Annotated in this window: 49 protein-coding genes, 1 tRNA gene and 1 pseudogene (1 of these 51 running past the window's edge); 31 read left to right on the top strand and 20 right to left on the bottom strand. The window is 59.8% G+C overall.

Features of this window, described 5'->3' with window-relative positions:
• Window positions 1–734: the end of an esterase EstP gene (estP, locus tag CKW29_RS23685; RefSeq protein ID WP_095149213.1), read on the top strand. The gene continues 1,177 nt to the left of window position 1, outside the view; the window shows 734 of its 1,911 coding nt (coding positions 1,178–1,911); its start codon lies off the left edge, out of view; its stop codon occupies window positions 732–734.
• A gap of 96 nt (window positions 735–830) precedes the next feature.
• On the opposite strand, the gene trpE is transcribed toward estP, so the two are convergent.
• From trpE to CKW29_RS23635, 10 genes are all read right to left on the bottom strand, one after another.
• Entirely contained in the window at window positions 831–2,312 is a 1,482-nt protein-coding gene (gene trpE, locus CKW29_RS23680) for an anthranilate synthase component I (RefSeq protein WP_095149212.1), read from the bottom strand.
• A 70-nt stretch (window positions 2,313–2,382) separates the two neighbouring features.
• Window positions 2,383–3,201, bottom strand: a complete 819-nt coding sequence (locus CKW29_RS23675; protein WP_095147236.1) for a phosphoglycolate phosphatase — start codon at window positions 3,199–3,201, stop codon at window positions 2,383–2,385.
• Window positions 3,198–3,872, bottom strand: coding sequence for a ribulose-phosphate 3-epimerase (rpe, locus tag CKW29_RS23670; RefSeq protein ID WP_095082952.1), 675 nt, complete (start codon window positions 3,870–3,872; stop codon window positions 3,198–3,200). Before rpe ends, CKW29_RS23675 begins: the two co-directional genes overlap by 4 nt.
• Window positions 3,873–3,952: 80 nt before the next feature.
• Window positions 3,953–5,101: an iron-containing alcohol dehydrogenase gene (locus tag CKW29_RS23665; protein ID WP_095147237.1), complete on the bottom strand. Its 1,149-nt coding sequence runs from the start codon at window positions 5,099–5,101 to the stop codon at window positions 3,953–3,955.
• A gap of 140 nt (window positions 5,102–5,241) precedes the next feature.
• Window positions 5,242–6,066 carry an ABC transporter permease gene (locus CKW29_RS23660; RefSeq protein ID WP_095147238.1) on the bottom strand — a complete coding sequence of 275 codons (825 nt, stop codon included), beginning with the start codon at window positions 6,064–6,066 and terminating at the stop codon, window positions 5,242–5,244.
• 13 nt (window positions 6,067–6,079) lie between these two features.
• Window positions 6,080–7,327 (bottom strand): ABC transporter permease, encoded by a 1,248-nt coding sequence (locus CKW29_RS23655; protein ID WP_095147239.1) that lies wholly within the window; start codon window positions 7,325–7,327, stop codon window positions 6,080–6,082.
• A gap of 126 nt (window positions 7,328–7,453) precedes the next feature.
• Entirely contained in the window at window positions 7,454–8,497 is a 1,044-nt protein-coding gene (locus tag CKW29_RS23650) for an ABC transporter substrate-binding protein (protein WP_095082944.1), read from the bottom strand.
• A 43-nt stretch (window positions 8,498–8,540) separates the two neighbouring features.
• Window positions 8,541–9,665: an ABC transporter ATP-binding protein gene (locus tag CKW29_RS23645; RefSeq protein ID WP_095149211.1), complete on the bottom strand. Its 1,125-nt coding sequence runs from the start codon at window positions 9,663–9,665 to the stop codon at window positions 8,541–8,543.
• A gap of 365 nt (window positions 9,666–10,030) precedes the next feature.
• Window positions 10,031–10,660, bottom strand: coding sequence for a response regulator transcription factor (locus CKW29_RS23640; RefSeq protein WP_095082940.1), 630 nt, complete (start codon window positions 10,658–10,660; stop codon window positions 10,031–10,033).
• Window positions 10,661–10,683: 23 nt separating this feature from the next.
• Window positions 10,684–13,080 (bottom strand): PAS domain S-box protein, encoded by a 2,397-nt coding sequence (locus CKW29_RS23635; protein WP_095147240.1) that lies wholly within the window; start codon window positions 13,078–13,080, stop codon window positions 10,684–10,686.
• Between the two features lie 74 nt (window positions 13,081–13,154).
• On the opposite strand from CKW29_RS23635, the gene CKW29_RS23630 reads away from it, so the two are divergent.
• Window positions 13,155–14,141: an alpha/beta hydrolase family protein gene (locus tag CKW29_RS23630; protein WP_095149210.1), complete on the top strand. Its 987-nt coding sequence runs from the start codon at window positions 13,155–13,157 to the stop codon at window positions 14,139–14,141.
• Window positions 14,142–14,184: 43 nt separating this feature from the next.
• Here CKW29_RS23630 and CKW29_RS23625 read toward each other — a convergent pair whose 3' ends face one another.
• Genes CKW29_RS23625 through CKW29_RS23615 form a run of 3 tightly spaced genes read right to left on the bottom strand, consistent with a single transcriptional unit; the run spans window position 14,185 to window position 16,647 of the window.
• Complete coding sequence (locus CKW29_RS23625) at window positions 14,185–14,952, bottom strand: TerB family tellurite resistance protein (protein ID WP_095147242.1); 768 nt, start codon at window positions 14,950–14,952, stop codon at window positions 14,185–14,187.
• 1 nt (window position 14,953) lies between these two features.
• Window positions 14,954–15,625: an N-acetylmuramate alpha-1-phosphate uridylyltransferase MurU gene (murU, locus tag CKW29_RS23620; RefSeq protein ID WP_095149209.1), complete on the bottom strand. Its 672-nt coding sequence runs from the start codon at window positions 15,623–15,625 to the stop codon at window positions 14,954–14,956.
• Window positions 15,622–16,647, bottom strand: coding sequence for an aminoglycoside phosphotransferase family protein (locus CKW29_RS23615; protein ID WP_095147244.1), 1,026 nt, complete (start codon window positions 16,645–16,647; stop codon window positions 15,622–15,624). The genes murU and CKW29_RS23615 overlap by 4 nt, the downstream gene beginning before the upstream one ends.
• A 130-nt stretch (window positions 16,648–16,777) precedes the next feature.
• Here CKW29_RS23615 and CKW29_RS23610 point away from each other — a divergent pair, with 130 nt between their 5' ends.
• The 11 genes from CKW29_RS23610 (at window position 16,778) to CKW29_RS23560 (ending at window position 30,875) form a co-directional block, all read left to right on the top strand.
• Window positions 16,778–19,579, top strand: a complete 2,802-nt coding sequence (locus CKW29_RS23610; RefSeq protein WP_095149208.1) for an LPS-assembly protein LptD — start codon at window positions 16,778–16,780, stop codon at window positions 19,577–19,579.
• Window positions 19,560–20,876, top strand: coding sequence for a peptidylprolyl isomerase SurA (gene surA / locus CKW29_RS23605; RefSeq protein ID WP_143496911.1), 1,317 nt, complete (start codon window positions 19,560–19,562; stop codon window positions 20,874–20,876). The genes CKW29_RS23610 and surA overlap by 20 nt, the downstream gene beginning before the upstream one ends.
• Entirely contained in the window at window positions 20,873–21,862 is a 990-nt protein-coding gene (gene pdxA, locus CKW29_RS23600) for a 4-hydroxythreonine-4-phosphate dehydrogenase PdxA (RefSeq protein ID WP_095147247.1), read from the top strand. Before surA ends, pdxA begins: the two co-directional genes overlap by 4 nt.
• Window positions 21,859–22,677 carry a 16S rRNA (adenine(1518)-N(6)/adenine(1519)-N(6))-dimethyltransferase RsmA gene (rsmA, locus tag CKW29_RS23595; RefSeq protein WP_095147248.1) on the top strand — a complete coding sequence of 273 codons (819 nt, stop codon included), beginning with the start codon at window positions 21,859–21,861 and terminating at the stop codon, window positions 22,675–22,677. Before pdxA ends, rsmA begins: the two co-directional genes overlap by 4 nt.
• A 123-nt stretch (window positions 22,678–22,800) precedes the next feature.
• Window positions 22,801–23,181: a Co2+/Mg2+ efflux protein ApaG gene (gene apaG / locus CKW29_RS23590; RefSeq protein WP_095147249.1), complete on the top strand. Its 381-nt coding sequence runs from the start codon at window positions 22,801–22,803 to the stop codon at window positions 23,179–23,181.
• A 1-nt stretch (window position 23,182) separates the two neighbouring features.
• Window positions 23,183–24,064, top strand: a complete 882-nt coding sequence (locus tag CKW29_RS23585) for a symmetrical bis(5'-nucleosyl)-tetraphosphatase (protein ID WP_095147250.1) — start codon at window positions 23,183–23,185, stop codon at window positions 24,062–24,064.
• Between the two features lie 32 nt (window positions 24,065–24,096).
• Complete coding sequence (gene glpE, locus CKW29_RS23580) at window positions 24,097–24,426, top strand: thiosulfate sulfurtransferase GlpE (RefSeq protein WP_095147251.1); 330 nt, start codon at window positions 24,097–24,099, stop codon at window positions 24,424–24,426.
• 284 nt (window positions 24,427–24,710) lie between these two features.
• On the top strand, window positions 24,711–26,633 hold the full coding sequence (locus CKW29_RS23575) for a PrkA family serine protein kinase (RefSeq protein WP_095082915.1): 1,923 nt from the start codon (window positions 24,711–24,713) through the stop codon (window positions 26,631–26,633).
• A 118-nt stretch (window positions 26,634–26,751) separates the two neighbouring features.
• A complete protein-coding gene (locus CKW29_RS23570) occupies window positions 26,752–28,023 on the top strand; it encodes a YeaH/YhbH family protein (protein WP_095147252.1) in 1,272 nt (423 codons plus the stop codon).
• A complete protein-coding gene (locus tag CKW29_RS23565; RefSeq protein ID WP_095147253.1) occupies window positions 28,020–29,582 on the top strand; it encodes a SpoVR family protein in 1,563 nt (520 codons plus the stop codon). Before CKW29_RS23570 ends, CKW29_RS23565 begins: the two co-directional genes overlap by 4 nt.
• 63 nt (window positions 29,583–29,645) lie before the next feature.
• The gene (locus CKW29_RS23560) at window positions 29,646–30,875 is read left to right on the top strand and encodes a multifunctional CCA addition/repair protein (RefSeq protein ID WP_095149206.1); all 1,230 of its coding nucleotides are present in this window, start codon (window positions 29,646–29,648) and stop codon (window positions 30,873–30,875) included.
• A gap of 76 nt (window positions 30,876–30,951) precedes the next feature.
• On the opposite strand, the gene folK is transcribed toward CKW29_RS23560, so the two are convergent.
• Complete coding sequence (gene folK, locus CKW29_RS23555; RefSeq protein ID WP_095149205.1) at window positions 30,952–31,470, bottom strand: 2-amino-4-hydroxy-6-hydroxymethyldihydropteridine diphosphokinase; 519 nt, start codon at window positions 31,468–31,470, stop codon at window positions 30,952–30,954.
• The gene (gene folB / locus CKW29_RS23550; protein ID WP_095147256.1) at window positions 31,461–31,814 is read right to left on the bottom strand and encodes a dihydroneopterin aldolase; all 354 of its coding nucleotides are present in this window, start codon (window positions 31,812–31,814) and stop codon (window positions 31,461–31,463) included. Before folB ends, folK begins: the two co-directional genes overlap by 10 nt.
• 74 nt (window positions 31,815–31,888) lie before the next feature.
• Between folB and plsY the strand changes: the two genes are divergently transcribed.
• The gene (gene plsY, locus CKW29_RS23545; RefSeq protein ID WP_095149204.1) at window positions 31,889–32,458 is read left to right on the top strand and encodes a glycerol-3-phosphate 1-O-acyltransferase PlsY; all 570 of its coding nucleotides are present in this window, start codon (window positions 31,889–31,891) and stop codon (window positions 32,456–32,458) included.
• A gap of 37 nt (window positions 32,459–32,495) precedes the next feature.
• Here the strand turns inward: plsY and tsaD are convergent, their stop codons facing one another.
• Entirely contained in the window at window positions 32,496–33,521 is a 1,026-nt protein-coding gene (gene tsaD, locus CKW29_RS23540) for a tRNA (adenosine(37)-N6)-threonylcarbamoyltransferase complex transferase subunit TsaD (protein ID WP_095147258.1), read from the bottom strand.
• A gap of 199 nt (window positions 33,522–33,720) precedes the next feature.
• Between tsaD and rpsU the strand changes: the two genes are divergently transcribed.
• The 5 genes from rpsU (at window position 33,721) to CKW29_RS23515 (ending at window position 42,263) form a co-directional block, all read left to right on the top strand.
• A complete protein-coding gene (gene rpsU, locus CKW29_RS23535; protein ID WP_002551877.1) occupies window positions 33,721–33,936 on the top strand; it encodes a 30S ribosomal protein S21 in 216 nt (71 codons plus the stop codon).
• 485 nt (window positions 33,937–34,421) lie between these two features.
• The gene (gene dnaG, locus CKW29_RS23530; protein ID WP_095147259.1) at window positions 34,422–36,389 is read left to right on the top strand and encodes a DNA primase; all 1,968 of its coding nucleotides are present in this window, start codon (window positions 34,422–34,424) and stop codon (window positions 36,387–36,389) included.
• A 67-nt stretch (window positions 36,390–36,456) separates the two neighbouring features.
• A complete protein-coding gene (rpoD, locus tag CKW29_RS23525) occupies window positions 36,457–38,304 on the top strand; it encodes an RNA polymerase sigma factor RpoD (RefSeq protein WP_095147260.1) in 1,848 nt (615 codons plus the stop codon).
• Window positions 38,305–38,427: 123 nt separating this feature from the next.
• Entirely contained in the window at window positions 38,428–42,171 is a 3,744-nt protein-coding gene (locus CKW29_RS23520; RefSeq protein WP_095147261.1) for a bifunctional diguanylate cyclase/phosphodiesterase, read from the top strand.
• Between the two features lie 15 nt (window positions 42,172–42,186).
• A tRNA-Ile gene (locus tag CKW29_RS23515) sits at window positions 42,187–42,263 on the top strand.
• A gap of 608 nt (window positions 42,264–42,871) precedes the next feature.
• On the opposite strand, the gene CKW29_RS26175 is transcribed toward CKW29_RS23515, so the two are convergent.
• The gene (locus CKW29_RS26175) at window positions 42,872–42,997 is read right to left on the bottom strand and encodes a glycosyltransferase family 1 protein (protein ID WP_141234475.1); all 126 of its coding nucleotides are present in this window, start codon (window positions 42,995–42,997) and stop codon (window positions 42,872–42,874) included.
• A 669-nt stretch (window positions 42,998–43,666) separates the two neighbouring features.
• On the opposite strand from CKW29_RS26175, the gene CKW29_RS23510 reads away from it, so the two are divergent.
• The 12 genes from CKW29_RS23510 (at window position 43,667) to CKW29_RS23455 (ending at window position 56,446) form a co-directional block, all read left to right on the top strand.
• Entirely contained in the window at window positions 43,667–44,416 is a 750-nt protein-coding gene (locus CKW29_RS23510; RefSeq protein ID WP_095147272.1) for a lipopolysaccharide biosynthesis protein, read from the top strand.
• 179 nt (window positions 44,417–44,595) lie between these two features.
• Entirely contained in the window at window positions 44,596–45,507 is a 912-nt protein-coding gene (locus CKW29_RS23505) for a lipopolysaccharide biosynthesis protein (RefSeq protein ID WP_371850673.1), read from the top strand.
• Between the two features lie 104 nt (window positions 45,508–45,611).
• The gene (locus tag CKW29_RS23500) at window positions 45,612–46,073 is read left to right on the top strand and encodes an Lrp/AsnC family transcriptional regulator (protein WP_095147263.1); all 462 of its coding nucleotides are present in this window, start codon (window positions 45,612–45,614) and stop codon (window positions 46,071–46,073) included.
• Window positions 46,074–46,213: 140 nt separating this feature from the next.
• Window positions 46,214–47,896 carry an NAD(P)/FAD-dependent oxidoreductase gene (locus tag CKW29_RS23495; RefSeq protein WP_095147264.1) on the top strand — a complete coding sequence of 561 codons (1,683 nt, stop codon included), beginning with the start codon at window positions 46,214–46,216 and terminating at the stop codon, window positions 47,894–47,896.
• A gap of 12 nt (window positions 47,897–47,908) precedes the next feature.
• Window positions 47,909–48,703 (top strand): carbon-nitrogen hydrolase family protein, encoded by a 795-nt coding sequence (locus CKW29_RS23490; protein ID WP_095147265.1) that lies wholly within the window; start codon window positions 47,909–47,911, stop codon window positions 48,701–48,703.
• Window positions 48,704–48,750: 47 nt separating this feature from the next.
• Window positions 48,751–51,195 (top strand): pyrroloquinoline quinone biosynthesis protein PqqF, encoded by a 2,445-nt coding sequence (gene pqqF / locus CKW29_RS23485; protein ID WP_095147266.1) that lies wholly within the window; start codon window positions 48,751–48,753, stop codon window positions 51,193–51,195.
• A gap of 127 nt (window positions 51,196–51,322) precedes the next feature.
• Window positions 51,323–51,397, top strand: a complete 75-nt coding sequence (gene pqqA, locus CKW29_RS23480) for a pyrroloquinoline quinone precursor peptide PqqA (protein ID WP_003194766.1) — start codon at window positions 51,323–51,325, stop codon at window positions 51,395–51,397.
• An 85-nt stretch (window positions 51,398–51,482) separates the two neighbouring features.
• Complete coding sequence (pqqB, locus tag CKW29_RS23475; RefSeq protein ID WP_095149203.1) at window positions 51,483–52,394, top strand: pyrroloquinoline quinone biosynthesis protein PqqB; 912 nt, start codon at window positions 51,483–51,485, stop codon at window positions 52,392–52,394.
• An 88-nt stretch (window positions 52,395–52,482) separates the two neighbouring features.
• Window positions 52,483–53,235: a pyrroloquinoline-quinone synthase PqqC gene (pqqC, locus tag CKW29_RS23470; protein WP_095149202.1), complete on the top strand. Its 753-nt coding sequence runs from the start codon at window positions 52,483–52,485 to the stop codon at window positions 53,233–53,235.
• A complete protein-coding gene (pqqD, locus tag CKW29_RS23465) occupies window positions 53,232–53,507 on the top strand; it encodes a pyrroloquinoline quinone biosynthesis peptide chaperone PqqD (protein ID WP_095082877.1) in 276 nt (91 codons plus the stop codon). Before pqqC ends, pqqD begins: the two co-directional genes overlap by 4 nt.
• Window positions 53,508–53,517: 10 nt before the next feature.
• Complete coding sequence (gene pqqE / locus CKW29_RS23460; RefSeq protein ID WP_176465368.1) at window positions 53,518–54,648, top strand: pyrroloquinoline quinone biosynthesis protein PqqE; 1,131 nt, start codon at window positions 53,518–53,520, stop codon at window positions 54,646–54,648.
• Window positions 54,614–56,446: a S9 family peptidase gene (locus CKW29_RS23455; protein WP_095149201.1), complete on the top strand. Its 1,833-nt coding sequence runs from the start codon at window positions 54,614–54,616 to the stop codon at window positions 56,444–56,446. The genes pqqE and CKW29_RS23455 overlap by 35 nt, the downstream gene beginning before the upstream one ends.
• Before the next feature lie 43 nt (window positions 56,447–56,489).
• Here the strand turns inward: CKW29_RS23455 and CKW29_RS23450 are convergent, their stop codons facing one another.
• The 3 genes and pseudogenes from CKW29_RS23450 to CKW29_RS23440 all read right to left on the bottom strand — a co-directional run bounded on the left by CKW29_RS23450 (window position 56,490) and on the right by CKW29_RS23440 (window position 57,437).
• Window positions 56,490–56,648 (bottom strand): YqaE/Pmp3 family membrane protein, encoded by a 159-nt coding sequence (locus CKW29_RS23450; RefSeq protein WP_003228885.1) that lies wholly within the window; start codon window positions 56,646–56,648, stop codon window positions 56,490–56,492.
• A 118-nt stretch (window positions 56,649–56,766) separates the two neighbouring features.
• Window positions 56,767–57,087 carry a DNA-binding transcriptional regulator gene (locus CKW29_RS23445; protein ID WP_095147271.1) on the bottom strand — a complete coding sequence of 107 codons (321 nt, stop codon included), beginning with the start codon at window positions 57,085–57,087 and terminating at the stop codon, window positions 56,767–56,769.
• A pseudogene (locus tag CKW29_RS23440) lies at window positions 57,065–57,437 on the bottom strand (type II toxin-antitoxin system RelE/ParE family toxin). The gene CKW29_RS23445 and the pseudogene CKW29_RS23440 overlap by 23 nt, the downstream one beginning before the upstream one ends.
• Window positions 57,438–57,671 lie beyond the last annotated feature (234 nt).

Below are 57,671 nucleotides of genomic sequence, written 5' to 3'. Positions count from 1 at the left end.
GTGGCAGCTATCGCCTTAACGACGCGTGGCGCGTAGGCGTCGCGGCCGGCTTCTATCGCCAGGACCTGGAGGCCGGCAACAACGATTCGGACTACAAGCTCAACACCTACATGGGCACTGCATTCGCCCAGTACCAGCAAAACCGCTGGTGGGCCGATGGCGCCCTGACCGCCGGGCATCTGGACTATGACAGCCTCAAACGCAAGTTCGACCTGGGCGCCAACCAGCGAGGCGAAAAAGGCGATACCAGCGGTACCGTGCTGGCTGCCAGCGGCCGAATCGGTTACGACATCGCGCAACAGGCAAGCAGCCCATGGCACCTGTCGCCGTTCGTCAGCGCTGACTTTGCCAAGGTCGAAGTCGATGGTTATTCGGAGGACGGTAACGACGCCACGGCCCTGACCTACGACGACCAGAAACGTAACTCAAGACGCCTGGGTATCGGTCTGCAAGGCAAGTATCAGTTCACCCCGCAAACCCAGGTGTACGGCGAGTACGCCAACGAACGCGAGTATGAAGACGACACTCAGGACGTGACCATGAACCTCAACAGCCTCCCGGACAACCATTACACCCTGGAAGGCTATACCCCGCAGTCCCATACCAACCGCCTGAACCTGGGCGTCAGCCATAAACTGACCGCCGACCTGGCATTGCGTGCCGGCTACAACATCCGCAAGGATGATGACTTCACCCAGCAAGCCATCAACGTAGGACTCGCACTGGACTTCTGAAGCGTCGGGCAATAAAAAACGCTGCCTCCTCACGGGGGCAGCGTTTTTTATGGTCACAGCTTTTGTGGCGAGGGCGCAAGCTCGCTCGCCACAGGATCAGCCTTGCGGTGTTTGTTCGGCCAGGGCCACGGCACGGAACATCGCGCGGCGCTTGTTCAGGGTTTCTTCCCATTCCAGCGCAGGCACAGAATCGGCAACGATGCCGCCACCCGCTTGCACATGAAGCTCGCCGTTCTTGATCACGGCGGTACGAATGGCAATGGCAGTGTCCATGTTGCCGTTCCAGGCGAAATAACCCACCGCGCCGCCGTAGACACCCCGCTTGACCGGTTCCAGTTCGTCGATGATTTCCATCGCCCGAATCTTCGGTGCGCCCGACAGCGTGCCGGCCGGCAGAATCGCCCGCAGCGCGTCCATTGCCGTCAAGCCGGCTTTCAATTGGCCGGTGACGTTGGACACGATGTGCATCACGTTGGAATAACGCTCGATCACCATTTTCTCGGTGAGTTTCACCGAGCCAATTTCCGAGACGCGGCCGGTGTCGTTACGGCCCAGGTCAATCAGCATCAAGTGCTCGGCGATTTCCTTGTCATCCGACAGCAGGTCTTCTTCCAGCGCCTGATCCGCCTCCTCGTTGGCGCCCCGTGGGCGAGTGCCAGCAATCGGGCGCACGGTGATCAGGTTGTCTTCGACCCGCACCAGCACTTCCGGTGAACTGCCAACGACGTGGAAGTCGCCGAAGTTGAAGAAGTACATGTAAGGCGTCGGGTTAAAGCAACGTAGCGCACGGTACAGATCGATCGGTGCCGCCTTGAAGTCGATGGACATCCGTTGCGACGGCACCACTTGCATACAGTCACCGGCGAGGATGTACTCCTTGATGGTGTCCACCGCACGCTCGTAATCATCCTGGGTGAAGCTGGAGCGGAACACCGGGTCCGCTGCCTGCTGCTGGCTGAAATCCAGGCCACGGCGCGGGGTAATCGGCTGGCGGAGTTTTTCCAGCAGCTCTTCAAGTCGCGCCTGGCCTTGCTCAAAGGCGTTTTCCTGCGAAGGATCCGCCAGCACGATCGCGTGCATCTTGCCGGCGAGGTTGTCGAACACCACCACCGCGTCGGACACCATCAGCAGGATATCCGGCACCCCCAGCGGATCCGGGTTCGGGCACTTGCCCAGGCGCTTCTCCACGTAACGTACGCAGTCGTAACCGAAGTAGCCCACCAGACCACCGTTGAAGCGCGGCAAACCGGCGATGGTCGGCACGTTGTAACGGGCCTTGAACGTTTCGACGAACGCCAGCGGGTCTTCGACATCGTGGCTTTCCACCTCAACGCCATCAACGGTCACGCTGACATGGTGATCATGCACCCGCAGCACCGTGCGGCACGGCAGGCCGATGATCGAGTAACGGCCCCATTTCTCTCCGCCCTGTACCGATTCCAGCAGGTAGGAATTGGGCTGATCGGCCAGTTTCAGGTAGATCGACAGTGGTGTATCGAAGTCGGCAAGGGTTTCGCAGGCCAGCGGGATACGGTTGTAGCCGGCAGCGGCCAAACGCAGGAATTCTTCGCGGATCATGAGGTGCCTCGTGGCGTGAGGGTCAAACAGTCAGGTGTGCAAACGCGCCGGATAGCCGGCCAGGATCACGTCAGGCGCGCCAACGCCAGCGGGCCAGGGCCTTGATGACTTTCATCCAGAGTTTGCGAGTGACCACCACGATGGAATTTCCAGGAGGGGATTGAACAGCGTCGGGCAACGTTATCTCAGCAGCCGGGTCCAGGCAACCGGGAATTAGCGTGCGCAGATCGTCGATCACCAGTGCCGGTGATTCTTCGGCAATCGGCCGGCCATGGTTATAGCCGTAGCTCAACGCCACACACTGTACGCCCGCCGCCTTGGCCGCCTGCACGTCGCTGCGCGAGTCACCGATGAACAAGGATTGCGAGGCCGGGACGTTGGCCATTTTCATCACGAAAAACAGCGCGGCCGGATCGGGCTTTTTCTGCGGCAGGGTGTCACCGCCAATGATCCACTTGAAGTAGCGGCCGATTTTCATCTGGTCCAGCAGTGGCGCGACAAAGCGCTCCGGCTTGTTGGTGATCAACGCCATCTCGACGCCCTGTTTGTACAACCACTTCAGGGTGTCGCGTACGCCGGGGTAGACCACCGTCAACTCATGGCCGTCCGCGTAGGCCTCCATGAAAATCGCCAGGGCGTGCTCGGCCTCGCCATCATCGACGCGGCTGTGGTCGATACTGCCCGCCAGCGCGCGCCGCACCAGCACCGGCGCACCGTTGCCAACCCACTCGCGCACCGCGGCCAGACCGGCCGGTTCACGCCCCAGTTTGAGCAGCATGTTATCCACAGCCACTGCCAGGTCCGGGACCGAATCGATCAAAGTGCCATCCAGATCGAACATCACCAACCGCGGCAGGCGCCCCGGGAACAGCTGCTCAAACCCGCTCATGGGCGAGCCAGAGCCAGTTCGGAGCGCATCTTCTCAATCACTTCCTGGTAGTTCGGCGCGTTGAAGATCGCAGAACCGGCCACGAAAGTATCGGCACCTGCCGCCGCGATTTCACGGATGTTATTCACGTTCACGCCACCGTCGATTTCCAGGCGGATATCACGGCCCGATGCGTCGATCAGTGCACGAGCCTCACGCAGCTTGTCGAGGGTCGCTGGAATGAACGTCTGCCCGCCGAAGCCTGGGTTGACGCTCATCAGCAGGATCATGTCGACCTTGTCCATCACGTACTTGAGCACGTCCAGCGGGGTCGCCGGGTTGAACACCAGGCCCGCCTTGCAACCGCCTTCGCGGATCATTTGCAGGGAACGGTCGACGTGGGTCGAGGCGTCCGGGTGGAAGGTGATGTAGGTCGCGCCAGCTTCGATGAAGTCACCGATGATGCGGTCTACCGGGGAGACCATCAGGTGCGCGTCGATCGGCGCGGTCACGCCATACTTGCGCAAAGCCGAGCAGACCATCGGCCCGATGGTCAGGTTTGGCACATAGTGGTTGTCCATGACATCGAAGTGAACGATGTCGGCACCCGCGGCCAGAACGTTGTCCACTTCTTCGCCCAGGCGGGCGAAGTCGGCGGAGAGAATCGACGGAGCAATTGCGAAGGGCTGCATGACGCACCTTTTTTGAGCAGGATCACGATGGCGCGCATTGTATACCTCATGCTTTGACGCGCACACCGTGAGTGCAATGATCAGTAGGCAGCCCGGTAAATCTTCTCGATATCGACAGCACTCAACTGGCGCGGATTGTTGCGCATCAATCGCTCGATTCCCGCGGCCTCCACGGCCATCGCCGGGATCGCGTCCTCCGGCACCCCGAAACTGCGCAAGCCTTGAGGGATCTCCACTGCGGCACAGAGTCGCGCCATGGCCTCAACCGCCTGGTCCGCCGCGTCCTGAACACTCAAGTGCGCCGTCTTCACGCCAAATGCCTCGGCGATGTCCTGCATACGCTCCACACAGGCCATCTTGTTCCAGGTCATGACATGGGGCAGCAACAGGGCATTACTCACGCCGTGGGCAATATTGAAACGCCCGCCCAGCGGATACGCCAGGGCATGCACCGCGCCGACACCCGCGTTGCCGAAGGCCATGCCGGCCATCAGGCTGGCGGTGGCCATGTCTTCACGGGCCTGCAGGTTCGAGGCGTTGGCATAGGCCTTGGGCAACGCATTGGCGATCAACCTGATCGCGCCAATGGCCAACGCGTCGGTAATCGGCGATGCGTTGACCGACAGATAGGACTCCACCGCATGCACCAGCGCATCAATACCGCTGGCGGCGGTCACGCTGCGCGGGCAGGTCAAAGTCATCTGCGGACTGACCAGGGCCACATCGGGTAACAGGTAATCGCTGACGATGCCTTTTTTGAGTTGCGCCACCTTGTCGGAAAGGATCGCCACATTGGTGACTTCCGATCCGGTACCGGCGGTGGTCGGGATGGCGATCAGCGGCGGGCCCTTGCGTGGTACCTGATCGACACCGAACAGATCCTCAAGCGCCCCGTGATAACCGGCGTAGGCCGCCACGCTTTTGGCGATGTCGATGGCACTGCCGCCACCCAGGCCGATCAGGCCGTCATGCCCGCCTTCACGGTAGACGCGCATGCAGTCTTCGACGATGGCGATTTCCGGGTCGGGTAGCACCCGGTCGAAAATCTCGAAAGTACGCCCGCCCAATTGGGCCAGCGCCAGCTCTACCGTACCGGATTTGACCAGTGCAGCATCGGTGACAATCAGTGGGTGATCGACATCCAGGCGGGTCAACTCAGCGGCCAGCTGCTCGATGGCGCTCGCGCCGGTGAGCAGTTTGTGAGCGATTTTGAAAGAGGAAAGACTCATGTGCGCAGCCTCTTATAGATAGGGGAGCTGGGCACAATAGTAGCTATGGATTCGGGTTTGTCTGTTATTCAGCCAGTGAATGGGCGGATGTCCTGCTACCCGTGGCGAGGGAGCATGCTCCCTCGCCACAAAGCAATCCGTCAGGCCTGGGCCGTGCGCAATTTCTCGCTACGCCCACGCAACCATTCCAAGGTCAGCAACAGGATCACCGAGAAGGCGATCAGCAGCGTCGCGGCGGCGGCGATGGTCGGGCTGAGGTTTTCGCGGATGCCGCTGAACATCTGCCGTGGCAAGGTCGCTTGCTCGGGGCCAGCGAGGAACAGTGTCACCACTACCTCATCGAACGAGGTGGCGAAGGCAAACAGTGCCCCGGAGATCACGCCAGGCGCGATCAGTGGCAAGGTCACCCGACGGAATGCCGTCAGTGGCGAAGCCCCCAGGCTGGCCGCTGCACGCACCAGGTTGTGGTTGAATCCCTGCAAGGTGGCCGACACCGTGATGATCACGAACGGTACACCCAGCACCGCATGCACTACGATCAGCGAGAAGAAACTGTTGCCCAGGCCCAGTGGAGCAAAGAACAGGTAGCTCGCCACACCGATGATTACCACCGGCACCACCATGGGCGAAATCACCAGCGCCATCACTAGCGCTTTGCCGGGGAAGTCACCACGGGTCAGGCCGATCGCCGCCAGCGTACCGAAGACCATCGCCAGAACGGTGGCCGCCGGAGCAACGATGATGCTGTTCTTCAACGCCCGCATCCATTCGGCGGAGGCGAAGAAGTCCTGATACCAATGCAACGAGAAACCTTGCAGCGGATACACCAGGAAACTCCCCGAGTTGAACGACAACGGGATGATGACCAGCACCGGCAGAATCAGGAACAACAGGATCAGCCCGCAGAGAATGCGCAAGCTGTAGAACCACACCCGCTCGACGGGCGACATATACGGACTCAGCATTTCGATTCTCCCCTTAGCTCAGGCGCAGGCGGCTCGCGCCTACCAGCCAGCTGTAAATCAGATAGAGCACGACCGTGGCCAGCAACAGCAGCCCACCGAGCGCGGTCGCCATGCCCCAGTTGATGCTGGTGTTGGTGTAGAACGCGACGAAGTAGCTGACCATCTGATCGTTCGGACTGCCCAGCAGCGCCGGGGTGATGTAGTAACCAATCGCCAGGATAAACACCAACAGGCAACCGGCGCCGACACCGGCATAGGTCTGCGGGAAGTACACCCGCCAGAAGCTGGCGAACGGGTGGCAACCCAGGGAAATCGCCGCACGCATGTAGGTCGGCGAGATCCCCTTCATCACGCTGTAGATCGGCAGAATCATGAATGGCAGCAGGATGTGCACCATCGAGATGTAAACCCCGACGCGGTTAAACACCAGTTCCAGCGGTTTATCGATGATGCCCATGGCCATCAAGGCGCTGTTGATCAGGCCACCGGACTGCAGCAAGACAATCCACGCCGCTACTCGCACCAGAATCGAGGTCCAGAACGGCAGCAGGACCAGAATCATCAGCAGGTTGCTTTGCCGTGACGGCAGGTTGGCCAGCAGGTAAGCCAGGGGATAGGCCAGCACCAGGCAGATCGCGGTGATGACCAGGCCCATCCAGAAGGTTCGGGCAAAGATATCGAGGTAAATGGCTTGATCGGGGGTTGCCGGAGCGATTTCCCCCAGATCGTCGATCCGGTGGTCGACTGCCGCCAACAGGTAATAAGGAGTGATGCTGCTGGTGTTGCGACGGACGGCCTGCCAGTAGGCCGGATCACCCCAACGCTCATCCAGGGCTTCGAGCGCTTCCTTATAAGAAGCCGGCTCGGTCTTGAACGGTAGCGCGCGGGCGGTTTTGGTCAGCAGGCTGCGATAGCCGGCCAACTCCATGTTCAGTCGCTTGGACAGATCGCCCAGGGTTTGATGCTTGCGGGCTTCGGCCAGGTCTTCGCTGGCGGCCTTGTAGACCGGATCCGCAGGCAGGCCTCGGCCATCCCAGGACGCAATGGCAGCCACGGTGCGCGGCATGCCACCGACCACTTCCGGGTTACCGACACTTTTGTAGAGCAGCGCCACGATCGGCACCAGGAACACCAGCAACAGAAACAGCACCAGGGGGGCGATCAAGGCTTGCGCCTTCCAGCGGTTGACCCGCTCGGCACGCGCCAGGCGCTGCTTCAAGGTGCTTTGGGTGCCCTCGTTCAAGGGAACGGCGATGGCCATGGCGAACTCCGAAATTCTTGGATCAATCGTTAATGTGGGAGCGGGCTTTTGTGGCGAGCGAGCTTGCTCCCTCGCCACAAAAGCTCGCCCCCGCAGGTGGGCGAGCCCACCTGCACAGGGTGGTGGTTACTTCGCAGCCCACGAGTTGAAACGCTGCTCCAGTTGCTCACCGTTGTCAGCCCAGAAGCTGACGTCGATCTGCACCTGATTGGCGATGTTTTCCGGAGTGGTCGGCATGTCTTTCAGGACGTCCTGAGCCAACAGCGGTACGGCTTGGGTATTGGCCGGGCCGTAAGCGATGTTTTCCGAGTAGGTCTTCTGCTGCTGCGGCTGCACCGAGAAGGCGATGAATTTCTTCGCGGCTTCGGCGCGGGTTTTGTCCAGGCCTTTTGGAATGGCCCAGGCGTCGAAGTCGTAGATGCCGCCGTTCCATACCACTTTCAGGTTGCTTTCTTTCTGCACGGCTGCGATTCGACCGTTGTAGGCCGAACTCATGACCACGTCACCGGAAGCCAGGTACTGCGGCGGTTGCGCGCCGGCTTCCCACCACTGAATGCTTGGCTTGAGTTCATCGAGTTTCTTGAAGGCGCGGTCCTGACCGTCCTTGCCGGCCAGCACTTTGTAGACGTCCTTTGGTGCGACGCCGTCGGCCATCAAGGCGAATTCCAGGGTGTACTTGGCCCCTTTACGCAGCCCACGCTTGCCCGGGAAGTTCTTGGTGTCCCAGAAATCGACCCAACTGGTCGGTGCGGTTTTCAGCTTGTCGGCGTTGTAGGCCAGCACGGTCGACCACACGAAGAAACCCACGCCACAGGGCTGTATCGCACCCTTGACGTAGTCTTCGTTCTTGCCGAACAACGCAGGGTCCAGTTGCTCGAACATGTCCTCGTCACAACCACGGGACAGCTCAGGCGACTCGACTTCTACCAGGTCCCAGGACACGCTCTTGGTGTCGACCATGGCTTTGACCTTGGCCATTTCACCGTTGTACTCACCGGCGATGATCTTGCCATGGCCCGCGGCTTCCCAGGGTGCGTAGAAGGCCTTGACCTGTGCCGCCTTGTTCGCGCCGCCAAACGACACCACGGTCAGGTCCGGGCCCGCCGCCATCGCGTGCGCCGCACCCAGCATGCCCACGACCAGGGCGGTGAATTTCAGGGATTTTGACATTTATTATTCTCTCCACGTGCAGGGTTGGTGAAGCAGGGGGCGATCAGTTCGCCTCTAGAAGTGGGTCAAGCGCGCGAACGTGCTCGACCTGCCAGCCAAGCGGAACCACGTCTCCAACGGCCAGCGACGGATCCAGCTCGGCAATGGGCTGTTTCACGAAGAAGTCGGTCTTGCCACAGACTTCCAGGCGTACCCGGACGTGGTCGCCCAGATAGATGAATTCCGCCACCCGCCCGGAGAAGCGGTTGACGCATGACTCACTGGAGCCATTGAGGCTCACGCGCTCCGGACGAATGGACAAGGTCACCGGCTCGCCGGTCTTGCCGACATTCACCGCCAGCGCTTCCACCTTCTCACCACGCCCCAGCTCGACCACGCAGCGGTCGCCGTTCTGGCTGTGCAGACGGCCGTTGAGACGATTGTTCTCACCGATGAAGTTGGCGACAAAGGTGTTCTTCGGCTCTTCATACAGCATGCGCGGTGGGGCGATCTGCTGGATTTCGCCTTGATGGAACACGGCTACGCGATCGGACATGGTCAGGGCTTCGCCCTGGTCGTGGGTCACATAGACCACCGTCACGCCGAGGCGCTGGTGCAGGTGTTTGATCTCCATCTGCATGTGTTCACGCAGTTGCTTGTCCAGCGCGCCCAGCGGCTCATCCATCAACACCAGTTGCGGCTCGAACACCAATGCCCGGGCCAGGGCCACACGCTGTTGCTGGCCACCGGAAAGCTGCGCCGGGTAACGCTGGGCGAACTTGTCGAGTTGAACCATGCTCAGTACGCGCTTGACCCGGTCACTGACGTCGCTTTTGTTCAACCCGCGAACGGTCAGCGGGAATGCCAGGTTCTCGGCCACCGTCATGTGCGGGAACAATGCGTAGTTCTGGAACACCATGCCGATGTCGCGCTTGTGCGGCGGCACGTTGTTGATCGAACGGCCTGCCAGCAGGATCTCGCCCGCCGTCGGCGTTTCAAAGCCGGCGAGCATCATCAGACTGGTGGTCTTGCCGGAGCCGGACGGCCCGAGCAAGGTGAGGAATTCGCCTTTGCGAATGTCCAGGTTGAGGTCTTTGACGATCAGGTTCTCGCCGTCGTAGCTCTTTTGCACGCCACGAAAGCTGACCAGTACATCATTCGCCCCAGCGCTTGAATCAACCTCGCTCATACCCGCACCTTTGTATTCTTTATATGTAGGACTGCTGAGGACTAAGCCTAGTGGAGCCTCAAGACCACGCAAATCGGGGCGCAGGAGAGAATCGCCTCAGCCGGATGGAAGGCTGGGGGTAGGGATTGCCCTACAAGGATGGCGCGTTTTGACAAACGCAGAGGCAAGCGCTCAGCTACAAGCCGCAAGAACGGGCAACCTCGATATCGCCAGCTGTCGTAAATGGATATGTCACGCCGTCCCTGTGGGAGCGGGCATGCTCGCGACAGCAAGGGGCCCGCCGCAATCAATGCTGGCTGACACGGCTCCTTCGCGAGCAAGACTGCTCCCAGATCGGAGAGCCGTGAACCCGTGGAATGGTTGTGTCAGAGAAGTTTATGTTCCATCGCGTACTTCACCAGTTCCGCCAGGGAGGTGATGTTGAGTTTCTGCATCAGCCGCGCCTTGTGGGTACTGATGGTCTTGCTGCTCAAGGCCAGTTGCTGGGCGATATCGTTGACGTTGGCGCCCTGCGCCAGGCGCTCGAACACCGAGAACTCACGCTCCGACAGCAGCGAATGCAACGGCCGAGAATCCGTCAGGCCGACTTCGAAGACCATGCGGTCCGCCAGTTCCGGGTCAATGTAACGTCCCCCCGAAGCCACCTTGCGGATAGCGGTCAACAGCAGCGCCGGGTCGCTGTCCTTGGTGGCATAGCCGGCAGCCCCCACCTTCAATGCCCGAGCAGCCATTTGCGCCTCGTCGTGCATCGACAGCACCAGAATGGCCGGTGGATTGTTCAGCGCGCGGATCCGCGGGATGGCTTCCAGCCCATTGACGCCTGGCATGGAGATATCGAGCAGCACCACCTCGCAGGGAACGTGGCGCAAGGTTTCCAGCAGTTGTTCGCCATTGCTCGCCTCCCCTACCACCAGCAAATCCTTGGCCAGGCCGATCAACTGCTTGATGCCCTCGCGGACGATGGTGTGGTCTTCGGCTACCAGTACACGGATCACAGATTTCTCCAGAAAAAACAGCGTCAGGCTTCAAGCAACGGTACGCGGACCTTGAGGGTTGTGCCTTCACCCGGCTCGCTGTCCAGGATCAGTTGCCCCCCCATGATCAACACCCGCTCACGCATGCCAACCAACCCAAAAGACGTTGACCTGCCCGTAGGGGCGACAAAACCTACACCGTCATCGCTGATCGTCAGGCATAACTCGTCGTCTTCCAGCACCAGCGTCAGCTCTACAGTATGCGCCTGAGCATGGCGCATGACATTGGTCAGTGCTTCCTGCAGTATCCGGAACAGGCCAATAGCCTTGGCATCGCTGAGACTCGGTAGATTATCCGGCACCTGCACCAGGCACGGTATATGCGTGCGCGCTTCGAAGCGCCGGGCCTGCCACTCGATCGCCGAAGCGATCCCGGCGTCGAGAATCGGCGGACGCAATGCCGTGGCGACGTCGCGCACCAACTGGAACAGCTGGGCGATCAGGCGTTTCATGCTGTTGAGGCGCTCCCCCAGGCCCGGATCCAGATCGGCGTAGGCCAGTTCACACATGGATGTTTCCAGCTTGAGCACGGTCAGCATCTGCCCCAGCTCATCGTGAACCTCGCGAGCAATCCGCGCTTTTTCCTCTTCGCGCACACTTTCCAGGTGCGCCGACAGCTCACGCAATTGCTCCCGCGAACTGGCCAGCTCCAGTTCGATGCGCTTGCTCTCGCTGATGTCCCAGACAATGCCGTCCCAGACAAAGGCACCGTCGTCGAGACGGCGGGTGATGGCTTTGATTTCCGCCCAGCGCTGCTGGCCCTGGCGGGTGACGATTCGCCCTTGCCACGACCAGTCGCTGTCGGTATCCAGGGCGTGGTCCTGGGTCTGGTGATAACTGGCCTTGTCATCCGGATGCACCAAGCTGCGCAGGCCCATGTCGCGATGGCTCAAGGTCGCGGGCGAGTACCCCACCAGGCTTTCGCTGCCTTCGCTGATGTAGGCAAAGTCGATTTGCCCGGTCACTGGCGCCCGCTCCAGCCGAAACACCAGACCGGGAACGTTGGCGGCGATCCCCTGCAACCGTGCCTCGCTTTCTCGCAAGGCGGCCAAGGCCCGACGCCGCTCGGTGACATCATTGAGGTAAACCACCAGGTATTCGCTGTCGCGAAAGCGCAGGAAACTCAACGACACGTCAGCTGGCAAAATACTGCCATCGGCACGCACGCAGTTGGTTTCGAAACTTTGTGCCCCCTCTTCACTGGCCCGGGCACGCTTCCAGAGGTTCAACCAACGGTCCATGTGCAGGCCCGGTTCAAAGTCGATCAGCGGCCGATCGATAACGCCGCCCGGTGCATAACCAAGCATGTTCTCGGCGGCACGGTTGGCGTAACGCACATGGCTGTCCCAATTGACCCAAAGGATTCCGACGGTACTTTGATCGATTGAAAACTGGGTCAGGCGCAACGCTTCTTCGCTGGCTTCGCGCCGTGCAATGTTCTCCCTCGCGGCCAGCAAGCGCTGCTCCAGCACGTGTTGCTGACGACGCTGCCAGATCACGATGGCCATGGCACCGAACGCCACCACGACCAGCAGCAGGCAGAGGTTTTGCCAGAACCCCGGTGACTCCGACAACTGCGGGTATTTGGGTTGTAGCCAGCGTGCGTGCAGCTGTTCCAGATCCTTGGCCGGTATCGCATGCAACGCACTTTCGACAATGCCGGCCAACTCCGGCCAGTCGCGGCGTGTCGCCACCCTCAGCAACTGCGGCAGCCCGATATCGCCAACCACGACCAACCCGGAAAACTCAGGTTCGGCAGACAACCGACTCAGTTGGGCCTCATCGACGACAGCGTAGCGCGCCTGCTGAGTCAGCAGCAATTGCAGGGCCTGACGCTCCAGCGGTACGCCTTGCAGGTTGAGGTTGGCGTAATTGCTGCGCAAATAATCGGCGATTGCACTCGGCATTCGCACCGCGACCCGCGATTGACTGTCGAGTTTTTCCAGCTCCACCGCCCCTGCGGTTTTCTGCTCGCCCACCACCAGTTGCGGCACACGCATGTAGGGGTCGGTGAATTGCCACAGCCGCAAGCCTGCCGGGGTTTGCGTCAGGCCAGGGGCGACGTCGACCTCACCTTCGCGCGCTGCGGCCTCCAGTTGCGTCAGATCGGAAAAATGACGCCAGGTCAGCTCGACATTCAGTGCGCCGGCCAACCACTGCATCAACTCGATATTGGCCCCGGACAAACGCTGCAAGCGCCGGTCGTACTGGGCATAAGGCGCTTGCAGGACCACCCCCACACGCAACTCGCCGTGCTGCGCCAGCCATTGACGCTGGTCACTGCTCAGCGGTACGACGCGCGCAGGTGGTACGGCGATCGCCCACGCCATCAAGGGAAGCCAACAACAGCCGATAACCAACAGGCAGCGAAAACGCATCATCCGAAGTCTCACACACTGACAAATACTGACCAACCCATTAGGCTGCCGGGATTACTTCTGGCCTGGAATATCCGATGCCCCCTGTCTACCGCTCGGCACTGCCAGCATTGTGCCTGTCGCTGATACTGCCTTGTGCCTTTTCAGTTCAGGCTGCCGACCCGGCGCCCGCGACACCTGAAAAAACAGCCGAAGAAAAAACCCTGGAGCGCCAGCCACTGCCTGAGCGTAGCCAAGAAGACGCTGCCGCTCTTGAGCGCACGGTCCCCGCCCAGGAGCAACAACGGTTACAGGCGGGCAGCGAGACCTTTCTGGCACTCTGGAAGCCGGCCAACACCAGTGACCCCAAGGGTGCCGTGATTATCCTCCCGGGCGTCGGTGAAACGGCTGACTGGCCTCAAGCAATCGGTCCTTTACGGCAAAAATTGCCCGATGCCGACTGGGGCAGTCTGAGTCTTACCCTGCCAGACCTGCAAAGCAATGCCCCACAGCCACGTATCGTCAAGACCCCGCCGCCCGCCACCACCGAGACGCAGAGCAAGGACGCCAGCACGGCGGCGCCCATCGAACAAGTGGCAGGAGGCGAAGGGGACATTGCGGATCGCCCGCTCGCCGAAACCGGCGAGGAGCGACTCAAGGCCGATGCCGAGCGGATCTACGCACGCATCGATGCCGCGATCGACTTCGCCGAGCAACAGAGTGTGCGCGGCATTGTCTTGCTGGGCCACGGCACCGGAGCCTATTGGGCTGCACGCTACCTGAACGAAAGACAACCGGCACAGGTTGATAAGTTGGTAATGATTGCGGCCCAGGCACCTGCTCCCCAGCCCGGTTTAAGCGAACTGACGACCCAACTGAAGCTGGCAACGCTGGACCTCTACTACATGGACAAAGCGACCGCCCAGAACGCGGCCCAGGAGCGCTTGAAAGCGAGCAAGCGCCTGAAAGACTCGACCTTCAGGCAGATTCCCCTCAAGACACTGCCGGGTAACAGTGCGGCCCAGCAGGAGCAACTGTTCCGCCGCGTGCGTGGCTGGTTGAGTCCACAGAGCGCACAAAGCTGATCGAGCCCGGGCCTCACCACAGGCCCTCCTTCAGGCAGCCCGACTAACGAAAGTCCCGCCGCTGACGAATCAACGTGTAAGCGTTGTGCAACTCCCGGGTCTTTTCTGTCGCCTCACGCACCTGGGACGGTGTCGCGCCACTGCCGGCAATCTTGTCCGGATGGTGGCGACTGAGCAGGCGACGATACGCGCGCTTGATCTGTGACGGCTCACTGGTGACAGACACCCCTAACAGGCGCATCGCCTCCTGATACGCCTCGCCACTGTTGGGCCGCTCTCGCTTGTGCGGTTCGTAGTCACTGGCCAGTGCCTGCACCTGTCCAGGCGTGCAGCCCAGCCATTTGCCCCACCGTGCAATCAACTCGCGCTCGGCAGCTCCGGCCCGTCCGTCCGCCCAGACCATCCGCCAACACGCACGCAAGACCCCCTCCGCCGCATGAGGCTGGGCCCGCAATCGCCGCAAATAGCCACGCAAGCGATCACGCCCGGACTTGCCCCGATTGAACGCGGCGATCGCCCGTTGCTGCGCAAAATCGTTCATCTCCAGTGCTCGCATTTCCTGACGTGCCTGGTAGATATGGCTATCCACCACCCGGCCGTCACTCTTGGCCAGGCGCCCGAGCAACACAAACAGCAGTTCATCGTTACGCAACATCGAACGACCGCCCAACTGCTCACGCAAATGCCCCAGGCTTTGCAGTTGCAGGCGTCTATCCAGCGCCTGTCCCAACAAAGCGCCGAGCATGGCCCCCGGTATGCTAGCTATGGCAAAGCCAGCCCCGGCTCCAATCAGAGTCCCTGGCCACAGCATCTCAGCGGCTCGCTTGCAGCAAGTGTTCAACTTCGGCCAGACGCTCGTGCGTGCCCACGTCGACCCAATGCCCCTGCAGTCGCTCGCCCGTCACCTGCCCTTGGGCCATGGCCTCGCGCAACAACGGCGCCAGCTTGAAGGCGCCCTCACGGCAACCGGCAAAGAGCTTCGGATGCAGCACCGCGATGCCACTGTAGGTCAGGGTTTGTGCGTCCGCCCCGGCGTCATGCACCTGCCCCTCGACCAGACTGAAATCACCCCGCGGATGGTGGGCCGGATTGTCGGCCAGCACCAGGTGAGCCAGCCCGGCCAGCGGTTCACGCAAGGCGGCGAAGGCGTAATCCGTCCAGATATCACCGTTGACCACCACAAAGGCTTCCTCGCCCAGCAGCGGCAATGCACGGAAGATCCCGCCGCCGGTTTCCAGCGGCTCGCCTTCAGGCGAATACTGAATCTTCAGGCCATAGCGAGAACCGTCGCCCAGATAGTCTTCGATCTGCTGTCCCAACCAGGCGTGATTGATCACCACCTCGCTGAAACCGGCTGCCGCCAGTGCCCGCAGGTGATACTCGATCAATGGCATCCCCCCCACGCGCACCAACGGCTTGGGCGTGGTCAGTGTCAACGGGCGCATACGCTCGCCTTTGCCGGCCGCCAGAATCATTGCCTTCATGCAGAGACTCCCACCGAGGCGCGCAGGCTGGTCAGCAATGTGCCCAAGTCAGCCAGTTCAGGACGACGAGCCAGCACGGCCTCTATATAAGCAAAGAACCGGGGCACGTCCGTGAGGTACCGCGGTTTGCCATCGCGGTGGCAGATGCGGGCGAAGATCCCGATCACTTTCAAATGCCGCTGCACGCCCATCAGATCGCTGGCGCGCAGGAAGTCTTCGAAATCCGGCTGAACCGGGATTCCGACGCTGCCAGCTTGTTGCCAGTAGCTTTCCAGCCAGTCACGCACGCGCGCCTCGGGCCAACTGAGGAAAGCGTCCTTGAACAGACAGGTCACGTCATAGGTCACCGGCCCGTACACTGCGTCCTGGAAATCCAGCACACCCGGGTTCGGTTTGCTGATCATCAGGTTGCGCGGCATGTAGTCGCGGTGCACCAGCACTTTCGGCTGGGCCAGGGCACTGTCGATCAACAGGTCGCTGGCACGCTGCCAGAGTGCCTGCTGAGTGGCATCGAACTCGATACCCAACTCTCGCTTCACATACCATTCGGGGAACAGTTCCAGTTCGCGGCGCAGCAGTGCCACGTCATAACTGGGCAGCGGTGCAGTCATCGGCAGCTGTTGGAAGGCCAGCAATGCCTGCAGCGAATCCTTGAATAAATCGTCGGCATTTTCGCCGTTGATCACGTCCAGATAGGTCTGATTACCCAGGTCGTTGAGCAAAAGAAAACCGCGATCAAGATCCTCTGCATAGATTTTCGGCACATTGATGCCCGATTTCGCCAGCAAAATGGCGATATCCACAAAGGGCTTACAGTTTTCCTGAGGGGGGGGAGCGTCCATCACGACAAAGCTCCTGTCGCCGCCTTCCCAGCGAAAATACCGACGGAAGCTCGCGTCGCTGCTGGCCGCAGTCAACGTGGCCTGGGGTACATCCCCCCATCCTTGAGCGGCAAATACAATTGCCAATTGCTCATCGAGCCAAACTTTCAGGTGTTGCAAGCGTACATCTTGATCAGGCATTACAAGGGTCTCCGACGGCGCTAGCCGTCAAGCGGGTCATGCTTTATTATCCAGCATCTTTTTCAGACCATCGAGAGGCGTGCGGCCCACACCGCGGGCAGATGGCACGCAGGAAGCCCGGACTAATAAGATGGCATTGAAATCCCCCGCGTTTCGTAAAAAATTTCCGTTGTTTGTGACCGGCAGTCTGCTGGCCATGCAACCTCTAGCCACTTCCTTCGTGGTCGCCGCGGAACAGTATGACTGCTCAGTCTCTGCTTCGGGTGCCTGGGACTGCGCGCCGAAAACCAACGCGGCTCAACTACCCCCGCGCCCTGTGCATGATGCCAGTGCGGTCAGTTCGAACAACGAATCGGCAGCAGACAGCACAACTGAAGTCGAAACCGCCGACAAACCGGTACTGGTCACCGAAGCCAAGGGCCGTGGCCTGAAGTCGCGCAGTGCTGACTACAGCCACCTCGACTGGGTTCCGCGCGAGCAGCTCACCGCGGCGCAACTGGCCGAAACAGGCCCTTATTGCGCGGGCGCCTATGTCGAGCCGACTCGTCCTGGCATGAATGACACGACGGACAAGAGCGACGCCCCCACCTTCATCGGAGCCAAAGCCTCCCGCTACCAGCAGGAAGAGCAGATTGCGACCCTGGCCGGTGACGTGGTCATGCGCCAGGGCAGCATGCAGGTCGAGGCCGACGAGGCCAGCCTGTACCAGGCCGAGAACCGTGGCGAACTGAGCGGCAATGTGCGCGTGCGCGACAACGGTGCACTGATCGTCGGCGATCACGCCGACGTGCAGCTCGACACCGGTGAAGCCAAGGTCGACAACGCTGAGTACGTGATGCATAAATCCCGCATTCGCGGCAGTGCGCTGTACGCCAAGCGGGCCGAGAACGCGATCATCCGCCTCAAGGATGGCACCTACACCTCGTGCGAACCGAGCAGCAACGCCTGGCAGCTCAAGGGCAACAACATCACCCTGAACCCGGCGACCGGCTTCGGTACCGCGACCAACGTGACGCTGCGAGTCAAGGACATCCCGGTGATGTACACCCCGTACATCTACTTCCCGATCGATGATCGCCGCCAGTCTGGCTTCCTGCCGCCGACCATCGGCAGCGGCAGCGATACCGGCATGCTGCTGGTCACACCGTATTACTTCAACCTGGCACCCAACTACGATGCCACGTTGTATCCGCGTTACATGAGCAAACGCGGCCTGTTGATGGAAGGTGAATTCCGTTACCTGACCGAATCCAGCGAAGGCCAGTTCGGCGCAGCCTATCTGGACGACAAGGAAGACGAGCGCAAGCTGCAGTCGGACTACGAAAAAACCCGCTACATGTACAACTGGCAGCACAAGGGCGGCCTGGATTCGCGCGTCCTGACCGAAGTCGACTACACCAAGATCAGTGATCCGTACTACTTCCAGGATCTGCAAACCGATCAGTTGGGCGTCCAGAGCGTTTCCGATTTCGTGAATCAGCAAGGTGCGGTCAGCTATCGTGGCGATACCTTCACCGCACGCCTCAACGCCCAGGCGTTCGAGCTGGCATCGGTGTCCAACACTACGCCATATGATCGTTTGCCGCAGATCACCTTCAATGGTTTCCTGCCACAAAAGCCGGGTGGGTTGAACTTCGCCTATCAGACAGAACTCGTGCGCTTTGATCGGGACCTGCAGACAGGCAATTACATCAATGAGAACGGCGATCCAGAGTCTCGTCTCGACAACAACGTCCAAGGCTTGGCGCGAGCCACCGGCGACCGCATGAACCTGGCGCCAAGCGTCAGCCTGCCGCTCGACTGGACCTATGGCTTCGTGAAGCCGTCGCTCAAGTACCAATACACCCAGTACGACCTGGACCTGGACAGCATCGGCAAGAGCCAGATCGCGGCGCAGAACGCCGAAAGCGATCGCCTCAATGGCACTTACGACAGTAACCAGAATCGCGCCGTACCGATTGCCAGCGTCGACAGCGGCTTGTATTTCGACCGCAATACCCAATGGTTCGGCAAGAACTACCGCCAGACCCTGGAACCGCGTCTGTACTACCTCTATGTTCCCGAGAAAGACCAGTCCGACATTCCGGTTTTCGACACCAGCGAATCCACGTTCAGCTATTCCTCGCTGTTCCGTGATAACCGCTTCACCGGCTCTGACCGTGTCGGCGACGAAAACAAACTGTCGCTGGGCGTGACCAACCGCTGGATCGAAGAGAACGGCTTCGAACGTCAACGCATCAGTGTTGGCCAGGCCCTGTACTTCAAGGACCGTGAAGTCCAGTTGCCGGGTATCGATGCAAAAACCCGCGAAGACGCGCACTCCGACGTCTCTCCGTATGCCCTGGAATACGAATACCGCTGGAACCGCGATTGGCGCACCACGGCCGACTACAACTGGGACCCGGACAGCCGCAGCCCTCGCTCGGGCAGCGCGATGTTCCACTACCAGCCTGAAGATAACCCGAACAAGGTCATCAACGCCGGCTATCGCTATCGCAATGACCAGGTCCGTTACGACGAGAACACCGGTAAATGGACCGTGGGTGGTGGCGACTACGGCACCCCGGGCCAGCCTGGCTACGTGAAGGACTACTACAAGATCCAGCAGCACGACTTCTCGGTCATCTGGCCTGTCGTGCCACAATGGAACGCCATCAGCCGCTGGCAGTACGACTACAACCGCAACCGTACCCTGGAAGCCTTCGGTGGCTTCGAGTACGACAACTGCTGCTGGAAACTGCGCCTGATCAACCGTTACTGGGTTTCGTATGACGAGTTCAGTCAAGAAGCGCCGGAAAACGAGAAAGGCGACCACGGCATTTTCCTCCAAATTGTTCTGAAGGGCCTCGGTGGCGTTACTGGCGCCAAGGTAGAGAGCTTCCTCGACAAAGGCATCCAAGGTTATCGTGAACGTGAAGACCAAGCTTTCTGATTGTCTGCGCCCGCTGATGCTGGGCGCGTTGTTCCTGAGCACCGCGGCTAGCGCCGCGGTGCAGTCCATCGACAAAGTGGTGGCCATCGTTGACAACGACGTGGTCATGCAAAGCCAACTGGACCAGCGGGTTCGCGAAGTTCAGCAAACCATCGCCAAGCGCGGCTCGGCCGTTCCACCGGCTGGTGTCCTGGAGCAACAGGTGCTGGAGCGCCTGATCGTCGAGAACCTGCAATTGCAGATCGGCGAACGCTCCGGCATCCGTATTACCGATGAAGAACTGAACCAGGCAATCGGCACCATTGCCCAGCGCAACAACATGACCGTGGATCAATTCCGCGCCGCCCTGTCCCGCGATGGCTTGTCTTATGAAGACGCTCGCGACCAGGTTCGCCGTGAAATGATCGTCAGCCGTGTGCGTCAGCGTCGTGTGGCCGAACGCATCCAGGTGTCCGAGCAGGAAGTGAAGAACTTCCTTGCCTCCGACCTCGGCAAAATGCAATTGTCCGAAGAACTGCACCTGGCCAACATCCTGATTCCAACCCCGGAAAGCGCCAACTCCGAAGCGATTCAGAGCGCTGCACGCCAGGCCATGGAGATCTATCAGCAGCTCAAGCAAGGCGCTGATTTCGCCCAGTTGGCCATCGCCCGCTCGGCAAGCGACAATGCCCTGGAAGGCGGCGACATGGGCTGGCGTAAGGCCGCTCAACTGCCTCCACCGTTCGACCGCGAACTGAGTGCCATGGCGGTCGGTGACGTGACCCAACCTGCGCGCACGCCAGGCGGCTTCATCATCCTCAAGCTGCTGGCCAAGCGCGGCGGTGGTAATCAGGTGCGTGACGAAATCCACGTTCGCCACATCCTGATCAAACCAAGCGAAATCCGTAGCGAAGCAGAGACCAAGCGCCTGGCGCAGAAACTCTACGAGCGCATTGAAGCGGGCGAAGACTTCGCCGAACTGGCCAAAAGCTATTCGGAAGACCCGGGCTCCGCCCTTAATGGCGGCGACCTGAACTGGATCGACCCGAACGCTCTGGTACCGGAATTCCGCGCCGTGATGGACAAGGCTCCACAAGGTCAGCTGTCCCAACCATTCCAGAGCCCTTATGGCTGGCATGTTCTGGAAGTCCTTGGCCGTCGCGCCACCGACAGCACCTCCCAGGCTCGCGAACAGCAAGCGATGACGGTGTTGCGCAACCGCAAGTACGACGAAGAGCTGCAAACCTGGTTGCGTCAGATCCGTGACGAAGCCTACGTTGAAATCAAGCTCCCTGGCGTCGACCAGGCGGCGAAGTGAAACCCCAACGCTTCGCTCTGACACCCGGCGAACCGGCCGGCATAGGTCCAGACCTGTGCCTGCTGCTCGCCTCGCAAGCCCAGCCGCATCCCCTGATTGCCATTACCAGCCGCGACCTGCTCCTTGAGCGGGCCGCGCAGCTGGGTGTGGTTGTCGATCTGCTGCCGGTAACGCCGAACAGCTGGCCAGATATTCCTGCGCCAGCCAACAGTCTGTATGTCTGGGACACCCCGCTCAACGCCAAGGTCACCGCCGGCCAACTGGACAAGGCCAATGCGGCTTTTGTTCTGGAAACCCTGACCCGGGCCGGCCAAGGCTGCCTGGACGGAGACTTCGCCGGGATGATCACCGCCCCGGTGCACAAGGGCGTGATCAACGAATCCGGCATCGCCTTTTCGGGTCATACCGAGTTCCTGGCGGACCTGACCCATACCGCCCAGGTGGTGATGATGCTGGCCACCCATGGCTTGCGTGTTGCGCTGGTCACCACGCACCTGCCATTGCGGGAAATTGCCGACGCCATCACCCCTGAGCGCCTGGAGCGGGTCACACGGATTCTGCATGCCGACCTGCAGCAAAAATTCGGCATCGCCCGGCCACGCATCCTCGTCTGTGGGCTCAACCCCCACGCTGGCGAAGGCGGACACCTGGGCCATGAAGAAATCGACATTATCGAACCCACCCTTGAGCGTCTGCGCGGTGAAGGCATGGACCTGCGTGGCCCCCTGCCCGCCGACACTCTGTTTACCCCAAAATATCTGGAGCACTGCGATGCAGTGCTGGCGATGTACCACGACCAGGGCCTGCCCGTGCTGAAGTACAAAGGCTTCGGCGCGGCAGTCAACGTGACCCTTGGCCTGCCGATCATCCGCACCTCAGTCGACCACGGCACCGCCCTGGACCTGGCTGGCAGCGGAAAAATCGACACCGGCAGCCTGCAAGTCGCCCTGGAAACCGCCTACCAGATGGCCGAGACCCGTTTATGACCGAGCACTACCAACACCGGGCGCGCAAGCGCTTCGGCCAGAACTTCCTGCACGATGCCGGTGTTATCGACCGCATCCTGCGCTCCATTCACGCCAAGGCCGACGACCGCCTGCTGGAAATCGGCCCGGGCCAGGGCGCCCTGACCGAAGGCCTGCTCAACAGCGGTGCCCAGCTTGATGTCGTTGAGTTGGACAAGGACCTGATCCCGATCCTCAACCAGCAATTCGCCGGCAAGAGCAACTTCAACCTGCATCAGGGTGACGCACTGAAGTTCGACTTCAACAGCCTGAATGCCGCCCCCAACAGCCTGCGCGTAGTCGGCAACCTGCCCTACAACATCTCCACGCCGCTGATCTTCCACCTGCTGAACAACGCTGGGATCATCCGCGACATGCACTTCATGCTGCAAAAGGAAGTGGTCGAGCGCTTGGCAGCAGGCCCGGGTGGTGGTGATTGGGGTCGCCTGTCGATCATGGTTCAGTACCACTGCCGGGTCGAACACCTGTTCAACGTCGGCCCTGGCGCGTTCAATCCACCACCGAAAGTCGACTCGGCCATTGTTCGCCTGGTGCCGCACGCCGTACTGCCACACCCGGCCAAGGATCATCGCCTGCTGGAGCGCGTCGTTCGCGAGGCGTTCAACCAGCGCCGCAAGACCCTGCGCAATACCCTCAAGGCCCTGCTGAGCAGCGCCGAAATCGAAGCCGCCGGCGTCGATGGCAGCCTGCGCCCGGAACAGCTCGACCTGGCAGCCTTCGTGCGCCTGGCCGACAAACTCAGCGAACAGGTCGCCGAGAATCCGGCCGACATCTGAGTGGCCTGAAGCGTTATCGGGTAGGAACCAGGCGCCCGGTCTGGTTTACTACCCGATACTTGGCCTAGACTGATCCACATCAGTCACGCCCCGCGTCCCGCTTTGCTTTTAAGGCCTTTTTGCATGTCCGATCCTCGTTATCAGGTCGACGTCAGCGTCGTCACTCGCTTTCTGGCAGAACAGTCACAACCCGAGCACAACCGCTTCGCCTTTGCCTACACCATTACCGTACAGAACAATGGCCTGTTACCGGCCAGGTTGCTGTCACGGCACTGGGTGATCACCGATGGCGACGGGCATGTCGAAGAGGTTCGCGGTGCCGGCGTGGTTGGCCAGCAGCCGCTGATCGAACCCGGCAAGAGTCACACCTACAGCAGCGGCACCGTGATGACCACCCGTGTTGGCAACATGCAAGGCAGTTATCAGATGCTCGCCGACGACGGCACCCACTTCGACGCCATCATCGCGCCATTCCGCCTGGCCGTACCCGGAGCCCTGCACTGATATGGCAACCTACGCCGTCGGCGATCTCCAGGGCTGCCTCGAGCCGCTGCAATGCCTGCTCAAGCGTGTCGCCTTCGACCCGGCAAAGGACCACTTGTGGCTGGTCGGCGATCTGGTGAACCGAGGCCCGCAATCGCTGGAAACCCTGCGCTTCCTCTATAGCATCCGCCAATCGCTGGTGTGCGTACTGGGCAACCACGACCTGCACCTGCTGGCGGCTGGGAAAAACATCGAGCGCCTGAAGAAAGCCGATACCCTGCGCGAAATCCTTGATGCCCCGGACAGCAAGGATCTGCTTGAGTGGCTGCGCCAGCAAAAACTCCTGCACTACGACGAACAACGCGACATGGTGCTGGTGCATGCCGGCATACCGCCGCAATGGTCCCTGCGCAAAGCCATCAAGTACGCTGCCGAAGTCGAGTCCGCACTGCGTGACGACAATCTGTTCGCCCCATACCTGGACGGCATGTACGGCAGCGAACCGGCGAAATGGGACAACGACCTCAAAGGCGTGACCCGTTTGCGGGTGATCACCAACTATTTCACCCGCATGCGCTTCTGTACCCGCGAAGGCAAGCTTGACCTCAAAAGCAAGGAAGGCATCGACACCGCCCTACCCGGCTACGCCCCCTGGTTCAAGCACAAAGAGCGCAAGACCCGCGGCCAGAAGATCATTTTCGGTCACTGGGCGGCACTGGAAGGCCAGTGCAACGAACCCGGTATCTTCGCCCTCGACACCGGATGTGTCTGGGGTGGCGCCATGACACTGATGAACATCGACACCGGCGAGCGCCTGAGTTGCAAATGCGACGAACACGGCCACCTCGCACCGCCTGTCGCCTCACCCACCCCCGAACCGTTGTCGGCCAGCGCCAAGCGCTAGGCTGGCTCCCAGCCAGGCCACAGGAGCCCACCATGAGCGAATTCAAACGCATCCCCCCCGAACAGGCGCAGGCCTTGCGAGAGCAAGGTGCCGTAGTGGTCGACGTCCGCGACCCTGCGACTTTTGCCGCACTGCACATCAGCGGCTCAAAGCACCTGGACAACCATTCCCTGCACGCCTTCATCGCCGCCGCCGATCTGGACGCGCCAACCGTAGTGGTCTGCTACCACGGCAATTCCAGCCAGGGTGCCGCCGCCTACCTGATCAGCCAGGGCTTCTCCGACGTCTACAGCATGGACGGCGGCTTCGAACTGTGGCGCACTACTTATCCTTCGGAAACGGCGCAAGGCACGTCCGAATAATTTTTTTTCAGTGCTGCAGCCCACGCCTGCCGTGGGCTGACGGACGGTCATTTACAACAAATTACGCATTGCCCCTTTACCTCCCCGATTCCGAACTATCCTTAGGCTCAGGCCATCCAAAACAGGGGAGAGCCGGTACACCGGCGTGCGGGTCATCGGGAGTAACCTTTCAGGGTTGATAGCTTTGAAGGTGTTCTGGGGGGGTAAAAAGCAGCTGCACTTTCAGTTGCTTACCAGCATCGACTGATCCGGCGCCGGCTCCACGTATCGAGCGAGGTGTCGTCATGAGTATTTTTAGCCACTTCCAACAACGCTTCGAGTCCACACGCCAGGAAGAGCTCACGCTGCAGGAGTACCTGGAGCTGTGCAAGCAGGACCGTAGCGCCTACGCGTCCTCCGCCGAGCGTCTGCTGTTGGCCATCGGTGAGCCGGAATTGCTGGACACCTCGACCAACTCGAGGCTGTCGCGCATCTTTTCCAACAAGGTGATCCGCCGCTATCCGGCCTTTGAAGACTTCCACGGAATGGAGGAATGCATCGACCAGATCGTCTCCTACTTCCGCCACGCCGCCCAAGGCCTGGAAGAGAAGAAACAGATCCTCTACCTGCTCGGCCCCGTCGGTGGCGGCAAGTCGTCCCTGGCCGAAAAGCTGAAACAGCTGATCGAGAAAGTCCCCTTCTATGCCATCAAGGGCTCTCCCGTATTCGAGTCGCCACTAGGGCTGTTCAACGCCACCGAAGACGGCGCGATCCTGGAAGAGGACTTCGGCATTCCACGGCGCTACCTGAACACCATCATGTCGCCTTGGGCGACCAAGCGGCTTGCCGAGTTTGGCGGCGATATCAGTCAATTCCGAGTGGTCAAGCTCTACCCCTCGATCCTCAACCAGATCGCCGTCGCCAAGACCGAACCGGGTGACGAAAACAACCAGGACATCTCGGCGCTGGTGGGCAAGGTCGATATCCGCAAACTCGAAGAGTTCCCGCAAAACGACGCCGATGCCTACAGCTACTCGGGCGCACTGTGCCGGTCCAACCAGGGCCTGATGGAATTCGTTGAAATGTTCAAGGCGCCGATCAAGGTGCTGCACCCTCTGCTGACCGCCACCCAGGAAGGCAACTACAACAGCACCGAAGGCCTGGGCGCGATTCCGTTCACCGGGATCCTGCTGGCGCACTCCAACGAATCGGAGTGGCACACCTTCCGCAACAACAAGAACAACGAAGCCTTCATCGACCGGATCTATATCGTCAAGGTACCGTACTGCCTGCGGGTCACCGACGAAGTGAAGATCTACGACAAGCTGCTGTTCAACAGCTCCTTGGCCAAGGCTCACTGTGCACCTGATACCCTGAAGATGCTCGCCCAGTTCACCGTACTCTCGCGCCTCAAGGAGCCCGAGAACTCGAACATCTACTCGAAAATGCGTGTGTATGACGGCGAGAACCTCAAGGACACCGATCCGAAGGCCAAGTCGATCCAGGAGTACCGCGACACGGCCGGCGTCGACGAAGGCATGAACGGTCTTTCGACCCGTTTCGCCTTCAAGATCCTGTCCAAGGTCTTCAACTTCGACCCGCACGAAATCGCCGCCAACCCGGTGCACCTGCTCTACGTGCTCGAACAACAGATCGAACAGGAACAATTCCAGGCGGAAACACGCGAACGCTACCTGCGCTTCCTGAAGGAATACCTGGCGCCGCGTTACATCGAGTTCATCGGCAAGGAGATCCAGACCGCGTACCTGGAGTCCTACAGCGAGTACGGACAGAACATCTTCGACCGCTATGTGCTGTACGCCGACTTCTGGATTCAGGACCAGGAGTACCGCGACCCGGAAACCGGCGAAATTCTCAACCGCGTCGCCCTCAACGAAGAGCTGGAGAAAATCGAAAAACCGGCGGGCATCAGCAATCCGAAGGACTTCCGCAACGAAATCGTCAACTTCGTCCTGCGCGCCCGGGCCAACAACAACGGCAAGAACCCGACGTGGCTCAGCTACGAGAAGCTGCGGGTGGTCATCGAGAAGAAAATGTTCTCGAACACCGAGGATCTGCTGCCGGTCATCAGCTTCAACGCCAAGGCCAGCAAAGAGGATCAGCAAAAACACAACGACTTCGTTACACGGATGGTCGAGCGCGGCTACACCGACAAACAGGTACGGCTTCTGTCCGAGTGGTACCTGCGGGTCCGGAAATCGCAATGAGACAGCTGCAAGCTACAAGCCACAAGCTGCATGAGAAAAGCGCGTAAACCCGAGAGCCGGGTAACTGCTTCTACTTGCAGCTTGTCGCTCACAACTTGAAGCTGCCCGGAGGGCCCCTATGAGTTATGTGATCGACCGACGCCTCAATGGCAAGAACAAGAGCACGGTAAACCGCCAGCGGTTTCTGCGGCGTTACCGTGACCACATCAAAAAGGCCGTCGAGGAGGCCGTGAGCCGGCGCTCCATTACGGACATGGAGCACGGCGAACAAATCAGCATTCCCGGACGCGATATCGACGAGCCGGTGCTTCACCATGGTCGTGGCGGTAAACAGACCATCGTGCACCCCGGAAACAAGGAGTTCACGACCGGCGAGCACATTGCCCGCCCACCGGGAGGTGGGGGTGGCCGTGGTCCGGGCAAGGCCGGCAATTCCGGCGAAGGCATGGACGAGTTCGTGTTCCAGATCACCCAGGAAGAGTTCCTCGAATTCATGTTCGAGGACCTGGAGCTGCCCAACCTGGTCAAACGCAACCTCAGCGGCACCGATACCTTCAAGACCGTGCGCGCCGGTATCAGCAACGAAGGCAACCCGTCACGGATCAACATCATCCGCACCCTGCGCTCGGCCCATGCCCGGCGTATTGCCCTCTCGGGCAGCAGCCGGGCAAAACTGCGCGAAGCCAAGGACGAACTGGCACGCCTCAAACAGGAAGAACCGGACAACTTCGGCGATATCCAGAAAATCGAGGCTGAAATCGAACGCCTGAGCGCGCGCATTAATCGTGTGCCGTTTCTCGACACCTTCGACCTCAAGTACAACCTGCTGATCAAGCAACCCAACCCCAGCTCCAAGGCGGTCATGTTCTGCCTGATGGACGTCTCCGGCTCCATGACCCAGGCGACCAAGGACATCGCCAAACGGTTCTTCATCCTGTTGTACCTGTTCCTGAAACGGAACTACGAAAAGATCGACGTCGTCTTCATCCGCCACCACACCAGCGCTCGGGAAGTCGACGAAGAAGAGTTCTTCTACTCTCGGGAAACCGGCGGCACCATTGTCTCCAGTGCCCTGAAACTGATGCAGGAGATCATGGCCGAGCGCTATCCGAGCAACGACTGGAACATTTATGCCGCCCAGGCCTCCGATGGCGACAACTGGAACGATGACTCGCCAATCTGCCGTGACATCCTGATCAACCAGATCATGCCTTTCGTGCAGTATTACACTTATGTAGAGATTACTCCGCGCGAACACCAGGCCCTGTGGTACGAGTACGAGCGTATCGCCGAAGCCTATTCCGACACCTTTGCCCAGCAGCAGCTGGTTTCGGCCGGAGATATCTACCCGGTCTTCCGTGAACTCTTCCAGCGCAGGTTAGTGACATGACCGCCAAAGAGCAGAAACGCCAACCCATTTCCACAGGCTCGGAATGGACGTTCGAGCTGATCCAGGCCTACGACCGCGAAATCAGCCGTCTAGCGGCCCGCTATGCGCTGGACACCTACCCCAACCAGATCGAAGTGATTACCGCCGAACAGATGATGGATGCCTATGCGTCCGTGGGCATGCCACTGGGTTATCACCACTGGTCCTATGGCAAACACTTCCTTAGCACGGAAAAGTCCTACAGCCGTGGCCAGATGGGACTGGCCTACGAAATCGTGATCAACTCCGACCCGTGCATTGCCTACCTGATGGAAGAAAACACCATCTGCATGCAAGCACTGGTGGTGGCCCATGCCTGCTATGGCCATAACAGCTTTTTCAAAGGCAACTACCTGTTCCGCACCTGGACCGATGCCAGTTCGATCATCGATTACCTGGTCTTCGCCAAGCAGTACATCATGCAATGCGAGGAGCGCCACGGCATCGACGCTGTGGAGGACCTGCTGGACTCCTGCCACGCCCTGATGAACTACGGCGTCGACCGCTACAAACGCCCTTACCCGATCTCCGCCGAAGAAGAGCGACGCCGGCAAAAGGACCGTGAAGAACACCTGCAAAAGCAGATCAACGACCTGTGGCGCACCATCCCCAAAGGCGCCGGCAAGTACAGCGAGAAAGACAACGCACGCTTTCCGGCCGAACCGCAGGAGAACATCCTCTACTTCATCGAAAAACACGCCCCGCTACTGGAACCGTGGCAGCGGGAAATCGTGCGGATCGTGCGCAAGATCGCGCAGTACTTTTATCCACAGCGCCAGACCCAGGTCATGAACGAGGGCTGGGCAACGTTCTGGCACTACACCCTGATGAACGACCTGTACGACGAAGGCCTGGTAACCGACGGCTTCATGATGGAGTTCCTGGCCTCGCACACCAGCGTGGTCTTCCAGCCCGGATTCGACAGCCCGTATTACAGCGGGATCAACCCCTACACCCTGGGCTTCTCCATGTACCGCGACATCCGCCGCATGTGCGAGGAGCCGACGGAAGAAGACTACCGCTGGTTCCCGGAAATCGCCGGGACCGACTGGCTGTCAGCCATCAAGTTCGCCATGAGCAGCTTCAAGGATGAGAGTTTCATCCTGCAGTACCTGTCACCGAAGGTGATCCGCGACCTCAAACTGTTCAGCATTCTCGATGACGATCAAAAGGACGACCTTCTGGTTCCCGCCATCCATGACGAGGAAGGCTACCGCACCATTCGTGAAACCCTGGCAGCCCAATACAACCTGGGCAACCGCGAACCCAACATACAGATCTACAGCATCGACCGCCGTGGCGATCGTTCGCTGACCCTGCGCCATCAACAACACGACCGCAAACCACTGGGAGACTCCACAGACGAGGTTCTAAAGCACCTGCACCGCCTCTGGGGCTTCGATATCCACCTGGAGACCCTGCAGGGTGACCAAGTGATGAAGACCCACCACGTGCCCCCCAGGGCCGAGCACAGCGAGGGCGACTACGGTCGGCTCGACCTGGCCGTCATTCACCTTTGAACCTTCCAGAACCTCCGAAAGTTCGACACAAGGGTTATCCTGTCGAGCTAACGGAGGTTTTTTATGCAGATTTATAAAGTCGGCGGCGCGGTCAGGGATCGCCTGCTCGGCAAGCCTGTCACCGACATTGACTGGGTTGTGGTCGGTGCCTGCACCGAAGAGATGCTCGCCAAGGGCTTTCGCCCGGTCGGAGCCGATTTCCCGGTCTTCCTGCACCCTGAAAGTGGCGAAGAATATGCCCTTGCCCGCACCGAACGTAAAAGCGGGCGCGGTTACGGCGGCTTCACCTTTCACGCCAGCCCCGAAGTCACCCTGGAAGAAGACCTGATTCGCCGTGACCTGACGATCAATGCCATAGCCGAAGACGATCAGGGCCAACTGACCGACCCCTATCATGGCCAGCGCGATCTTGAGGCACGCATACTTCGCCATGTTTCCCCCGCATTCGCCGAAGATCCCTTGCGAGTCCTGCGCGTTGCCCGTTTCGCCGCCCGTTACGCCGGGCTCGGTTTCACGGTCGCGCCCGAAACCCTCGAACTGATGCGCCAACTCAGTGAGTCAGGCGAACTTGAGGCACTGACTGCCGAACGCAGCTGGAAAGAAATATCCCGCGCCCTGATGGAAAACCAGCCTCAGGTTTTCATCCAGGTACTCAGGGACTGCGACGCACTGAAGGTGCTGATGCCCGAGGTTGATGCGCTGTTCGGCGTGCCGCAGCCTGAAGCCCACCACCCGGAAATCGACAGCGGCCTCCATACACTGAGCGTTCTGGAACAGGCTGGCGCACATAAACAGCCACTGACCGTGCGCTGGGCTTGTTTGCTGCACGACCTTGGCAAAGGCCTGACACCCGAGAGCGAATGGCCCAGGCACATCGCCCATGAACACAAGGGACTGAAACTGATCAAGGCCGTCAACGAACGCTTCAAGGCACCGCGCGACTGCCAGGAACTGGCGCTGCTGGTGGGGGAATACCACACCCACTGCCATCGCGCCTTGGAGCTGAAAGCCTCGACGTTGCTGGAGTTGCTGCAAAGCTTTGACGTGTATCGACGGCCGCAGCGATTCGAGGAATTCATCGCTGCCTGCGAAATGGATGCACGAGGCCGAAAAGGTCTTGAGCAGAGAAGTTATCCACAAGCCGATTACTTGCGAGGCGCAGCCACGGCCGCACGCGGCGTGGCGGTTCAACCCTTGCTGGAGCAGGGATTCAAGGGCCCGGAACTGGGCGAGGCCATCAAGCGCGAGCGGCTCAAGGCACTGAAGGCTTACAAGGAAACCGCGTCGACCTGAGCCAACCCTTTCCCACCAGAATGACACCGCACCTATGGGAGCGGTGCTCCGATTGCCCGCGAAGGCGCCATGAACGTCACAGCAGGATCGAAGGCGTCAACTGCTCACCGCGCCACGCAAACGCCACCGGCGCCAACACCTGGTCAATCTGCGCTTCGCCCCACAAGGTCGCGAAGCTTTTGCCAACACCCGGATGCACCCTGTCCGGCGCAATCAGTGACAGCGGCCATAACACAAAGGCATTTTTCAGGATTTCCGCTCGTGGCAGGACCAACCCATCGAAATTACCCACCAGATCGCCGTACAGCAGCACGTCGATATCCAGCGGCAAACCCTTGCGATCCGGGGCGTACCGACCATTGTCGGCCTCGATGAACTTCAATCGCCGATCCAGCTCCATCAAGGGTAGATCGGTAAACGCAGACACCACGAAATTGAAGAACGGTCCGCTCTTGATCCCGACCGGCTGGCTTTCGAACACCGCCGAGCAGCGGATATCCACCAGGAAGCCCGACAGCGCTTCCAACCCAGCCTGCAGATGAGCTTCGCGCTCGACATTGCTGCCGAGCCCGAGAAATACCTGAGTTAGCGACATCCGCGCTCGATCTCCACGCCCACGCCTGTTGCAGCCGGGACGGCGCCTGGCTTGGTCAATTTCAAACGCATCCAAGTGATCTTGAATTCACTCATCAAGACTTCCGCCAAACGCTCGGCAAAAGTCTCCACCAGTTGGTAGCTGGACTGCTCGGCGAACGCCTGGATACGCGATGTGACACTGGCATAGTCGAGCGCCAGGGTCAGGTCATCACCCGCCGCCGCCGGACGGTTGTCCCAGGCAAAGCTCAGGTCAAGACGCAGGCACTGACGGATGCCGCGCTCCCAGTCGTAGGCACCAATCACCGTGTCGACTTCCAGGCCCTCGATAAACACTCTGTCCAAGCACTTTTCTCCGCAGCACGACAAGGGCGCAATGCGCCGTTAGAATCAGGGCGTCCTCGCCCGGAATAGTTAGCATGTTTTGGTTACTGGCGATCCTCGCCTACCTGCTTGGCTCTCTGTCCTTCGCCATTTTGCTCAGCCGCCTGACCGGTAATCCCGATCCGCGAATGAGTGGATCGGGTAATGCCGGCGCCACCAACATGTTACGCCTGGCGGGCAAAAAACTCGCCGCCCTCACCTTGCTGGGCGATCTTTGCAAAGGCTTGCTGCCCGTACTGATTGCCGGGCTGGCAGGCCTTTCGATTCAACAACAGGGCTGGATTGGCGTGTGCGCCGTCATCGGCCACCTGTTTCCGCTGTACTTCTGCTTTCGCGGCGGCAAAGGTGTTGCAACGGCCGCCGGCATGCTGCTGGGGCTATACCCGCCAGCGGCACTCCTGGCCATTAGCGCCTGGCTCCTGACCTTCTACCTCACCCGCACCAGCTCGCTGGCCGCCCTCATCGCCACGCCCCTGACCCTGCCACTACTGGCCTGGCAAGAACCGGCAGCGTTACTGCCCATGAGCGCATTGACGGCGCTGATTGTCTGGCGCCATCGCGGCAATCTACGCGACCTGTTTGCCGGGCGCGAACGGCATTTCTAACAACCGCTGGCGAATATCGCTCACACTCAACAGCTTGTTACAACGGTGACAGCTGCTCCATTGGCCAGCGGGCCTGAACACTGATCGCCAGGCTTTCGTGCTGGCCAGCCTGCAGTCGCTGGCAACCGGCAAATGCGATCATCGCGCCGTTATCGGTACAGAACTCCGGACGTGCGTAGTAAACGTCGCCCTTCATGTCGCCCAGCATTTTTTCCAGGGAAGCACGCAAGGCCTTGTTGGCACTCACGCCTCCAGCAATCACCAGGCGCTTGAGACCCGCCTGTTTCAGGGCGCGCTTGCACTTGATGGTCAAAGTCTCCACCACCGCCTGCTGGAAGGCCAGCGAGATGTCGCAGCGGGCTTGCTCACTGTCGTCCCCGGCGCTGACGCACTGCTGCCAGGTATTCAAGGCAAAGGTTTTCAAGCCACTAAAGCTGAAATCCAGACCCGGCCGATCACACATCGGGCGCGGGAAGACGAAACGCCCGACAACGCCTTGCGTGGCCAGGCGCGCGATTTCCGGACCACCCGGATAATTGAGCCCCATCATCTTCGCCGTCTTGTCGAAGGCTTCGCCGGCGGCATCATCCAGGGTCTCCCCCAGCAACTCGTATTGACCGATACCATCGACCCGAACCAACTGCGTATGCCCACCCGACACCAACAAAGCGACGAACGGGAACTCGGGCGGTTGCGGCTCCAGCATCGGCGCCAGCAAATGCCCTTCCATGTGGTGCACGCCCAAGGCCGGGATACCCCAGGCAAACGCCAGCGCCTGGGCGCAGGAAGCCCCCACCAGCAAGGCGCCGACCAGGCCGGGACCCGCGGTGTAGGCAATGGCATCGATCTCGGTCGGCACGCAGTCCGCTTCGGCCAACACCTGACGAATCAAGGGCAGCATGCGCTTGACGTGATCCCGTGATGCCAGCTCCGGCACCACGCCACCATAGGCGCGATGCAGATCGATCTGACTGAACAGCGCATCGGCCAGCAGGCCTTTTTCACTGTCGTAAAGTGCGACGCCGGTTTCATCGCAGGAGGTTTCTAATCCCAGTACTAGCATGGGTTTGCGCCTTGTTTAGGCTGAATTCGAAGGCGCGCATAATAGTCGCCGCGGGATGCCCCGACCAGCGCTTTTCGATCAGAGGCTTTGCATTCCGAGCGTTGAGGGGTTAACATCCGCAACCCTTAAAAACCGACGTCTTCAAGTGCTCTTTTGCCGCGAGGATGTTGACCCCGGTAATGAATGAAGGTAGCTCTGGATGCCAGCCGTCAAAGTTAAAGAGAACGAACCCTTCGACGTAGCTCTGCGTCGTTTCAAGCGCTCCTGCGAAAAAGCCGGTGTACTGGCTGAAGTTCGTAGCCGCGAATTTTACGAGAAGCCAACTTCTGAGCGTAAGCGCAAAGCAGCAGCTGCTGTTAAGCGTCACGCCAAGAAAGTTCAGCGCGAGCAGCGCCGCGCCGTTCGTCTGTACTAATACGCAGACGACCGTAGCAAGCTTCTGCCAAGCCCGGCCCTCAGCCGGGCTTATGGCATTTGCGGATATCGCTTGATGCTTCACCGTCGAAGCCGCAGACGCGACCGAGACAAATCTGCTTCACACGTCAGACCTGGCTCTTTTGCCAGCAGTGCACGTCTCTTCTGACGAGCCTTCCAAGGCTACTGACGAGCACACCCTACTGATTCTATCGACGATCAGCCCAAGGTACCCTCTTGCGTGCCTGATTTTTAGCTATCCGAGGCCTGTCACCGGGCACCGCCGGATACAGCGCAACACTTTCGAACAGTCGAATACTGATTGGTACTAACCTCAGTGGATTTTCGGCAGATACACTCCCCGACAGCGAATACGCAGACGATACCTGGTCGAGCCGCACATCCGCCGCGCCTCAAAACCATGACCCGGCACCGTTCGCCCTTCGCGTGGGCCAATCATTCAGACGCAGTGATGACGAGAACGCCATGGCCGGGCTAATTCCCCAGAGCTTTATTGACGACCTTCTGAACCGCACCGACATCGTCGACGTGGTCAGCTCTCGCCTGCAAATGAAAAAAGCCGGCAAGAACTACACCGCCTGCTGCCCGTTCCACAAGGAAAAAACCCCCTCCTTCAGCGTCAGCCCGGACAAACAGTTCTATTACTGCTTTGGCTGCGGCGCTGGCGGCAATGCCCTCGGCTTCATCATGGACCACGACAACCTGGATTTCCCCCAGGCCGTCGAAGAACTGGCCAAAGCCGCTGGCATGGAAATACCTCGCGAGGAAAGCGGTCGTCCGCACAAGCCGCGACAACCCACCGACTCGCCGCTCTACCCGCTACTGACCGCCGCCGCCGACTTTTACCGCCAGGCCCTGAAAAGCCACCCGGCGCGCAAAGCGGCTGTCGACTACCTGAAGGGGCGCGGCCTGACCGGTGAAATCGCTCGCGATTTCGGCCTCGGCTTCGCCCCACCGGGCTGGGACAATCTGTTCAAGCACCTGAGCAGCGATACGCTGCAACAAAAGGCCATGATCGATGCCGGCCTGCTGATCGAAAACGCCGAAACCGGCAAGCGCTACGACCGCTTCCGCGATCGCGTCATGTTCCCGATCCGCGACAGCCGCGGGCGCATCATCGCCTTTGGCGGCCGGGTACTGGGCGATGACAAACCGAAATACCTGAATTCACCGGAAACTCCGGTATTTCATAAAGGCCAGGAACTCTATGGCCTGTATGAAGCCCGCAAGACCAACCGCAACCTCGACGAAATCATCGTCGTCGAGGGCTACATGGACGTTATCGCCCTGGCCCAGCAAGGCCTGCGCAATGCCGTTGCCACACTGGGCACCGCAACCAGCGAAGAACACCTCAAGCGATTGTTCCGCGTCGTGCCCAGCGTGCTGTTCTGCTTCGATGGCGACCAGGCCGGCCGCAACGCCGCATGGCGCGCACTCGAAGCAACGCTGTCGAGCCTGCAGGACGGCCGGCGCGCGCGCTTTCTGTTTCTGCCCGAAGGCGAGGACCCGGACACCCTGGTCCGCTCCGAAGGCACCGATGCCTTCCGCGCACGCATCAATCAGCACGCTCAGCCCCTGGCCGATTACTTCTTCCAGCAACTGACCGAGGAAGCCGACCCGCGCTCGCTCGAAGGCAAGGCCCACATGGCCACCCTCGCCGCACCGCTGATCGACAAAGTACCTGGCGCCAACCTGCGCACCCTGATGCGCCAACGCCTGACCGAAATTACCGGCCTCACCAGCGAAACCGTGAGCCAACTGGTACACAGCGCCCCGCAGGATGCGCCACCGGCCTATGACCCGGGCATCAATTACGACGCCATGCCGGACTACAGCGACTACCACCAGCCGCAAGCGCATGACATGTATGCGCCGCAGCAAGAGTGGACGCCCAAGAAAACCGGCGCCGGCGGCAAGAAATGGGACAAGAAACCCTGGGACAAGAACGGCAAGCGCGGCGGCGATCGCGACCAACCACGGGCACCACGAGTGCCGGCAGCCGTAGAGCCACCTACACTGGCAGCCTTGCGAACGCTGTTGCATTACCCGCAGCTAGCTGAAAAAGTCGAGGACGCCGGGCACTTCGCTGCCGAGGATCACTCCAACACACAGCTGCTGGTGGCACTACTGGAAGCCGTACAGAAGAATCCCAAGCTAAACTCATTTCAGTTGATTGCACGCTGGCATGGAACCGAACAGGGTCGCTTGCTCAAGGCACTGGCAGAAAAGGAATGGCTGATTGAGGGAGATAACCTTGAACAACAGTTTTTCGACACCATAACTAGCTTGTCAGCCCGCCAACGCGAGCGAAATCTGGAACAGCTACTCAGGAAAGCACGTCAAAGCGAATTGAGCAGCGACGAGAAAAATCAACTGCGCGACCTTTTAAGTCGCAATGTTTGCGCATCAAACCCGACCTCAACTGGCGCGTGAGGTCATAGCTCAGGTATAATCCTCGGCTTGTTTTTTGCCCGCCAAGACCTTCAGTGGATAGGGTGTTATGTCCGGAAAAGCGCAACAGCAATCTCGTATCATCGAGTTGATCAAACTGGGTCGTGAGCAGAAGTATCTGACTTACGCAGAGGTCAACGACCACCTGCCGGAGGATATTTCAGATCCGGAACAGGTGGAAGACATCATCCGCATGATTAATGACATGGGGATTCCCGTACACGAGAGTGCTCCGGATGCGGACGCCCTTATGCTGGCCGACGCCGATACCGACGAGGCCGCTGCGGAAGAAGCAGCGGCTGCGTTGGCAGCGGTCGAGACCGACATCGGTCGCACCACCGACCCTGTGCGCATGTACATGCGTGAAATGGGTACGGTAGAGCTCCTCACACGTGAAGGCGAAATCGAAATCGCCAAACGTATTGAAGAGGGCATCCGTGAAGTGATGGGCGCAATTGCGCACTTCCCTGGCACGGTTGACCACATTCTCTCCGAATACACTCGCGTCACCACCGAAGGTGGTCGCCTGTCCGACGTCCTGAGCGGTTATATCGACCCGGACGACGGCATTGCGCCGCCTGCTGCAGAAGTGCCGCCGCCTGTCGACGCCAAGGCCGCGAAAGCGGACGACGACGCCGAAGACGACGATGCTGAAGCCAGTGACGACGAAGAAGAAGCCGAAAGCGGTCCAGATCCGGTCATCGCAGCCCAGCGTTTTGGCGCTGTGGCCGACCAGATGGAAATCACCCGCAAGGCGCTGAAAAAGCACGGTCGTGAAAACAAGCAAGCCATTGCCGAGATGTTGGCGCTGGCCGAGCTGTTCATGCCGATCAAACTGGTTCCGAAGCAATTCGAAGGCCTGGTTGAGCGTGTTCGCAGCGCCCTGGATCGCCTGCGTCAGCAAGAGCGCGCGATCATGCAGCTCTGCGTTCGTGATGCACGCATGCCGCGTGCCGACTTCCTGCGCCAGTTCCCGGGCAACGAAGTTGACGAAAGCTGGACCGAAGCCCTGGCCAAAGGCAAAAGCAAATACGCTGAAGCCATTGGCCGCCTGCAGGCCGACATAGTTCGTTGCCAGCAGAAGCTGACCGCACTTGAAGCCGAAACCGGCTTGAAGATTGCCGAGATCAAGGACATCAACCGTCGCATGTCGATCGGTGAGGCCAAGGCCCGCCGCGCGAAAAAAGAGATGGTCGAAGCGAACTTGCGTCTGGTGATCTCCATCGCCAAGAAGTACACCAACCGTGGCCTGCAATTCCTCGACCTGATCCAGGAAGGCAACATCGGCTTGATGAAAGCGGTAGACAAGTTCGAATACCGTCGCGGCTACAAATTCTCGACTTATGCCACCTGGTGGATCCGTCAGGCGATCACTCGCTCGATCGCCGACCAGGCCCGCACCATCCGTATTCCGGTGCACATGATCGAGACGATCAACAAGCTCAACCGTATTTCCCGGCAGATGCTGCAGGAAATGGGTCGCGAACCGACCCCGGAAGAGCTGGGCGAACGCATGGAAATGCCTGAGGACAAGATCCGCAAGGTATTGAAGATCGCTAAAGAGCCGATCTCCATGGAAACCCCGATCGGTGATGACGAAGACTCCCATCTGGGTGACTTCATCGAAGACTCGACCATGCAGTCGCCAATCGATGTTGCAACCGTTGAGAGCCTTAAAGAAGCGACTCGCGAAGTGCTGTCCGGCCTCACAGCCCGTGAAGCCAAGGTCCTGCGCATGCGCTTTGGTATCGACATGAATACCGACCACACCCTTGAGGAAGTCGGTAAGCAGTTCGACGTTACCCGTGAACGGATCCGCCAGATCGAAGCCAAGGCGCTGCGCAAGCTGCGCCACCCGACGAGAAGCGAGCATCTGCGCTCCTTCCTCGACGAGTAACCCCAAGACCCCCGGCCCTGCCGGGGGTTTTGCTTTCTACAGATTTATCCTCCCCGCACCCCACCTCCCCCCGCCAGCCCGTCTACACTCGAAACATCCCCCCCGAGCCATAACGAGACCGTTATGCCCAGAATCCCGGCCGTACTTTTACTGTCGCTGATGACCTGGACCGCAACGGCTGGCGCGCTGACTCTTACAGACGAAGAACGTCGCTGGCTGGCGGCTCACCCGGAATTACGCCTGGGAGTGGATGCCTCTTGGCCACCCTTTGAGTACCGCGATGAACAAGGCCATTACCAGGGGCTGGCGGCCGATTACATCAACGTCATACGCAATCGCCTGGCAATCAAGGTCACCCCCGTCGAACCCGTCAGCTGGACCGAAGTACTGGACCAGGTCAAACGTGGCAAGCTGGACCTCCTGCCCGGCATCATGTCGACCCCCGAGCGCCAGACCTACCTCTCGTTCACGCGGCCCTATCTGGACTTTCCCATCGTCATCCTGGCCCATGTGGGCAGTGCGCAACCGCGCAACCTTGATGACCTGTACGGACTGAAGGTCGCCGTGGTGGAGAACTACGCCCCCCATGAACTGCTGCGTACGCACCACCCCGACCTCAATCTGGTGCCCATGCCCAACGTCAGTTCAACCTTGCAGGCCCTGGCCACCGATAGGGTAGATGCCGTCGTGGGCGATCTGGCCTCAAGTGTCTGGAGCCTTCGCCAACTCAAGCTTGAAGGCCTCTACGTCAGCGGTGAAACGCCCTATCGCTACCAACTGGCGATGGCAGTACCTCGCAACAACACCGTATTGGTCGGCATACTGGATAAAGTGCTGGCCGACATGACCCCAGGCGAAATCAGCTCCATCCAGGAACACTGGGTAGGCAACGTCCTCGATCACCGGACCTTCTGGGTCGATCTATTGAAATACGGCCTGCCCGGCATACTGCTGCTGGTCATCGTCCTGGCCGCGGTGATTCGCATCAATCGGCGCTTGAGTTCGGAAATCGCACGCCGGGTCGATCTGGAGCAGGAACTGCGCTCCAGCGAATATCATTACCGCGGGCTGGTGGAGAGTCTTTCTGCCATTGCCTGGGAAGCACGTATCAGCGATTTCACTTACAGCTACGTCTCGCCACATGCCGAAGACCTGCTCGGCTACCCCCTCTCCCACTGGCTGATACCGGGCTTCTGGCGCAACATCATCCACCCTGCCGACCTCACCCGTGCCCAAAATTTTTGCGACCACGAACTCCTCGCCGGGCGCGATCACAGCCTGGACTACCGAGTGATCACCGCAGACGGCCGCTGCCTCTGGGTGCGAGACATCGTCAGCCTGATCGAGCACGGCCATGAGCCGGTGATGCGCGGGCTGATGATCGACATCAGCGAAGCCAAACGCACCGAGGAAGCCTTGCGCCTCTCCGAGCAGAAATTCGCCTCGGTATTCCAGCAATGCCCGGACATCCTGGTGATCGCGCGCCTGGTAGATGGTTGCCTGCTGGAGGTCAACGAAGCGTTCGAGGAGCAGATCGGTCTCAGCGCCGACGAAGTCATCGGCCGAACCGCCACCGAATTGAACATATGGGGCATCGCCGGCGTGGGACCCGGGCTGTTGAAACGCTTGCAGGCGGGCAGCATTCGCAACCTGGAAATGCCTTTTCGCCGCAGCAATGGCCAAGTGTTCACCGGCCTGATCTCCGCCGAGCCCTTTGAACTCGATACCACGCCGGCGCTGGTCGTGGTGGTACGCGACATCAGCCAGCTCAAGGAAACCCAACAGCAACTGCAGACCTCTGAAGAGAAGTTCGCCAAAGCCTTCCATGCCTCCCCTGACGGCCTGCTGCTGTCGCGGGTCAGCGACGGACTGCTGATTGAGGTCAACGAAGGATTCAGCCGCATTACCGGCTTCAACAGCGCAATGTCACTGGATCGCTCGACCCTCGATCTCGGGATCTGGGTCAACCTGAACGAACGCAGGAAAATGCTCGACCAGCTCAAGCGCGATGGTTTTGTCCGCGACTTCAGCTGCCATATCCGGCGCAACGATGGGCAGATCCGCCTCTGTGAGATGTCGAGCCGGCCGCTGCCGATCGGAAACGAGGAATGCATGCTGACCATCGCTCGCGACATCACCGAGCGACACCTGATGCAGGAAAAGCTGCAACAGGCCGCCACGGTATTCGAGAGCACGGCTGAAGGTGTTCTGATCACTGACACCCAACAGCACATCAGCGCCGTCAACCGTGCCTTTACCGAGATCACCGGCTACAGCGAGACCGAGGCCCTCGGCCATACGCCCCGACTACTCGCCTCTGGCCTGCACGACAGCGCCTTCTACGCGGCCATGTGGCACCAACTGACCGCCGAAGGGCATTGGCAAGGCGAGATTTCCAACCGGCGCAAGAATGGCGAGCTGTATCCCAGCTGGCTGACCATCAGCGCCGTGCGCAACAAGGACCGCTTCATCACCCACTTTGTGGCGGTATTTGCCGACATATCGAGCCTCAAGCACGCCCAGGCGAAACTCGACTACCAGGCCCACCACGACCCGCTCACCGGCCTGCCGAACCGTACGCTGTTCGAGAGCCGGCTGCTCACGGCCCTCAACGGCCAGCAAGAACGGGGCGGCCAGGGTGCCGTGCTATTCCTGGACCTGGACCGTTTCAAACACATCAACGACAGCCTTGGCCACCCCGTCGGCGACCTGCTGCTCAAAGGCATCGCCGTGCGCCTCAAGGAGCAACTGCGGGACATCGATACCGTGGCGCGCCTGGGCGGTGACGAATTCATCATCCTGCTGCCCGGACTGCAGCAAGCCAGTGACGCCGACCATATCGCCAACAAGCTGTTGAACTGCTTCGCCGCACCGTTCCAGGCGGGTGAGCACGAATTCTTCATCAGTGCCAGCATCGGCACCAGCCTCTACCCCAGGGACGGCAGCGACGTGGCCACCCTGGTCAAGAACGCCGATGCCGCGATGTACCGCTCCAAGGCCAAAGGCCGTAACCGGGTCGAAAGCTATACCCGCGATCTCACCGCGCAGGCCAGCGAGCGAGTCGCGCTGGAACATGAACTGCGTCGCGCCATCGAACGCAATGAACTGACCCTGTACTATCAACCCAAAATCAGCCTCAACCAAACACGCCTGGTGGGGGCCGAGGCACTGATTCGCTGGCATCACCCCAACTTCGGTGACGTGCCCCCCGAGCACTTCATCCCGCTGGCCGAAGAAAACGGCATGATCATGCAGATCGGTGACTGGGTACTCGAGCAGGCCTGCCGGCAACTGCAGGAATGGAACGCGTGCTATGAAAGCCTCGGCTCGCTGTCGGTCAATCTCGCCGGGGCACAATTGCGCCAGCCCAACCTGCTGGGCCGCATCGAACAACTGCTCAAGGACAACCACCTGAAACCCGGTTTGCTGCAGTTGGAAATTACTGAAAGCTTCATCATGAGCCAGGCCGAAGAGGCTCTGGAAGTCCTGCACCAGCTCAAGCACCTGGGTGTGCAACTGGCGATCGATGACTTCGGCACGGGCTATTCCTCTCTGAGCTACCTCAAACGCCTGCCTCTGGACTTCCTGAAAATCGACCAATCCTTTGTCCGAGGCCTGCCGGACGACCCCCATGACGTCGCCATTGTCCGGGCAATCATCGCCCTTGGCCGCAGCATGCAACTGACCATCATTGCCGAAGGCGTCGAAACCCAGGCACAGCAGCAATTCCTGACGGCCGAAGGTTGCGAGCAGATCCAGGGCTATATCGTCAGCCTGCCGCTGCCAGCCGACGAATTCGCCGCAACCTTTCTTCGTATCGCAGTTTCAGATTTTTCGGATAGCACAGCCGAGAAACCGTCGCTATAATCCGCGACCTACTGAGGGCCTATAGCTCAGTTGGTTAGAGCAGAGGACTCATAATCCTTTGGTCCACGGTTCAAGTCCGTGTGGGCCCACCAAATCCGAAAGCCGCGCATTGCGCGGCTTTCGTGTTTCCGGCTCAAATTTTCTGCGTTGAAATGCATGGCCCCTCCAGCCAGGGGCGCACTCGTTATGCGAAGCATCCTGTAGCAGCCAACCCATCCCGGACACGACGTTAAGTCTTTGCTCAGCATGAACTGGCGCCAGGCCGTAGCTGCATGGGTACGGCCGACGGTCGTCATGCAACCCGCTGCCCGTGCCCACTTCAGCTCCCGGCTTTCTGAACATCAGCGCGTTGACGTTCCCATGCCAATAAGATCGAGCCGCTGGCGAAACAGTCGGAGCGCACAAAAATCAAGGGCGACTGCTCGTGATTGCCATCATCCGCAGGCCAAAATACAGGTGATGCGCCCTGCACACTGATGGACGTTGCCATGCGACCAACCACACCATGGACATTCTCGATTTAGTTACCCGTGAGCCCCATCTCTGGCTTAACAATCACTCTTCCATGCCTTTGTTTTTCTCAAGATCACGTGACAACATATCGTTACTTCCTTTATCCGCTTTTCCGTAACGAAGCTCACGCAATTCCTCACGAGTTGGCTGATACTCATCCTCATCAACTAGAAATCGATACAACTTACTAGCCTTCAAACACGCCACAAGCTTTCTCATGCACCAAAAACCCTTCAAAAAGCGATGCCACATCCGGAAAAAGCAAAACAGTCATCACTTGAATGATCGGAGTTGCGCCTTCTTGCAGCCCCATTCAATGTGCCATGCTGAAAAATTCAAACCTGACAGTTCAACCTGACTAAAACATAACTTAAAACTCAACTCACCGACAACAGACAGACTCTCTAATCTTGCCGTTCCACCTGCAATCAACCCACCTCATTACTGGCGACTCCAACATCCCCTCATCAGCACCTACACACCACCACTAAAAACAGCCAGAAATTAATATAATCACAGCGAAACACTTAAAACCCAATTTTCACAATGAGCCTTTCATTCGGGCGACGCTATAGATACCACATTTCTAACCCGCCTCACAAAACCAACGAACAGGGTTTATATTCTTACTGGTTACAACATTTCATAACAGAAACACAGCAAGCTCCAGCACCACGTAAAACTGTAATAAATCCAAGTTTCATGGAGGCTAGCCGCTTGACTTCAACGAATTCCTCGCTGGCACCAGACCCGCCTCGCCCGCATTCGTCAGTCACCCTCGACGTGCCAACCACAGGTTAGACGGCAGGAAGATTTTCCCGGCGGCAGGGTGTGCTTGGCCGAACCACGGTAGCGCACGCCGCTTTCAAATGGAGTATGATAAAATGTTTCTGAAGCGTCATCACGAATGACAAGTGCCTGCGATTGAAAATCACACCTGAGTTGAGAGATACAAAAATCTGCGGACAAGGTGAAAAAGCCAATGACGTTTGACCTAGCGAAGGGCTCAAGAAAAGGACCCGTTTTTATTGTAGCCTCCGGAAGTTCGGCACGTGACTTTCCGATTGAACGTTTTTCGGAATACCCCACCATCACAATGAATGGTGCAGTCTCACTGTTTGTAGAAAAAGGACTGCAGCCCTCTTTCTATATCTGTTCTGACGTCAGTTTTCCAGTAGAGCAACCTTTGCTATACGCGCAGGCATTGGAGCATAGCGAAAATATTGTATTGGCGGGCTCATTATCTCGCGCCAACATACTTCGAAAGAACGTATTCAGACTTTCAAAAGCACCGACCTCCTCGTTGCTTCGCTCTCTTTTAAACCCGGAACAATCTCACATTCGAAACAGTAGATTCCAATTCGGAAGCCAACGCTCAATTGGATTCAGCAAAGACTTGAACACGGGTTACTTTGACGCACGAACCGTTGCATACATTGCAATGCAACTTGCTTATCACTTAGGTTTTAGCAAAGTGTTTTTGGTCGGGATTGATTTAAACCCCAGCGCCGGCCGCTTCTATGAAAAAAATGAACAGGCTGTCTCGCCCTGCAACCTGGACGCTGCTTTACAGCGCCGAATACTGCCTTCACTGCGCCTGATGTCGGAACATGTCGTCAATGAAAGCTTCAAAGTCTACAACCTGTCTGCCTCTTCTAAAATCCCAGCCAGCGTATTCCCTAAAATCAGTTTGTCGGAGTTGAGCGACATATTAGCCACAGAGAGCATCTGAGGTTAGACCCGAGCAAGCCAGCCCCTTGGGCAAACCCCATCCAGAAGCCGCACATTGCGCGGCTTTATCGTTTCCGCACCCTGCCCGCGCCTCAATCTTTTCCCTCGATTTGCGACCGCATTACCGTTCGGTAACATTTAGGTTGGTTGCATTCATGGCGATTTGCTAGATTCGACCCCTTGCGCCTGAAGCGCTGTGCGCAAGATGCGACGCTTCGCTGGGCAGCCGTCGCGTCACGCTTCAGGGCCTATAAAAAATATAAGCACCGTCAATGGCATAACAATCGGACACCCGACATGGAAGCAACTCAGGAACGCCCATTGGTTGACGTCAGGTTGAGTCATACGAGTGATTTCGACGAGTGCCGCAACACCGAGACCGGTACCGTGTTCATTATCGCCTCGGGGAGTTCGACCAAAGATTTTCCGGTCGACGAGTTCGCCCACGTTCCGATGATCACCATGAATGGCGCCATTTCGCTGTTCAACGGGACAAACATCAAGCCGTACTTCTACATTTGTACGGACATGGGTTTCCCCAAGCAGCAACCCGAACTCTTTTCCCTGGCGATGAACATCAGCCAGCGTGTCGCCTTATGGACAGAACATGTACGGCGAACGGGGACTCGACCCGCAGGAAAGCTTTTCGCGTTAAAACGGGCCCCGAAAAAAACCTGGCTCGACTACTTCTTCAGAACCAACAAGAACCTGGTACACAAACATTCGTTTCTGGGCCATCGCTCCAGAAGCGTCGGCTTCAGCAAGAACCTGAGCGATGGCTTCTTCGACGCCCGCACAGTGGCTTACCTGGCCCTGCAACTTGCCCACCACCTGGGTTTCAGCAAGGTGATTCTTGTCGGGTTCGATCTGAACCCGTCCATGGGGCGTTTCTATGAGAACAACGGTTCCGTGTTGTCACCTTGCGGGCTGGATGAGCACTACCACACCCGAATTCTTCCGTCGTTGAAGCTGATGTCGAGAAAAGTCATGGGTGAAAGCTTCACCGTTTACAACCTGTCCAGTACCTCCAGGGTTCCTGAGAGCATCATTCCCAGGATCGATCTTCAGGCATTGAGGTCGCTTCTCGGGTGACGCGTGTGGCATGACGCACGTTGCGCTCCCTGCCTGCGGCCACTCGCATCCCCCCCATCAGCCTGTAACATGCGGCCCACTGAAGTGTGCCGCCGGAGACAACCTTGCCTGACACCCGCCCTCTCGCTCTCGATGAAATCGACCGCCAACTGATTGCAGCCCTGCAGATCAATGCCCGTGAAAGCGTGGCCATGCTCGCCCGGCAATTGGGTATCGCCCGCACCACCGTGACGTCAAGGCTGGCACGCCTGGAGAAGGCCAAGGTGATCACAGGTTATGGCGTACGCCTGGGCCAGCGTGTGGTCGACGGTGGCTTGCAGGCTTATGTCGGGATCACCGTGCAACCGCGCTCCGGCAAAGAAGTACTGCGCCGGCTCAGTAGCATGGCGCAGGTCCAGCAACTCTGTGCGGTGAGTGGCGAGTTCGATTACGTGGCCTGGCTGCGCACTGACTCACCGGAACAGCTCGACCAACTGCTTGACCAGATTGGCAGCGTCGATGGTGTGGAAAAGACCACCACGTCGATCATCCTCAGCAGCAAGATTGATCGTGGACAGCCAGTCTGACCACTAGCCTCGTCAAATTGACTCAAAGACATGCAAAACGACGACACTTTGCGTCTTATTAACGTGCGCTACGCTCCCTAGAATGGCGACAGTCTTTTCTATACTCAGCACCTGTGTGCACGTCGCCAGCAAGGTCCGCCATGAACAAGAACAATCGCCATCCTGCAGACGGTAAAAAACCAGTCACCATCTTCGGTCCCGACTTCCCTTTCGCCTTTGACGACTGGATCGAGCACCCGGCCGGCCTGGGTAGCATTCCAGCGCACAACCACGGCACGGAAGTGGCCATTGTCGGTGCCGGTATCGCAGGCCTGGTGGCCGCTTATGAATTGATGAAGCTGGGCTTGAAACCAGTCGTCTATGAAGCCTCGAAAATGGGCGGCCGCTTGCGCTCCCAGGCCTTCGAAGGTGCCGAAGGGATCATCGCCGAGCTGGGTGGCATGCGTTTCCCGGTGTCCTCCACTGCGTTCTATCACTACGTCGACAAACTCGGTCTTGAGACCAAACCCTTCCCCAACCCCCTGACCCCGGCCTCCGGCAGTACAGTCATCGACCTGGAAGGCCAGACCCACTACGCACAGAAGCTCGCCGATCTTCCTGCCCTGTTCCAGGAAGTCGCCGACGCCTGGGCCGATGCGCTGGAAGACGGTTCGCGCTTTGGCGAGATCCAGCAGGCGATCCGCGACCGCGACGTCCCGCGTCTCAAAGAACTGTGGAACACCCTCGTACCGTTGTGGGACGACCGCACGTTCTACGACTTCGTTGCCACCTCCAAAGCCTTCGCCAAGCTGTCGTTCCATCACCGCGAAGTCTTCGGTCAGGTCGGCTTCGGCACCGGCGGCTGGGATTCGGACTTCCCGAACTCGATGCTGGAAATCTTCCGCGTGGTGATGACCAACTGCGACGATCACCAGCACCTGGTGGTGGGCGGTGTGGAACAAGTGCCACTGGGCATCTGGCGCCATGTCCCTGAGCGTTGCGCTCACTGGCCGCAAGGCACAAGCCTGAGCTCCTTGCACAAGGGTGCGCCACGCACCGGAGTCAAACGGATCGCACGCGCTGCCGATGGCCGCTTCAGCGTCACCGACAACTGGGGCGACACGCGTGAATACGCGGCGGTGCTGACTACCTGCCAAAGCTGGCTGCTGACCACCCAGATCGAATGCGAAGAGTCGCTGTTCTCGCAAAAGATGTGGATGGCCCTGGACCGCACCCGCTACATGCAATCCTCGAAAACCTTCGTCATGGTCGACCGCCCGTTCTGGAAGGACAAAGACCCGGAAACCGGCCGCGACCTGATGAGCATGACCCTCACCGACCGTCTGACCCGTGGCACCTACCTCTTCGACAACGGCGACGACAAACCCGGGGTGATTTGCCTGTCGTACTCGTGGATGAGCGATGCACTGAAAATGCTCCCGCAACCGATCGATAAACGCGTGAAGCTGGCACTCGATGCCCTGAAGAAGATCTACCCGAAAGTCGACATCGCGGCCCGCATCATCGGCGACCCGATTACCGTGTCCTGGGAAGCCGACCCGCACTTCCTCGGGGCATTCAAAGGCGCCCTGCCTGGCCACTACCGTTACAACCAGCGCATGTATGCGCACTTCATGCAGCAGGACATGCCCGCGGAACAGCGCGGGATATTTATCGCTGGGGATGATGTGTCCTGGACGCCGGCCTGGGTCGAAGGCGCGGTACAAACCTCGCTCAACGCGGTTTGGGGCATCATGAATCACTTTGGCGGTACGACTCACGCCGAAAACCCGGGGCCGGGCGACGTGTTCCATGAGATCGGGCCGATTGCCCTGCCCGAGTAAGAGGAGTCCGAGATGCGCGTAGCCCTTTACCAATGCCCACCGCTGCCACTGGACGTTGCCGCCAATCTGAAACGTTTGCAGCGACTTGCAACAGAGGCTGGGGATTCCGATCTGTTGGTGTTCCCGGAGATGTTCCTGACCGGCTACAACATCGGCGCGGAAGCGGTCGGCGCATTGGCCGAGGCGCAAGACGGTGCATCGGCGCAACACATCGCCAACGTTGCCAGGGCCAATGGCATTGCCATTGCCTATGGCTACCCGGAGCGCGCCGAGGACGGGCAGATCTACAACGCGGTGCAGTTGATCGACAGCCAGGGCCGGCGACTGGCCAACTACCGCAAGACCCACCTGTTCGGCGAACTCGACCACTCGATGTTCAGCATCGGACCGAATGAGTTTCCGTTGGTCGAGCTCAATGGCTGGAGGCTGGGCTTCTTGATCTGTTACGACCTGGAGTTCCCGGAAAACGCCCGACGCCTGGCACTGGCCGGTGCCGAGTTGATACTGGTGCCGACGGCGAACATGATTCCCTACGACTTCATCGCCGACGTCACCGTACGTTCACGGGCCTTCGAGAACCAGTGTTACGTGGCCTACGCCAACTACTGCGGCAACGAAGACCAGATCCACTACTGCGGCCAGAGCAGCATTGCCGCGCCGGATGGCAGCCGTATCGCTCAGGCCGGGCTGGATGAAGCGCTGATCGTTGGCACCCTGGACCGGCAGTTGATGGTCGATTCACGCGCCGCCAATCGCTACTTTCTCGACCGCCGGCCAGAGCTCTACGGCGAGCTGAACAAGCGCTGACCCAAGGTTTTCGCTAGCATGAGCGCTTCTTTGTAGCGGAAGTGCTCATGCCTGCGCCGACCCCTCTTCACCCTCACACCGAAACCCTGGCCAACGGCCTGCGGGTTTCACTTCGTCATGCGCCCGGCTTGAAACGCTGCGCGGCTGTCTTGCGGGTCGCCGCCGGTAGCCACGATGCCCCACGGGCCTGGTCTGGCTTGGCGCACTTTCTTGAGCATTTGCTGTTTTTGGGCACTGAACGCTTCCCCGCGGACGAAGGGCTGATGGCCTACGTACAACGGCATGGCGGCCAACTGAATGCACAAACCCGTGAGCGCACCACCGACTTCTTCTTCGAACTGCCTGTGCATGCCTGCGCCGCAGGGCTGGAGCGCTTGTGCGACATGCTCGCCCATCCACGCCTGAGTCCCGACGATCAATTGCGGGAACGGGAAGTGCTGGAAGCCGAGTTCATCGCCTGGTCCCAGGACGCAGCGGCGCAGCAACAACAGGCGCTGCTCAACGAGCTTTCGGCAGCTCATCCCTTGCGCGACTTCCATGCTGGCAACCGCAACAGCCTGGCGGTGGAGCAACCGGCGTTCCAACAGGCACTGCGTGCCTTCTATCAGCGCTTCTACCAGACCGGTCAAATGACCTTGAGCCTTGTCGGCCCACAGCCTGTGGATGAATTGCGCAGCATGGCCCAGCGCTTGAGCGTCGACCTCAACGTCGGCGAGGCACAACCGCAAAGCCTGCCGACCGCCTTGATGACCAGCCCAACGGGCCGCTATCAACAGATCGACGAACGTCGACTCAACCTGGTATTTGCGTTCGAAGCCTTGCCCACCGCATCCCGTGAGGCACTGGATTTCCTCTGCACCTGGCTCAATGCTGCCAAGCCCGGCGGCTTGCTTGCCGAGTTACGCCATCGCCAATTGATCGACCACCTGAAGGCCGTGCCGGTGTACCACTTTGCCGGGCAAGCACTGCTGCACATCGAGTTCAAACTGAGCAGCCCCGACACGCAACCTGCAGCAGTAAGCGAGTTGTTCAATGACTGGCTGCATGACTTCAGCCAACAGGCCGACTGGCCTGGACTGCGCGAAGAATATGCCCTTGTGCAACGGCGAAAAACTGAATCCAGCCAGGCCCTGGCGCTGGCCCGACGGGACAGTGAGCAACTGGAGCCACAGTTGTCGGACCCAGGCGTTGCGGCCTTGAAGGCGATCTTGCGTCAGATGAATCCAACGCCTGCGCCACACCCGACGATCGCCTGGCAATTGCCACCCGCCAATCCATGGCTGCGCAGCGTCGACGAGCCGGCGCCCGCCGGATTGATCCGGGGGCAGACCAGCGCTCACCGGGGCTTGCGCACGTTCGCCCAGGACCGCACACGCGGCCGCCGTGACCGTTCGTCCATGCAGTTCAGCCCTGCGCCGACGGATACCGGCGGCGAAGCGGCGATATGCCTGCGCTGGCGCCTCGACTCAACGCCACCAGCCAACTTCCAGCCCGTACTCGACTTCAGCCTGCAAAGCCTGCGCGACGACGCGCTGCAAGCCGGTGTCGAACTGTCCTTCAGTGAAATGGGCAATCAATGGCGGCTGAAGTTGAACGGCTGGCACGAGCCGATGCCCGCAATTCTCGAACAGGCGCTGCAATGCCTGGCCAACCCCACTGCCCACGCCTGGCACAGCGTTGATGACGCTGCCCCCATGATCGCGATTCGGCAAATGCTCAAGGCACTGCCCGCCCACTGCCTGGGCCAAGGCTCACAACCGGCATCGCCGCCCGGCACGGTGGACGACCTGCACCGAACCTGGGCCAGCGCGCGCTGGGACGGACTGGCGACTGGCTTTTCGCCAACGGCTCAAACCGCAATCACCCGCGCATTGAGCCGAGCCCCGGGGATTCCCGACAGCGAGCCGACAGCGCCGCAGTCGATTGCCGGGCAACGGCTTTGGAGCGAGCTACCGGGCACCGCCAACGAACACGCGCTGCTGCTGTTTTGCCCTGCTCCCACCCAGGCACAGGCCGACGAAGCCGCATGGCGCATGCTGGCTCACCTGTGCCAAACACCCTTCTATCAACGCCTGAGGGTCGAGTTGCAATTGGGCTACGCGGTATTCAGCGGTATCCGACAGATCAACGGGCAAACCGGGTTGCAGTTCGGGATACAGTCGCCGCAAGCGTCGGTGACAGTGTTGGCTGAACAGGTGGAGTTGTTCCTCAAGCAATTGCCCGATCTCATAGAGGCGATCGATGATCAAGCTTTGGCCCATCAGCAACAGGCCCTGGCTGAGCAACTCGACGACCGTACGCTGCCACTGGCCCAGGCCTTTGAGCTGCAGTGGCAAGGCAAACTGGGCGGCCATTCGTCGGATTATCTTCAGCGGTTGCAACAGGCCATATTGCGACTGGACCGCACAACGCTGCTCGACGCGGCAGGCCGGTTGATGCGCGCAGAAGGTGGCCGTAGGTATCTGGCAACGGGATCATTACCGCAGCTGTAACGGGCTTTCTTCGACAGATATCTCCAATTTGCAGAAACGTTTCAGTAACATAGGCCCGACAAGCATCCAAACACCTCCTGCCGGAGGTGGACTATATGTATAGAGCCCAATTTGAAGGAGCGTTTTTATGACCTGGTCCAAACCTGCCTACACCGATCTGCGTATCGGCTTTGAAGTCACCATGTACTTCGCCAGCCGTTGATTCTGCCTTTAGGGAGAAGATGCGGTTCAACGCCTCGGCCCGTCCGGGGCGTTTTTATTTTCAGCGTGGATGGGGTGGAGCGGTCATGTTTGTCCAGATTCTAGGGGCCGCCGCTGGCGGTGGTTTTCCGCAGTGGAACTGCAACTGCGTGAACTGCGCGGGTTTTCGCGATGGCAGCCTGCGGGCCACGGCGCGGACCCAGTCGTCCATCGCCATTTCCGATGACGGTGTGAACTGGGTGCTGTGCAATGCCTCTCCGGACATCCGCGCACAGCTCCAGGGTTTTGCCCCCATGCAGCCCGGCCGGGCACTGCGCGATAGCGGGATCAGTGCAATCATCCTGATGGACAGCCAGATCGACCACACCACCGGCTTGCTCAGCCTGCGCGAAGGTTGCCCGCACTCCGTGTGGTGCACTGACATGGTCCACGAAGACCTGAGTACCGGCTTCCCGCTGTTCACCATGCTCAGCCACTGGAACGGGGGGCTGAACTGGAACCGCATCGAGCTCGACCAGAGCTTCACCATCCCGGCCTGCCCGAACCTGCGGTTCAACCCGCTACCCTTGCGCAGCGCGGCACCGCCCTACTCGCCGCACCGCTTCGACCCACACCCAGGCGACAACATCGGCTTGGTCGTCGAAGACCTGCGTACAGGCGGCAAGCTGTTCTATGCGCCGGGGCTGGGCAAGGTCGATGGGGCGCTGCTTGAGATCATGGCCGGCAGCGACTGCCTGCTGGTGGACGGCACCCTGTGGGACGACGACGAAATGCAGCGCCGTGGCGTTGGCACCCGCACCGGCCGGGAAATGGGCCATCTGGCGCAAAACGGCCCGGGGGGCATGCTCGAGGTGCTCGAGCAGTTGCCCAGCCAGCGCAAGGTACTTATCCACATCAACAACACCAACCCGATCCTCGATGAGGACTCGGCCCAGCGCGCCGAACTGGCTCGGCGCAATGTTGAAGTGGCGTATGACGGGATGAGCATCGAGCTCTGACAGCGCAGCGCCAGACCGCTGCGTGGTCTGGCGCGGCCAAGCCCGGCAAAAACACCACACCTCTACGGTTGATCCCCGGAGAACCGCAATGACCCATACACCGCTGTCCCCCGCCGAATTCGAAGCCGCCCTGCGGGCCAAGGGCGCCTACTACCACATCCACCACCCCTATCACGTGGCGATGTACGAAGGCCGGGCGAGCCGCGAGCAGATCCAGGGCTGGGTCGCCAACCGGTTTTACTACCAGGTGAACATCCCCCTGAAAGACGCCGCGATTCTGGCCAACTGCCCGGACCGCGAGATCCGTCGCGAGTGGATTCAGCGCCTGCTTGACCATGACGGCGCTCCCGGTGAAGACGGCGGCATCGAAGCCTGGCTGCGCCTTGGCCAGGCCGTCGGCCTTGACCCCGATCAACTGCGCTCCCAGGAACTGGTGTTGCCTGGGGTGCGTTTTGCCGTGGATGCCTACGTCAACTTCGCGCGCCGCGCCTGTTGGCAGGAAGCCGCGAGCAGCTCCTTGACCGAACTGTTCGCCCCTCAGATCCATCAATCACGCCTGGACAGCTGGCCGCAGCACTACCCCTGGATCGATCCGGCCGGCTACGCGTATTTCCGTACACGCCTGGGCCAGGCGCGGCGCGATGTCGAACACGGCCTTGCGATCACCCTGCAGCACTACACCACCTATGACAGCCAGCAGCGCATGCTGGAAATTCTCCAGTTCAAACTGGACATACTTTGGAGCATGCTCGATGCCATGAGCATGGCCTATGAACTGAACCGCCCGCCTTATCACAGCGTGACCGGGCAGCGGGTCTGGCACAAAGGGATCGCCTTATGAGTTTCGACCGCAGCAAGACCCCACGCTGGCGTCCCGGCTATCGTTTCCAGTACGAGCCGGCCCAGAAAGGCCACGTACTGCTGTACCCCGAAGGCATGATCAAACTCAATGAAAGCGCCGCGCTGATTGGTGGCCTGATCGATGGGCAGCGGGATGTCGCGGCGATCATTGCCGAACTGGACACCCGGTTCCCCGGCGTGCCCGAGCTCGGTGACGACATCGAGCAATTCATGGAGGTCGCCCGTGCACAGCACTGGATCGAACTCGGCTGATCACCTGGCCATGCCGGCGAAGCCTGAGACTGGCCTGCCGCTGTGGCTGCTGGCCGAACTGACCTACCGCTGCCCGCTGCAATGCCCGTACTGCTCCAATCCGCTGGATTTCGCCGAACAAGGCAAGGAGCTCAGCACCGAGCAGTGGCTCAAGGTGTTTCGCGAAGCCCGGGAAATGGGCGCGGCGCAGCTGGGGTTTTCCGGTGGCGAGCCACTGGTGCGCCAGGACCTCGCCGAACTGATCGGTGAAGCCCGAAAACTGGGGTTCTACACCAACCTGATCACCTCGGGGATCGGCCTCACCGAGCAGAAGATCAGCGATTTCAAGAAGGCTGGGCTCGATCACATCCAGATCAGCTTCCAGGCCAGCGACGAGCAGGTGAACAACCTGCTGGCTGGCTCAAAAAAAGCCTTCGCGCAGAAACTCGAAATGGCCCGCGCCGTGAAAGCCCACGGCTATCCGATGGTGCTGAACTTCGTCACCCATCGGCACAACATCGACAGGATCGACCGCATCATCGAGCTGTGCATTGCCCTGGAGGCCGACTTCGTCGAACTCGCCACCTGCCAGTTCTATGGCTGGGCCCAGCTCAACCGCGTCGGTCTGCTGCCGACCCAGGAACAGTTGGTACGCGCCGAACGCATTACCAACGAGTATCGTGCCAGGCTCCAAGCCCAAGGGCACCCGTGCAAACTGATCTTCGTCACGCCCGACTATTACGAAGAGCGCCCCAAAGCCTGCATGAACGGCTGGGGCAGCGTCTTCCTGACCGTCACCCCAGATGGCACCGCATTGCCGTGTCACGGTGCCCGACAACTGCCGGTGCAGTTCCCCAACGTGCGCGACCACAGCATGCAGCACATCTGGTACGACTCGTTCGGCTTCAACCGCTTTCGCGGTTACGACTGGATGCCCGAGCCGTGCCGTTCCTGCGACGAGAAAGAAAAGGACTTCGGCGGCTGTCGCTGCCAGGCCTTCATGCTGACCGGTGACGCCAGCAACGCGGATCCGGTGTGCAGCAAGTCGGCCCATCACGGCGTGATCCTCAAGGCCCGCGAAGAAGCCGAACACGCCACCCAGACCATCGAACAGCTGGCCTTTCGCAATGAACGAAACTCACGCCTCATCGTCAAGGGCTGACGCTTTGAGCGCCCTCAAAGCCGTGGCCGCCGGCATCGACTTCGCAGACTTGCGCATCGGTGCCCATGGCCTGTTCTGGAATGAGTACCGCCCCGACGACGCCGCCTGCCGGATCTGGCATTGGCGTGACAACGCGGCGCACTGCCTGACCCCGGCCGGGTTCAGTGTACGCAGCCGGGTCTATGAGTACGGCGGTGGTTCGTTCTGCCTGAGCGATGAGGGTGTGGTCTTCGTCAACGAAGCGGACCAACAGCTTTATCGGCAATCGCTGACCGGTGAAACGCCGCAGGCCCTGACATCGGGTCAGTGCCGATATGGCGACCTGCAATTCGCCAACGGGCAAGTACTGGCCGTCGAAGAGCAGGCCAACCAGCATCGCCTGGTCGCCATCCAGCTGGCGGACGGTCGACGCCAAGTGCTGGCCGAAGGCGCCGACTTCTACAGCGCACCGACCCTGAGCCCCGATGCCCGGCGCCTGGCGTGGGTCGAATGGAGCCGCCCCCATCAACCCTGGACCGCCACACGCCTGATGGTTGCCGAGTGCGACAACAGTGGCGGTTTTGCCAAGCCTCGTTGTGTCGGTGGCGACAGGGATGAGGAGTCCCTGCAACAGCCGCGCTTCGATCAGGCCGGTCGCTTGTACTGCCTGACCGATCGCGGCGGCTTCTGGGAGCCGTGGGTCGAGAGTGAATCAGGCTTGCAGCCACTGCCCTGTGCCGCCGCCGATCACGGCCCCGCGCCTTGGCAACTGGGAGGCTGTACCTGGTTGCCACTGGATCGGGAGCATTACCTGGCGAGCTGGACGGTGGACGGCTTTGGACGTCTGGGTATGCGCACCGGAGAGTGCGTTCAAGACCTCACCGGCGACTACAGCCGCTTTCGCAACCTGGCGCTGGATGACCGGTTTGTCTACTGCATTGCGGCCTCCACCACCGCCCCTTCAGCGGTGCTTGCCATCGACCGCGACAGTCATCAGGTCAAGGTGCTGGCCGGTGGCGTTGCGTTACTGCCCGCTGCACACATCAGCCAGCCACAGACTCTGCGTTACCCCAGCGGCACAGGCGAGGCCCACGGGTTCTTTTATCCTGCCTTGGGCGATGTCGCCAATCCGCCGCTGGTAGTGTTCATCCATGGCGGCCCCACCTCGGCCTGCTATCCGATGCTCGACCCGCGCATTCAGTACTGGGCACAGCGGGGTTTCGCCGTCGCCGACCTCAACTATCGAGGCAGCAGTGGCTACGGCCGGACCTATCGACAGGCCTTGCACTTGCGCTGGGGTGAGGTGGATGTAGAGGACGCCTGTGCCGTGGTCGGCTACCTCGCGGAGCAAGGCTTGATCGATCGCAATCATGCGTTCATTCGCGGCGGCAGCGCAGGCGGGTATACCACCCTCTGTGCCTTGGCGTTCCATGACGTATTCAGTGCGGGTGCCAGCCTGTATGGGGTCAGCGACCCGGTGGCCCTGGGCCGTACGACCCACAAGTTCGAAGGCGATTATCTGGATTGGTTGATCGGCGACCCGCTCAAGGACGCCGAACGCTACGCGGCCCGTACACCGCTGCTGCACGCCGGTAACATCCGCGTGCCCGTCATCTTCTTCCAGGGTGAACTCGATGCCGTTGTGGTGCCGCAGCAGACCCGCGACATGATCAAGGCGCTACACGACAACGGCATCGCTGCCCAGGCCCACTATTACCCCGACGAACGACACGGCTTTCGCAAGGCCACCAACCAGGCCCATGCACTGGAGCAGGAGTGGCGGTTTTATCAAGCGGTGATGAACCAACAACCGGACTGACCGCAGACACTGGCAATCGCTGCCGAGTCTGCGGGCCAACGGCTCAACGCTTGGCGATGATGTACACCGCATGCACGATACCCGGTATGTAGCCGCACAAGGTCAACAGGATGTTCAGCCAGAAAGCGCCGCCGAAACCCACCTGCAGGAACACACCCAGTGGTGGCAACAGAATGGCGATGATGATGCGGATAAAATCCATGGGGCAGCTCCTGAGAAAAGTTGGCTTCAATGAGCCATACACCTGATTGACCCGTAGCGCGTGACAGGGTTCCATGCAGCCCCGGCAAGATGCCACCATTGAAGCGCAGCGGGATGTCTCAGGCCAGTATTTCCAACCCGTACTTTTGCACGATGCTCAACAGTTTGAGGGCCATGCCGCTGGGGTGCTTGTCGCCCGCCTCCCACTGTTTGACCGTGGAGGCGCTGGTGTTCAGATAGCGGGCGAACACCGGTTGACTGACATTGCTGCGCTCACGCAGTTGCTTGATGTCTTGGGCTGGAATAGCCGCGGGTACCTGCGCCAGGCACGACTGATCAAACTGGCGCATGGTGGTCTTGCTGATGGCACCGATCGACAACAGCGCGGCCGCCGACTCGTGAACCGACTCAAGGGCTTCACTCTTGAATTTCTTGCTCATGATGTATCTCCACAAACGCCTTCATCTCCAGCAATTGCCGGACCTGTGTGTCATTGAGCTTTTCGTAGGCCTTGGCCAGTTCTCGAAAAGCAGCCAGTTCCGTCTGGCTAATATTGCTCTGGTCCTTCTTGGCAAACAGGAACTGGTAAATCCAGTAACGGCCACCCTTGGCCAGGACGATCGAACGGTGGCGGTTTTCGCTCAAGCGCTTTTTCCATACGCCACCTCCCAGACTGTCAGTCTTGACCTTTTAACACCTCGTCGAATGCCGACCTCAACTCGTCATCACCAATCCAGGCCTTTGCGGCCTGGGCTGCAAAACGCTTGGTCTTGAACAATCTGATTGTCATGGACATCCCTTCCCATAAACATACCACCCAGTGGTATGAAACTCCATTCCGATCGCGCAAAATTGTCGCTCTACGGAACCGGCAGTCCCTGCCGCACCCATTTAAAAGGTTCTTCACGGAATCCCGGGAAACACAGAAACAAGAACGCCGATTTGATTGATGATGTTCGTGCGAGCAAACACATCTAACAAACCGGCGTTCTTATGCGCGATATTAATACTTTCCTTCCTTTTT

The organism is Pseudomonas sp. Irchel s3a18 (assembly GCF_900187535.1).
In the GTDB taxonomy this organism is placed as follows: Bacteria; Pseudomonadota; Gammaproteobacteria; order Pseudomonadales; family Pseudomonadaceae; genus Aquipseudomonas.
Note: the sequence above shows the minus strand (reverse complement) of the source record. Positions and strands in the feature narration are given on the sequence as shown.

Coding starts and splice junctions, on each gene's coding strand:
- trpE (WP_095149212.1), bottom strand. CDS start 2,312: ATGATCCGCGAAGAATTCCTGCGTTTGGCCGCTGCCGGCTACAACCGT.
- CKW29_RS23675 (WP_095147236.1), bottom strand. CDS start 3,201: ATGAGCGGGTTTGAGCAGCTGTTCCCGGGGCGCCTGCCGCGGTTGGTG.
- rpe (WP_095082952.1), bottom strand. CDS start 3,872: ATGCAGCCCTTCGCAATTGCTCCGTCGATTCTCTCCGCCGACTTCGCC.
- CKW29_RS23665 (WP_095147237.1), bottom strand. CDS start 5,101: ATGAGTCTTTCCTCTTTCAAAATCGCTCACAAACTGCTCACCGGCGCG.
- CKW29_RS23660 (WP_095147238.1), bottom strand. CDS start 6,066: ATGCTGAGTCCGTATATGTCGCCCGTCGAGCGGGTGTGGTTCTACAGC.
- CKW29_RS23655 (WP_095147239.1), bottom strand. CDS start 7,327: ATGGCCATCGCCGTTCCCTTGAACGAGGGCACCCAAAGCACCTTGAAG.
- CKW29_RS23650 (WP_095082944.1), bottom strand. CDS start 8,497: ATGTCAAAATCCCTGAAATTCACCGCCCTGGTCGTGGGCATGCTGGGT.
- CKW29_RS23645 (WP_095149211.1), bottom strand. CDS start 9,665: ATGAGCGAGGTTGATTCAAGCGCTGGGGCGAATGATGTACTGGTCAGC.
- CKW29_RS23635 (WP_095147240.1), bottom strand. CDS start 13,080: ATGATGCGTTTTCGCTGCCTGTTGGTTATCGGCTGTTGTTGGCTTCCC.
- CKW29_RS23630 (WP_095149210.1), top strand. CDS start 13,155: ATGCCCCCTGTCTACCGCTCGGCACTGCCAGCATTGTGCCTGTCGCTG.
- CKW29_RS23625 (WP_095147242.1), bottom strand. CDS start 14,952: ATGCTGTGGCCAGGGACTCTGATTGGAGCCGGGGCTGGCTTTGCCATA.
- murU (WP_095149209.1), bottom strand. CDS start 15,625: ATGAAGGCAATGATTCTGGCGGCCGGCAAAGGCGAGCGTATGCGCCCG.
- CKW29_RS23615 (WP_095147244.1), bottom strand. CDS start 16,647: ATGCCTGATCAAGATGTACGCTTGCAACACCTGAAAGTTTGGCTCGAT.
- CKW29_RS23610 (WP_095149208.1), top strand. CDS start 16,778: ATGGCATTGAAATCCCCCGCGTTTCGTAAAAAATTTCCGTTGTTTGTG.
- rsmA (WP_095147248.1), top strand. CDS start 21,859: ATGACCGAGCACTACCAACACCGGGCGCGCAAGCGCTTCGGCCAGAAC.
- apaG (WP_095147249.1), top strand. CDS start 22,801: ATGTCCGATCCTCGTTATCAGGTCGACGTCAGCGTCGTCACTCGCTTT.
- CKW29_RS23585 (WP_095147250.1), top strand. CDS start 23,183: ATGGCAACCTACGCCGTCGGCGATCTCCAGGGCTGCCTCGAGCCGCTG.
- glpE (WP_095147251.1), top strand. CDS start 24,097: ATGAGCGAATTCAAACGCATCCCCCCCGAACAGGCGCAGGCCTTGCGA.
- CKW29_RS23575 (WP_095082915.1), top strand. CDS start 24,711: ATGAGTATTTTTAGCCACTTCCAACAACGCTTCGAGTCCACACGCCAG.
- CKW29_RS23570 (WP_095147252.1), top strand. CDS start 26,752: ATGAGTTATGTGATCGACCGACGCCTCAATGGCAAGAACAAGAGCACG.
- CKW29_RS23565 (WP_095147253.1), top strand. CDS start 28,020: ATGACCGCCAAAGAGCAGAAACGCCAACCCATTTCCACAGGCTCGGAA.
- CKW29_RS23560 (WP_095149206.1), top strand. CDS start 29,646: ATGCAGATTTATAAAGTCGGCGGCGCGGTCAGGGATCGCCTGCTCGGC.
- folK (WP_095149205.1), bottom strand. CDS start 31,470: ATGTCGCTAACTCAGGTATTTCTCGGGCTCGGCAGCAATGTCGAGCGC.
- plsY (WP_095149204.1), top strand. CDS start 31,889: ATGTTTTGGTTACTGGCGATCCTCGCCTACCTGCTTGGCTCTCTGTCC.
- tsaD (WP_095147258.1), bottom strand. CDS start 33,521: ATGCTAGTACTGGGATTAGAAACCTCCTGCGATGAAACCGGCGTCGCA.
- rpsU (WP_002551877.1), top strand. CDS start 33,721: ATGCCAGCCGTCAAAGTTAAAGAGAACGAACCCTTCGACGTAGCTCTG.
- dnaG (WP_095147259.1), top strand. CDS start 34,422: ATGGCCGGGCTAATTCCCCAGAGCTTTATTGACGACCTTCTGAACCGC.
- rpoD (WP_095147260.1), top strand. CDS start 36,457: ATGTCCGGAAAAGCGCAACAGCAATCTCGTATCATCGAGTTGATCAAA.
- CKW29_RS23520 (WP_095147261.1), top strand. CDS start 38,428: ATGCCCAGAATCCCGGCCGTACTTTTACTGTCGCTGATGACCTGGACC.
- CKW29_RS26175 (WP_141234475.1), bottom strand. CDS start 42,997: ATGGGGCTGCAAGAAGGCGCAACTCCGATCATTCAAGTGATGACTGTT.
- CKW29_RS23510 (WP_095147272.1), top strand. CDS start 43,667: ATGACGTTTGACCTAGCGAAGGGCTCAAGAAAAGGACCCGTTTTTATT.
- CKW29_RS23495 (WP_095147264.1), top strand. CDS start 46,214: ATGAACAAGAACAATCGCCATCCTGCAGACGGTAAAAAACCAGTCACC.
- CKW29_RS23490 (WP_095147265.1), top strand. CDS start 47,909: ATGCGCGTAGCCCTTTACCAATGCCCACCGCTGCCACTGGACGTTGCC.
- pqqF (WP_095147266.1), top strand. CDS start 48,751: ATGCCTGCGCCGACCCCTCTTCACCCTCACACCGAAACCCTGGCCAAC.
- pqqB (WP_095149203.1), top strand. CDS start 51,483: ATGTTTGTCCAGATTCTAGGGGCCGCCGCTGGCGGTGGTTTTCCGCAG.
- pqqC (WP_095149202.1), top strand. CDS start 52,483: ATGACCCATACACCGCTGTCCCCCGCCGAATTCGAAGCCGCCCTGCGG.
- pqqD (WP_095082877.1), top strand. CDS start 53,232: ATGAGTTTCGACCGCAGCAAGACCCCACGCTGGCGTCCCGGCTATCGT.
- pqqE (WP_176465368.1), top strand. CDS start 53,518: ATGCCGGCGAAGCCTGAGACTGGCCTGCCGCTGTGGCTGCTGGCCGAA.
- CKW29_RS23455 (WP_095149201.1), top strand. CDS start 54,614: ATGAACGAAACTCACGCCTCATCGTCAAGGGCTGACGCTTTGAGCGCC.
- CKW29_RS23450 (WP_003228885.1), bottom strand. CDS start 56,648: ATGGATTTTATCCGCATCATCATCGCCATTCTGTTGCCACCACTGGGT.
- CKW29_RS23445 (WP_095147271.1), bottom strand. CDS start 57,087: ATGAGCAAGAAATTCAAGAGTGAAGCCCTTGAGTCGGTTCACGAGTCG.